This is a genomic window from Polaromonas sp. P1_H6, from assembly GCF_056405195.1.
In genome coordinates, this window is sequence record NZ_JBFUCN010000006.1 from 1 (window position 1) to 54,790 (window position 54,790).

Here is a 54,790-nt window from a genome sequence, read left to right on the forward strand (position 1 = left end):
CCGTCCTGGCTGGGCCGAGGAGCGCAGAGACAAGCGGATCAGGGCTGGCGTTGTTTGAGCCGAAGGCGAGTTTAGCCAGACCCCGCTTGGCTCGAGCACCGCAGGTTGCCCGTAGCGAAGCGTAGGGACCCAGACTGCGGGTCGCCTTTTCTTTGGTGACTTTCTTTTGGCGAAGCAAAAGAAAGTTACTTGCCGCCGGGCAACCCCGGCCAGCAACCCTCAGCAGAGAGCGCACCGCCGGAGCAAGGCCGGACACTTCAGCCAGCCTGTGACCCCCGATGCGCCCACCCGGTCGTATGCTTCTCAACATAACTAAACAACTCATACATAGCCATCGCCATAGCCCCAATCACCACCAGCCCGGCAAACGCCAACGCCAGCCGTTGCTGCGACCCGGCACTCTGCATGAGATAGCCAATCCCCGAATCCCCGGCTGTCATCTCGGCCAGCACCGTACCGACAAAAGCCAGCGTGATGGACACCTTGAGCGAGGCGAAAAAGTAGGGCATGGACCTCGGCAGGCCGACCTTGATGAGCACGTCACGGCGCTTGGCGCCTAGCACGCGCAGCACGTCTTCCAGTTCGGGCTCCAGCGTGGCCAGGCCGGTGGCCATGTTGACGGTGATGGGGAAAAACGAGATCAGGAAGGCGGTCAGGATGCCGGGGCCAATGCCTATGCCGAACCAGACAATCAGGATGGGGACAATCGCCGCTTTCGGCACGGCATTGAAGGCCACCAGCAGCGGATAGACCGCCGCATAGGCCAGGCGCGATGAACCGACCAGGAAACCCAGCAGCACGCCGACGACGATGGACAGGCCAAAGCCGACCATCGTGACCCAGAAGGTTTTCCAGGCGGCTTCGGCAATCGGGCCGGCGAATTCGGCCATGGCCTGGGCGATGGCCAGCGGCGCCGGGAAGATGAACTCGGGCACCGAGAAACCCGCGCACGCGGCCTGCCACAGTGCCACCACCAGCGCCAGCAGCAGCCACGGCGCCCAGCGTTCGAGTTGTTTGTTGTTCATGTTCACGGTTGCGCTCCGCCGCGCATCGCGCCTATGTGGCCGCGCAGCTCGTGCACGATGTCGCTGAATTCGCGGGTGTAGGTGACTTCCAGGTCGCGCGGGCGCGGCAGGTCGATTTCGCGCCTGACGACAAAACGGCCCGGGCTTTTGCTCATCACATACACCGTGTCGGCCAGGAACACCGACTCGCGCAGGTCATGCGTGACCAGGATTACGTTGAAGCGCTGCTCGGTCCAGAGGTCGCGCAGGATGCACCACAACTCTTCGCGCGTGAAGGCGTCGAGCGCGCCGAAGGGCTCGTCGAGCAGCAGCATCTTGGGCTCGTGGATCAGAGCCCGGCAGATGCTCACGCGCTGCTGCATGCCGCCCGAGAGCTGCCAGGGGAACTTGTCTTCATAACCGGCCAGGCCGACCTTTTGCAGCAAGCGCCGTGCGCGTTCCTCGAACTCCTTGCGCTTGGCCTTGAACTGGCTGCGGTAGGGCTCGACGATCTCGAGCGGCAGCAGCACATTGCCGACCGTGGTGCGCCAGGGCAGCAGCGACGGCGCCTGGAAGGCCATGCCCGAGATCTTGAGCGGCCCGGTCACGGGCCGGCCGTCGATCAGGATGCGGCCCGCCGAAGGCATCTTCAGGCCGGTGGCGAGCTTCATGAAGGTGGACTTGCCGCAGCCCGAAGGCCCGACGATGGCGATGAACTCGCCTTGCCGCACCTGCAGGTCTATGGCCTCGACGGAAAACTGTTTGCGCGCGAGCAGCTCGTCGTTGTAGGCGAGCCAGACGTCGCGGAAATCAACGAAATGAGGGTTGTCGGCAGTGGCCAGGGACATGCTTATTTCTTGGGAACTGGCAGCACATTGAGTTCAGTCGCCGTGGGCAGGAAGGAGCCGTTCCACACCAGCGCGGGGTCGACGCGGGTCTTGGTGCCGAAGGCGTCGGAGACCTGCGAGGCCATCAGCGTGAGGCGAGGGGCTTTGACCTGGCCGAAGCCCTCGGCGCGTGCGTCGGGGCTGTTGACCACGGTGTCTATCGCCAGGCGCAGGCGGCGCACTTCCAGCGGCACGTTGATGATGCCGTCGCGCGCCTTGACGAATTCAATCGCGGCGGCAGGGTCGGCCACAACGTCTTTCACGCCCTTGGTGAAGGCCTGCAGGAAGGCTTTGACGGCGGCCGGGTTCTCCTTGATGAGCTTGGGCGAGGCGATGACGACGTTACCGTAGTGCTTCACGCCGAAGTCGGCATAGGGCAGCACCACCACGTCCTCGGCCTTGACGCCGCGCGCCTCGAGGTTGAGCAGCGAGGTGAAGGTGAAGCCGGTGATGGCATCGACGTCGCCGCGCGCCAGCATGGTTTCGCGCAGCGGCGGGTCCATGGTGACCCACTGGAAGCCGGTGATCTTGTTGGCCTTGGCAAAGACCGGGAAGGCACGGCGGCCGGCGTCGAACACCGGGGCGCCCATTTTTTTGCCGTTGAGGTCGGCCGGGGTCTTGATGCCCGACTTCTTGAGCGCCATGACCGAGGCCGGCGTGTTGTTGTAGACCATCATCACGGCGACAGGCTTGTTGGGCGCGTCAGGGTTGTTGGCATGGAACTCCATGACCGAGGCCAGGTCGGCAAAACCCATGTCGTAGGTGCCCGAGGCTACGCGCGTGACCGCGCCGCCCGAGCCGTTGCCGGCGTCCACCGTCACGTCCAGCTTGTTGGCCTTGAAGTAGCCCTTGGCCACCGGCGTGAGGAAGAGGGCGGCCGGGCCCTCAAAGCGCCAGTCGAGCTGGAACTTGATGGGCGTGTTCTGCGCATGGGCGAGGCTGAAGGCCGCGGTGGCGGCGAGCAGGCCGGCGGCCCTGGCGAGTTGCGCGGCGGAAAACAAGGGCATGCGGTGGGTCATGGGGTGGTCCTGGGCCAAAAAAGTGAGCACTGGCCGCCTCGAAGAAGCGGTAGCGGGAGCTACGGAAGGGATAGCAAAAACAATGCCGTGCTTTTCGGGTAAAGGGGGCGAGGGGACGAAACACCCTCGCCGGCACGGCGTGCGGCCTATTTTCGGCGAAAGTCGCGCCGGGCTCGCCGCTTTTGCGGATTTTTCCGTCCGTGATTACCCCCGAAGCGGGGGCATCGTGCAGTCAGCTCAGGCCAGCAGGTCGCGCAGCGTGCGCGCAATCACCTTGGTGGCGCGGCGCAGGTCTTCGAGTTCCAGGCGTTCGTCGGCGCGCTTGGCATGCGATTCGAGCACGGTGCGCGGGCCGGCGCCGTAGATCACGCCGGGAATGCCGGCTTCGGCGTACAGGCGCACGTCGGTGTAGAGCGGCGTGCCCATGGCCGGGATCTTCTGGCCGAACAAAGCCTCGCCGTGTTTCTGGATGGCCTCGACCAGAGGCTGGTTGCCGGGCAGCGGCCGCATGGAATTGGCCAGCAGCAGGCGCTTGATGTCGATGGTGATGCCTTTGCGTTCGGCCGCGGCATCGGCAATCACCTTGCGGATATTGGCCTCGACCTCGGCCGGGTTCTCCTCGGGGATCATGCGGCGGTCCAGCTTGAACATCACCTTGCCGGGCACCACGTTGGTGTTGGTGCCGCCTTCGATGCGGCCCACATTGAGGTAGGGATGTTTGATGCCCTCGACCTTGGAGGTGACCTGCTGGTAGAGCGTGTTCTGCGCATAGAGTGCGTTGAGGATGTGCACCGCGCCCTGCAGCGCATCGACACCGGTGTCTGGGATCGCGGCATGGGCCATCTTGCCGTGCACCGTGACTTCCATCTGCAGGCAGCCGTTGTGGGCGGTGACGACTTCATACGAGAAGCCGGCCGCGATCAGCAGGTCGGGTTTGGTCAAGCCCTGCTTGAGCAGCCAGCCCGGGCCCATCTCGCCGCCGAATTCTTCGTCATAGGTGAAGTGCAGCTCGACCGCGCCCTTGAGCGGCGCGCCCAGCGCTTCGAGCGCGCGCACGGCGAAGGTGAAGCTCGCAAAATCGCATTTGCTGACAGCCGAGGCGCGGCCGTAAATCTTGCCGTCCACGATCTCGCCGCCGTAGGGGTCTTTTGTCCAGCCTTCGCCGGGTGGCACCACGTCGCCGTGGGCGTTGAGGGCGATGGTTTTGCCTTCGCCCTTGTTGCCGTACTGTCGCCGCACGATCAGGTTGGTGATGGATTCCATGCCGTAAGCACGCACATCGGCTTCAGGCACGGGATGCTTTTCGGCCTCGAAGCCGAAGGCCTTGATGAGGTCGGCGGTGCGTTCGGCATGCGGCGCGTTGTTGCCGGGCGGCGTGTCGGTGGGCACGCGTATCAACTGCTGGAGGAAGGCGGTTTCCTCGTCGAAATGGGCGTCTATCCAGCTGTCGAGCCGGGCGTAATCGGTGGAAAAGGTCATGGTGGTCAGGGCGCGAGATGGGTGAGCAGATGGGTGAAGGCCTGGATCGCAAGCTCGATGTCGTCGCTGGTGCTGCTTTCCAGCGGGTTGTGGCTGATGCCGGAGTTCTGGCCGCGCACAAAGAGCATGGCCTGCGGCATCACCTTGTGCAGCTTCATGGCGTCGTGGCCGGCGCCGCTGGGCATGGCATGCAAAGGCACGCCCAGCGAATCGACCGCGCGCTCCCAGCGCTGCTGCCAGGCCGGCGCGCTGGGCGCGGCGGCGGCGCGTTCGGTGAGTTCGGTCGTGAAGTGCACGCCGCGGCGTTCACAAATGGTTTTGAGCTCGGCCAGCACGTCGGCCACCAGCGCGTCGCGCTGCGCGTCGACGGGCGCGCGCAGGTCCAGCGAGAACAGGCAGCGCCCGGGCACCACGTTGATGGAGCCGCTGGGCACCTGCAGCATGCCGACGGTGCCGACGGAATCGCCGTCTTGCGCGGCGCGGCGCTCCACGTAGAGCAGCAGTTCGGCGGTAGCGGCGGCCGCGTCGCGGCGGCGGTTCATGGGCGTGGTGCCGGCGTGGCTGGCCATGCCGGTGATCTCGCAGAGGTAGCGCACGTTGCCGTTGATCGACGTCACGATGCCCAGCGGCAGATCGAGTTCGTTGAGCACCGGGCCTTGCTCGATGTGAACTTCGACAAAACCCAGGTAGTTGCCGGCCTCGCGTTTGATGTTGCCGATGTCTTCAGGTTTCAGGCCGGCGTTCCGCATGGCCTCGCGCATGGTGATGCCGTCGGCATCCTTCTGGTCCAGCCACTCGGGCTTGAAGTCGCCGATCAGCGCGCCGGAACCGAGGAAGGTCGCCTTGTAGCGCTGGCCTTCCTCCTCGGCAAAGCCCACGACCTCGATGTTGAAAGGCAGGCGCTTGCCCTGGCGGTGCAACTCGCGCACACAGGCCATGGGCGCGAAGATGCCGAGCCGGCCGTCGTACTTGCCGCCGTTGCGCACGGTGTCGTAATGGCTGCCGGTGAGCAGGGTCTTGGCGCCCGGCGCCGAGGCCTTGTAGACGCCCACCACATTGCCCACCGCATCAATGCCCACCTCGTCAAAGCCGCAGTCCCGCATGGTGCCGCTGATGAAGGCCGCGCAGGCGCGGTGCGCCTCGGTCAGGTAGGTCACCGTGAGCTGGCCTTTTTCAAGATAGCCCGGGTCGCTGTACTGCGACATCGCTTCATGCCAGTCCCAGACGTCGTTGCCCAGCGCGGGCGTGGCGGCGAACTTGTCGTTGAGCCTGAGTTCCACCACGCGGTGGATGTTGCGCAGGTTCTCCTGCAGCTCGAAGTCGGGATGGTTCTGCAGGCGGCGCGCGAAGGTGTCGATGATCTGTTGCCGCCCCAGGCCGGTACCGCGCGGGCCGCGCACCGCGAGGATGAAGGGGAAACTGAACTTGGCGTTGTAGTCGGCGTTCAGCTTTTGCAGCGTGGCGAACTCTTCGGTCGTGCAATCGGTGAGGCCGGCCTTGCCCTGTTCGTGGGAGGATTCCGCCGTGAGGTTTTTGCTCACCATGGCCTTGCCGGCCAGTTCGGGATGCGCCTGGATGAGCTTGACCTGGGCATCCCTGCCGGCCGCGCGCAGCACCTGGGCCATCGCGTGCTTGAGCTGCGCCAGCGAACGGAAGGGGCGGGCGTCGAGTGCTTTTTCAGCGACCCAGGGCGAGTGCTCGTAAAGCCCGTCCAGTAGCTGCAGCGCCTGGTCGCGCGGCGCGGTGTTGACCTGTTCAAGGGTGATGGCCATGTTCAGTTTTCCTGCCGGGGCGTGTGGGGGTGGGTGGCCTGCCAGTGGCGGGCGATGTCGATGCGGCGGCAGACCCAGACGCGGTCGTGCTTCTGCACATGGTCGAGGAAACGCTGCAATGCCACGATGCGGCCGGGGCGGCCCAGCAGGCGGCAGTGCATGCCTATGCTGAGCATTTTGGGCGACTCATCGCCCTCGGCATACAGCGCGTCGAAGCTGTCGCGCAGGTAGATAAAAAAGTCCTCGGCCTGCGCGAAGCCCTGGGGCAGGGCGAAGCGCATGTCGTTGGTGTCCAGCGTGTAGGGCACGACCAGCCGGGGTACCACGGCGCCGTCGGTTCGCGCCACCTCGGTCCAGAAGGGCAGCTCGTCGCCGTAGTAGTCGCTGTCGTATTCGAGCCGGCCGTCGTCGGCCACCAGGCGGCGCGTGTTGGGGCTGTCGCGGCCGGTGTACCAGCCCAGCGGGCGCGTGCCGGTGAGTTTTTCGATCGCGTCCAGGCCCAGGCGCATGTGTTCGCGTTCGGTGGCCTCGTCGACCTGCTGGTAGTTGATCCAGCGCCAGCCGTGGCAGGCGATCTCGTGGCCGAGCTCGGTGAAGGCTGCGGCCACCTCGGGGTGGCGCTGCAAGGCCATGCCGACGCCGAAGACGGTCAGCGGCAGCCCGCGCTTTTCAAATTCGCGCAGGATGCGCCACACGCCCACGCGCGAGCCGTATTCGTAAATGCCTTCCATGCTCAGGTGGCGGTCGGCAAAGCTGGGCGGGTTGGCCATCTCGGACAAAAATTGCTCGGAACCGGCGTCGCCGTGCAGCACCGAGTTCTCGCCGCCTTCTTCGTAATTGAGCACGAACTGCACGGCGATGCGGGCCTTGCCGGGCCAGTTGGCCTGCGGCGGATTCCGGCCGTAGCCGACGAGGTCGCGTGGATATGTTGCCCCCACGCTTGTCGCTTCGCGTACTACGCTGCCCCCCGAGGGGGCTAAATTTTCTTGGGGCGGCCCGGCGAAAATTTTGTTGTTCATGACAAAGCCATCGAAATGTCGTTGGTCGGCACCTTGCGGTCGAAGGCCAGGTTTTCCTCGACGTGCAGCAGGTGTTCGGTCATCAGGCGCACGGCCAGGGCCTCGTCCTTGGCGGCCAGGGCCTTGACGATTTCGGCGTGCTCGTCGTTGGAGTGCTCGGCGGCGCTGGCCGTCTGGTACATCAGCGTGATCAGCGCGCAGCGCGAGATCAGCTCGCCCAGCATTTGCGCCAGCACTTCATTGCCCATGAGCTCGGCCATGCGCACGTGGAAGTCGCCCAGCAGCTCATTGCGGCCGGGCACGTCGCCAATGTCAAGCGCGGCTTTTTCCTGGGCCACGTGTTCCTTGAGCGCCTTGATCTTCGCGGGTGTGACCTCGCGCACAAAGGCACGCGTCATTTCGGCTTCCAGCATGCGGCGCACGGCAAACACCTGGCGCGCTTCCATTACCGAGGGAGCGGCCACAAAGGCGCCGCGCGCGGGCTCCAGGCGTATCAGTCGGTTTTGCGAAAGCTGGAACAGCGCCTGTCGCACCAGCGTGCGCGAGACACCGAAATGGTCGGCGAGTTTTTGTTCCGCCAGCTTGGTGCCCGGGTGCAGCCTGTGCTCCACAATGGCCTTGGTCAGCGCCTCGACAATGGCATGGGTGGTCGATGGTTCCATCGGCGCATGATAGCCGTAAACCCAAAAACTGTATACACTTTTGGTAAACCGAAATTAAAACCAAGAGCTGCTCACAAACCCAGCGAAGCGGTCCTGGCTAGGCGCGACGCCGCAGACAGTGCTACAGCACGGCAAGGCGGCTGCAACAACGCCGGGAGGGTTTTTGAGCGGCTCCCCCAACTATTACCAAGGAACGCCATGGGCTTGAGCACACATGTACTGGACACGATGCATGGCTTACCTGCGGGTGGCATGAAGGTGTCGCTGTACACAACCCGGGCGGGCCAGGCCACGCTGGTGAAAGCCTTCACACTGAACGATGACGGCCGTAGCCCGGACGGACCGCTGTACGACAGCAGCAATTTGAAAGCGGGCACTTACCGCCTGGTGTTTGACGTTGCGGATTACTTCAAGGCGCGCGGCGTGGCGCTGCCAGAGCCGGCCTTTCTGGACCAGGTCAGCCTGGACTTCGGCGTGGCCGACATCACCGCGCATTACCACGTGCCTTTGCTGGTGAGCCCCTGGAGCTACTCCACTTATCGGGGCAGTTGAACCGTCGGTGAGCCTGTGTCATGAGGGCGTCATGCGGGTCGGGAACAATCAGCCCTTTTTACTACTGAGCCTCTTCCCCCATGAACGTCAAGCCGATGGGCGCGCTGAGCCGCCGCCAAGCCCTGCTGTTGTCTGCAGGCACCGTCGCCACCCTGATGGCTTGCACCGCGCTGGCACAAGGCCCTTCTTCCAACACCGCCGCTTATCCTGAACGTCCCGTCAAGATCGTCGTGCCCTTCGCGCCCGGCGCCGGCACCGACGCGATGGGGCGGCTGATCGCGCAAAAGCTCGGTGAAGTCCTGGGCGGAACCTTTGTGGTCGACAACCGCGCGGGCGCTTCGGGCGCCATCGGCACGCAGTTTGTGGCGCAGGCGCCGGCCGACGGCTACGCGCTGCTGCTGGTGGCATCGCCTTTCACCACGGTGGCGGCCTCGCTGCCCAGCGCCAACTACGACCCGCTGCGCCAGTTCACGCCGGTCGGCATGATCGCCAGCGGCCCGTTGGTCTGGGCCGCCAACAAGCAGCTGCCGGCCAACAACATGAAAGAGCTGATCGCGCTGGCCAGGCAGAAACCCGGCGCGCTCAACTATGGCTCCGCCGGCTCGGGCGGTGTCAACCACCTGGTGCTGGAATCGCTCAAAGCCCGCACCGGCACCTTCATCACGCACATCCCGTATCGCGGCGTGGCGCCGGCCACCATGGACATGATCGGCGGGCAGATCCAGCTCGTGACCGGCACCATTCCCGCGCTGCTGCCCTTCATCAAGAACGGCAGCGTCAAGCCGCTGGCCGTGACCAGCGCCAAACGCTCCAGCGCCTTGCCCGACGTGCCCAGCATGGCGGAGTCCGGCCTGAAGGGCTTTGACGTGCTGAACTACTTCGCGCTGGCCGCGCCCGCCGGCACGCCGCCCGCCGTCGTCAACACCCTGAACGCCGCCATCAACAAGATCGTGGCCATGCCCGACGTGCTGGCCCGTTTCAAGGCCGACGCTGTGGACGCCGCGCCGGGAACGCCTGCGCAGCTTGGTCAGTTCATTGAGGCGGATTACCGGGCGTGGGTGAACGTCGTTAAAACGCAGAATCTCAAGATAGATTAATGGGCGCAGGTGTTGGTTTGGGTTCCGGGGCCGGGGGTTGCCCGGCGGCAACTCACTTTTCTTTTGCTTCGCCAAAAGCAAAGTAAGCAAAAGGTCACGCAGTGGGGATTCGCTCACTTCGCGAAGCGAAGTTATGCGAATACCAAAAGGCGACCCTGGTTGCTGCGTCCCTCCGCTTCGCTGCGGGCAGCCTGCGGTGCTCGGTCCAGCCGGGGTCTCGCTAAACTCGCCTTCGGCTCAGACAACGCGATCCCTGATCCGTCTGGCCCTGCGCTCCTCGGCGCATCCACAAGGGGTGGGAGCGGAATGCAAACAGCCAATAGCCGAAGATAAAAACGGAATACCTGCAGCAGTCGGGGCCTTAGTCAGTCCTGTCCTTCTGTGAGCGTGTCCAGCTGGAACTTGCCGCTCTTGTGCCACAGCCAGGTGTCGGTGTAAACCACTTTGCCCATGCGGGTGGGCGCTGGGAAGGGCGAGGCCTGTTGGACGGTGCGCTCGATTTCGGCCATCACTTCGGGCGCCTGGCGCGGCGCGCGCATCCAGTCCAGGCGGGTCACGCGGCCGGCGCGGTCGATCTCCACATTCAGCACACCGACGGCATACAGCAGCGGCGGCATGCGGCCTTTGTAGACGCGGTCTGAATTGAGGCCGTAGATGTGCGTGGCGCCGTCTTCGCGGTAGGCGCGCGGCGTGGAGGCGCTGGAGCTCCGGGCCGAGCCCTGGGGGCCCGCGATGGGGCCGATCACCGGGGTGTCCGGCGCCTTGGCGGGTCCGGGCGCGGGCGTGGCGTCGGGGGCGGTTTTGCAGGCGCTCACGATGGCGGCCCCGGCCGCGGACAGCAGGGCCATCAGCCAGAAGCGCCGCGGGGCGGAAGAAGAAGTTGAAGTAGAAGGGGAAGAAGGCATCTCTGGTCTTGTCATGGTTTGCCTCTCTGGGCCTCTTGGGGCCGGCTCATGGGGTTTTGCGTATACCCGCCATCATGCGCGGAGACCGCGCGCCGGCCGGGTGGTGCTAAGGTCTCATTTTGCCGACTATTCCGTTTTCTTACGCTTTCAACACGTCACCAATGGTTTCCTGCAACACCGGTTTGTTACTTGACGCCCTGCTGGCCCGCCTGGCCACAGCGCCGGCGGTGCTGGTGCGGGTGGCCGAAACACAGGGCTCGGTCCCGCGGGAGGCGGGCACCTGGATGGCCGTGTTCGCCGATGCCATCGTGGGCACCATAGGCGGCGGCCACCTCGAATACGAGGCCATCACCAAAGCTCGCACGCTGCTGGAAAAAGGCGATGCTCCGCACGAAGTTGAGCCGCAGCGCGTGGCGCTGGGCCCGTCGCTGGGCCAGTGCTGCGGCGGTGTGGTGCAGCTGCGCTTCGAGCGGGTGGAGGCCGGCGATGCGGCGGCGCTAGCGCTGCGGCTGGATGCGCCACGGCTCACGCCGGTGGCGCTGTTCGGCGGCGGCCATGTCGGCCATGCGCTCGCCCAGGTGCTCGCACCCCTGCCGTTCGCGCTGACCTGGATAGACAGCCGTGACGGCGTGTTCCCGGACAGCGTGCCGCCGCGTGTGGTGTGCGAGCATTCAGAGCCGGTGCAGGACGCCGTGCCGGGCCTGGCGCCGCGGTCGCGCGTGCTGGTCATGAGCTTCAGCCATGCGGAAGACCTGGACATCGTGGCCGCCTGCCTCAAGCGCCAGCGTGAGCAGGGCGACTTGCCTTACATGGGGCTGATCGGCAGCAAGACCAAATGGGCGGCCTTCAGGCACCGGCTGGAGGCCAGGGGCTTCACGCCGGCTGAACTCGCGCATGTGACTTGTCCGATAGGCGTGCCCGGCATCACAGGCAAGGAGCCGGAAGTCATTGCCGTCGCTGTTGCGGCGCAGTTGTTGCAGAGCATCGATGCGGGCTGAGCTTGCGCCCGTCGGCAAAGCCGATAAACTCCCAACACCAGGTCGCAGCGGAGCCGGGAAGCAGGGCCTCAAACATCAAGCCCCGCTTCTTTTGTTCGTGACCCGTTTTCTGCTTACAGCGCCCGCAGTGGTGAGCAGGCTGAAATCGCGGTGCCCGCACGGGCGCCGCAAGGGTTGAGAGATATGGAAAGCTACCTCCTGGACTGGGCCAACCTGCTGCTGCGCTGGGTCCACGTCATCACCGCCATCGCCTGGGTCGGCTCCTCGTTTTACTTCGTCTTCCTCGACAGCAGCCTCACGCCGCCGGTTGATGAAGACCTCAAGAAACAGGGCGTCAGTGGCGAGCTCTGGGCCGTGCACGGCGGCGGGTTTTACCACCCAGTCAAATTCGCCGTCAAGCCGCCGCAGCTGCCGGCCCACCTGCACTGGTTTTACTGGGAAAGCTACAGCACCTGGCTGTCGGGCTTTGCGCTGTTCACGGTGTCCTATCTCTGGAACGCCGGCACCTACCTGGTCGACAAATCGCTGATGAACTGGTCGCCCGGCGCGGCGGCCGGCGTGGCGCTGTCTTTTTTCGTGATCTTCTGGATGCTGTACGACGGCATCTGCCAGCTGTTCGGCAGGGGCAAAAATGGCGACGCCATCGTGGGCGCATTGGTCGCCGTGCTGGTCTGCATCGCATCCTGGCTGGCCTGCCACTGGTTTGCCGGGCGCGCGGCCTTTCTGCTGGTGGGCGCGATGATGGCGACCGCCATGAGCGCCAATGTGTTCTTCTGGATCATCCCCGGCCAGCGCAAGGTGGTGGCCGCCATCAAGGCCGGTGAGGCGGTGGACCCGGTGCACGGCCAGCGCGGCAAGCAGCGCAGCGTGCACAACACCTACTTCACGCTGCCGGTGCTGTTCGCCATGCTCAGCAACCACTACAGCTTCACCTGGAGCCATCCGCAAAACTGGCTGGTGCTGATCCTCATGATGCTGGCCGGCGCGGCGATACGCCAGTTCTTTGTGCTGCGCCACGGCTACAAGCTGGGCCGCAACCGGCACCCGCTGGCGTATGCGCTGGCGGGTGTCGCTGTGATCATCGGTGTGATCGTCTGGATGAAACCCGCGCCCATTGCCGCGGCTGCACCGGCCGCCGTCTCATCCGGCTCCGGTTATGACAAGGTGCAACCCATCCTGGCCCAGCGCTGCTACCAGTGCCACGGTGCACAGCTGCAGATGAAGAATGTGCGCCTCGATTCACCCGGGGCCGTCAAGCAGCATGCGACGCAGGTCTACCAGCAGGCCGTGGTCACGCGGCTGATGCCCATGAACAACGCGACCGGTATCACCGAGGCGGAGCGGCTGGCCATCAAGCAGTGGTTCGACGCGGGCGCGCGAACTGAATAGCGCCTACCAATTGCTCACCAGCCCGGCCGCGCGTGTGGAGGGCTTCTCAAAATGCCGTGCCAAAAAATCCACAAAGGCCTTGACCCGGGCTGAATGCTGGTGGCGGGCCGGATACACCGCGTGGATGTCGGCCGGTGGCGTGCGGTAGTTCTCCAGCACCTGCACCAGGCGGCCGCTGCGCAGGTATTTGGCGATGTCCCATTCGGCGCGCATCAGGATGCCGTGGCCGTCCAGCGCCCAGTTCACCGCGATCTCGCCGTCGCTGGTGCTCAGGTTGCCGTGCACCTTGACGGCCTGCGTCTGCTTGCCGGAGGACAGGCGCCACATGCCGTAGGCCTCGTCACCCTGGCGTATGCCTATGCAGTTGTGCCGCGCCAGGTCGTGCGGCACCCTGGGTGTGCCGTGGCGGGCCAGGTAGGCTGGCGCGGCGCAGAGCAGGCGGCGGTTGGGCGCTATCAGGCGCGCGACCACGCGGGCGTCGGGCGGCTCACCGAAGCGTATGCAGACATCGAAGGCGTCCTCGGTCAGCGGCGGCGGGTTGACCGTGAGCTGCAGCTGCACTTCGACCTCGGGATGGGCTTTCACGAAACGCGAGACCAGCGGCGCTACATGGCTGCGGCCGAAACCCAGGGTGGCGTTCACGCGCAGCAGGCCCTTGGGGGCAGCCACGGCGCTGGAGACCTGCTGCTCCATGTCGTCGATGTCGGCCAGGATGCGGCGCGCATGCGTCAGGTAGATCTCGCCTTCCTGCGTGAGGCTGGCGCGCCGCGTCGTGCGGTTGAGCAGCTGCACGCCCAGCCTGGCCTCCATCTGCGCCAGCCGCTTGCTGACGGCCGCGGTGCTGACGCCGAGTTCGCGCGCCGTGGCCGACAGGCTGCCGTAGCGCGCCAGCAGGCTGAAAAAAGCCATCTCGGAAGGGGCGGGACTGGATGGATTCATTCGTAACCTGAAGTTAACAATGGTCTCACTTTAAAGGCTTTTGTTGTTCCCGCCAATCGCTACATTGGAGGCATCACCACCGGCATCACCACTGAGGAAACCCATGAAGACTTACAAAATCGCCTGTATCCCCGGCGACGGCATCGGCAAAGAGGTCGTCCCGGCCGGCCAGCAAGTGTTGCAAGCGCTTGCCGCCACGCAAAAGAATTTCCGTTTCGAGTTCACGTCCTACGGTTGGGGCGGCGACTGGTACCGCAAGCACGGCGTGATGATGCCCGACAAGGGCCTGGACGAATTGCGCGGCCAGGACGCCATCCTGTTCGGCTCGGCCGGCGATCCGCACATCCCCGACCACATCACGCTGTGGGGCCTGCGCCTGAAGATCTGCCAGGGCTTCGACCAGTACGCCAACGTGCGGCCCACGCGCATCCTGCCCGGCATAGACGCGCCGCTCAAGCGCTGCACCCCGGAGCAACTCAACTGGGTCATCGTGCGCGAGAACTCCGAGGGCGAGTATTCGGGTGTCGGCGGGCGGGCGCACCAGGGCCACCCGATCGAGGTGGCAACCGACGTTTCGATGATGACGCGCGCCGGTGTCGAACGCATCATGCGCTACGCCTTCCGGCTGGCGCAGTCGCGCCCGCGCAAGCTGCTGACCGTGGTCACCAAGTCCAACGCCCAGCGCCACGCCATGGTGATGTGGGACGAGATCGCGCTGCAGATCAGCCAGGAGTTTCCCGACGTCACCTGGGACAAGGAATTGGTCGATGCCTGCACCGCGCGCATGGTGAACCGCCCGGCTTCGCTGGACACCGTGGTCGCCACCAACCTGCACGCCGACATCCTGAGCGACCTGGCCGCCGCGCTGGCCGGCAGCCTGGGCATCGCGCCCACCGGCAACATCGATCCCGAACGCCGCTACCCCAGCATGTTCGAGCCCATCCACGGCTCGGCCTTCGACATCATGGGCAAGGGCCTGGCCAACCCGGTCGGCACCTTCTGGAGCTGCGTCATGCTGCTGGAACACCTGGGCGAGGCCGAAGCGGCCGCGGTGCTGATGGCGGCGGTTGAGAAAACCACCGCCAATGCCGCGCTGCACACGCGCGACCTGGGCGGCCAGGCCACCACGGCGCAGGTCACCGAGGCCGTCTGTGCGGAGGTCGGCAGCCGCCTGTTGCAGGCCGCCTGATCCATTCAGTGCGCCGCCGGCGCGCAAGGCTTTCCTGAATGCCGGCCGGTTCCCGCTTCCCAAAAAACACCAGGAGACAAGCATGAACACCGAGATCAAAAAGTGGATGGGCATTTTCTGCATGGCGGCAGCGCCCGTCGCCATGGCACAGCCTGCGCCTGCCGCCCCCGCCTGCCCCGACAAAAATGTGCAGTACTGGCAGGCCTTTCCGCCGGGCGGCGAGTCCGACCTGTCTGCGCGCCACCAGCAGGTCGTGCTCAAGAAAAAATGCCCGGCGGTCGACACCATCATCCAGTACAAGGCGGGCGCGGGCGGCGGCCTGATGTGGGGCCAGATGAACAACCTGCCCGGGGACGGCCTCAACGTCGTGGGCATCAACCTGCCGCACATCGTGTTCCAGCCCATCGAGGGCGAGGTGCAGTACAAGACGGCCGACATCGCGCCGGTGTTCTGGTTCCACTACACGCCCGACGTGCTGGTGGTACCCGAGAAAAGCCCGATCAAGACCTTCGCGGATTTCATCGCGGCCGCCAAAAAGAACCCCGGCAAGCTCAACCTGGGCGGTTCCGGCCTGAACTCGGCCAACCATGCGGCGCATGAGCGGCTCAACGCGGCCTTCGGCATCAAGAGCACCTATGTGCCTTACAAAGGCACGGGCGACATGTCCATCGCCGTGATCGGCGCGCAGGTCGATGGCGCGGTGACCTACACGCCCTTTGCCATCAGCAACAAGGGCAGGGTGCGGCCGCTCGCGGTGGCCATGGAAAAGCGCCACCCGCTGATGCCCGACGTGCCCACCTTCCGCGAGCTGGGCGTGGACTGGGTGGACGGCGCCTACCGCGGCATCGGCGTGCCGAAATCCACGCCGCCGGAAGCGCGCAAGCGGCTGTCGGACCTGTGGGCCGCGCTCAACAGCGAGCCGGAGATGAAGGAGCTCGCCGCCAGGAACGGCTTTGAACTGATCAGCGTGGGCACGGACCAGATGGACGCCTTCATGAAGGAGCGCATAGCCCTCTACACCGAAGGCGCGCGGCGGCTGGGGCTGGGGAAGAAGTGACGCCCCGCAAGCCTCTCATCCTTCCAGGAACCGGCCTTGGTCCCTTGGTCCTTAGTGAATGCTGGTGGTGTTTGAAAAGAGGTTCAGCACCACCACACCCGCGATGATCAGCGCCATGCCCACCATGCCCCAGAGGTCTATCTTTTGCTGGTGGATGAAGAAGCTGGTGATGCTGATCAGCACAATGCCCAGGCCCGACCAGATCGCATAGGTCACGCCGGTGGGAATCGATTTCATGGTCACCGTGAGCAGGTACAGCGCCGTGCCGTAGCCGGCGATGCTGACCAGCGAAGGCACCAGCCGCGTGAAGCTCTCGCTGGACTTGAGCGCCGTGGTGGCGATGACTTCGGCAACGATGGCGATGCCAAGGGCGAGGTAAGCATTCATGCGATGCGGGCTTTCTTCTTCGGTGGGGAATGGGTTGAGCGGGGTGAAAGGTCATTCTAGGCAGCGCCTGTTTTGCCGTATCCCTGAAGCCCACGGGGGCTGCCGGGTTACTGCCCGGTTACCACGGCACAATCCGGGGTGGAGACATTTCAATGACCGCCGCCAAGACACCCATTTCCAGCACTTCCAGCATGCCCAGCAACACCACCCCCGACGCCGCCACCCAGCCGCGCGAGTTCCTCGAGCACCTGTACCGCGCCGCCGTCACGCGCGCGCTGCCGCTCGAAAACACAGCCCGTTACCTGCCCAAACCGCCCACAAAAGCCAGCGGCGGCCGCACCATCGTGATTGGCGCGGGCAAGGCCGGCGGCTCCATGGCGCAGGCGGTCGAGGCCTTGTGGCCGGCCGATGCGCCGCTCGAAGGCCTGGTCGTCACGCGCTACCACCACATCCCGCCGCGGCCCGAGGGCCTCAAGCCGCGCATCGAAATCGTCGAGGCCGCGCACCCGGTGCCCGACGCCGCCGGGCTGGCGGCCGCGCAGCGCATCCTGGCCATGGTTCAAGGCCTGACCGAAAACGACCTGGTGCTGTGCCTGATCTCGGGCGGCGGCTCGGCCTTGCTGACCCTGCCGGCCGAAGGACTGACGCTGGAAGACAAGCAGCGCATCAACAAGGCGCTGCTTAACAGCGGCGCGAACATTTCCGAGATGAACTGCGTGCGCAAGCACCTCTCGCGCATCAAGGGCGGGCGCCTGGCTGCGGCCTGCGCGCCGGCGCGCGTGGTGACGCTCACCATCAGCGACGTGCCGGGCGACGACCCGTCCATCATCGCCAGCGGCCCCACGGTGCCCGACGCGACCAGCTGCGCCGAGGCGGTGGCGATCTTGCAGCGCTACGGCATTGAAGTGCCTGGCGCCATCATGAGCCTGCTGGAGCAGGGCGCGCTCGAAACCCCCAAGCCCGGCGACGCGGTCTTCACCGGCCATGAGGTCCACATGATCGCCACGCCCCAGCAAAGCCTGGAAGCCGCCGCCGCCGTGGCGCGCGCGGCCGGCCTTCAGGCCTGGATCCTGAGCGACGAGATGGAAGGCGAATCGCGCGAGGTCGGCAAGGTGCATGCGGCGCTGGCGCGTGCTGTTGCATTGAAGGGCCAGCCCTTCAGCAAGCCTTGCGTGATCTTGAGTGGCGGTGAAACCACCGTCACGATCCGGAAACAGCCTGAAGGCACGCCGCGTGGCCGGGGTGGCCGCGCCGGCGAGTTCTGCCTGGGCCTGGCGCTGGCCTTGCAGGGCCAGCCCGGCGTGTACGCGCTGGCGGCCGATACCGACGGCATAGACGGCGTCGAAGACAATGCTGGCGCCTTTGTGGCGCCCGATACGCTGCAGCGCGCGCTGGCCCAGGGCATGAAAGTTGACCAATACCTGGACCGCAACGATGCCTACGGCTACTTCGAACCGCTGGGCGGCCTGGTCATCACCGGGCCTACGCACACCAACGTCAACGACTTCCGCGCGCTGCTGATCCTGTAATTCTGTAGGCCCGCAAGCGCGGTTCAGACGGCGTTCAAGCCGCCGGAGCCCTGGCTGCCCGCCGTCTCGGGCGGATGCGTCACGATGGACTTGAGTTCCGGCCTGGCCGCCTGCAGGGGCTTGAGGTCGGGCACCGGCCGGCGCAGGCTGTCGCTGCCCTCGAACACCTGTTCCAGCGCCCGGCTCGCGGCCAGCAGTTGCGCATCACCATGCAGCCGCCCGATCACCTGCAGGCCGAAGGGCATGCCGTGTTCGTCCTTGCCGCAGGGCAGGGCCAGTGCCGGGTTGGTGGCCAGTGTCACCACATAGGTCAGGCCCAGCCAGTGGTAGTAGTTGCGCATGGCCTGGCCGTCGATGTTGCCGGCGAACAGTTCTGTCCAGGGGAAAGGCGTGACCGGCGTGACCGGCGCCAGGATCAGGTCGTACTGCTCGAAGGCTTTGGCGAAGCGCCGCGAGATGCGCGTCTGCTCCAGGTGTGCCCAGGCGCGGTCGGCCAGCGTGATGGCGGCGGCGATTTCCATGTTGGCGCGCACATTCGGCCCCAGCGTTTCGGGGGCCTTGCGGTAGATGTCGGCAAAAGCCGCGACAAAACTCTCGGCGCGCAGCGTGTCGAAGGCGCGGTCAGCGTCGCCCAGTTGCAGGTCCACCGGTTCGCAGCTGGCCACCAGCGGCCGGATGGCCTCCACGCGCTGGCGGAACACGCGGCGTATTTCCGGGTCCACGATGCAAAGGCCGAAATCCTCCGTCGTGCCGACGCGCAGCGTGGACAGGTCGGCGGGCTTGAGCGGCCAGAAGCCTGCGCCGTCCACCGGGTAGGACAGCGGGTCGCGCGCATCGGCGCCCACGCTGGCGGACAGCAGCAGCGCCGTGTCGTCCACATTGCGGCCCATGGGCCCGAGCACCGAGATGACCGACCAGCCCAGCGGCCGCGCATCGTTGGCCACCAGGCCGGGCGAAGGCCGCAGGCCGACCACGCCGCACAGCGCAGCCGGGATGCGCAGCGAGCCGCCGGTGTCGGAGCCGGTGCAGATCGGCAGCATGCCGGCCGCCAGCGCCGCGGCCGAGCCGCCCGAGGAACCGCCCGCATTGAGCGCGGGGTTGAAGGGGTTGCCCGTCGCGCCCCAGACCGGGTTGCGGGTGTTGGCGCCCGCGCCCATGTCGGGCACATTGGTCTTGGCCGTGACGATGGCGCCCGCCGCGCGCAGTTTGGCTACCAGCGCGTTGTCCTTGGCCGGCACATTGCCGCGCAGCCCCACATTGCCGTAAGTGGTCAGCAGGCCCGCCGTGTCCTGCAGGTCCTTCACGCCCAGCGGCAGCCCGTGCAGCGGCCCCAGCGGCCCGCCGCGCATCACCTGCGCCTCGGCTTCGCGCGCGGCCTCGCGTGCCCGCGTGAAGTCGGTCGCGCAGATGGCGTTGATGGCGGGGTTGAGGCTTTCGATGCGGCCTATGCAGGCGTCCATCAATTCCACCGGCGAAACCTGGCGGCTGCCGATCAGGCGGCGGAGTTCGACGGCGGAGATGTCTGGCAGGGTGGAGGGCATATCAATGTCTTCAGTCGGTTTTGATTTGCGAACGTTCGGCCAGCGCCTTCATGCGCGCGATTTCGGCCGTGACCATGCCGGACCAGTCGGGAACCGCGGTGTAGCCGGGCTCGAAGCCGGCGGCCTTGAGCTTGTCCAGTGTTTCGGGATTCGCCATGACCGTCATCAATGCTTTTTCAAGCCGTGCCTTGACGGGCGCCGGCACGCCCTTGGGCACCACCACGGCCAGCCAGGCGTTCATGTCGACGGCCGGGTAGCCGGCCTCGGCCATGGTCGGCACATTCGGCAGCAGGGCGGAGCGCTTGTTCATGGCCACGGCCAGCACGCGGATCTTGCCGGACTTGAGCTGCTGCGATGCGGCGACCACGGTGTCGAAAGACACCGGAATCTGCCCGCCCATCAGGTCGGTCATCAGCGGGCCTGAGCCTTTGTAGGGCACATGCGTCATCTTCAGGCCGGTGGCCGTGTTGAACATCGCGCCGGCGAAGTTGGAACTGGTGCCGTTGCCGAAGCTGCCGTAGAGGTATTTGTCAGGGTTGGCCTTGGCGGCGGCCACAAACTGGTGCACATCGGCGGCGGTGACCGACGGGTTCACCAGCATCGCCAGCGCCACCGAGCCCACCAGGCCGATCGCCTCAAAACCCTTGGCCGGGTCGTAGGAGAGCTTGGGCTGCAGCGCCGGATTCAGCGTGAAGGTGGAGTTCGAGCTCACGAGCAGGGTGTAGCCGTCGGGCTTGGCGCTGGCGACCGCGGCCGCGCCTATGGCGGTGCCGGCGCCCGGCTTGTTCTCGACCACCACGGGCTGGCCCAGCTGGTCACCCAGGGCCTTGCCCAGAATGCGCGCCAGCACGTCGGCCGCGCCGCCGGCCGGGAAGGGCGCGACCAGCGTCACGGGCCGCTCCGGAAAATCAGCGGCACGGGCGGGCCCGCCCACGGCGGCCAGCCCGCAGAAGATCATGCCGCCGGCGATCAGCGTGCGGCGCAGTGCATTGAATGGCATGTGGTGCATGGTAGGCCTCTTTGAAGTGTCGGTCGATGGTGGGACGGGCGATGGTGGGGTGGGGACAGGCGGCAGCGTCATCGCAGGCGGGCCGGCGACAGCGCGCGGGCATCCAGGCCCTGGCGCAGCAATTCCTCGGGCAGCGCGGCCTGGCGCAGCAGCGCATCGGCCAGCGCGCTTGCGCCCGCCGCGCTCTGGATGCCGTAGCCGCCTTGCGCCGCGAGCCAGAAGAAGCCGGGGCAGGCATCGTCCTGGCCTATCACCATTTCGCCGTCGGGCACAAAAGAGCGCAGGCCGGCCCAGGTACTCGCCGGCCGGCGTATGGTCAGGGTCGAGACGCTTTCAATCTGGTGTATGCCCATGGCGATGTCGAGTTCCTCGGGCACCACGTCGTGCGGCACCGTGGCATCGGCATTGGCGGGTGAGCCGAGCATCTGGCCCGCGTCGGGTTTGAAGTAATAACTTTCGTCCACGCCCACCACGGCAGGCCAATGCGAGGCGTCCACACCCTCGGGCCCCTTGAAGGTGAAGGCGCTGCGCCTGTGTGGCACCAGGCCTATGGGCCGCGCGCCGAACACGGCGCCCAGCTCGTCGGCCCAGGCGCCGGCGGCATTCACCACGGTGCGGGCGCGCAGCGTCTGGCCGTCGGCCAGTTCCACGGTCCAGCAGCGGCCATCGTGCGTGGCGCTGGTCACGCCCGCGCTGGTGCGCAGTTCGCCGTCGGCCCCCGCCTTGCGGCGAAAGCCGCGCAGGAAACCCTGGTGCAGGGCATGCACGTCCAGGTCCTGCGCGCCGGCGTCGTACAGCGCACCGTGCACCAGATCGGGCCGCAGGCAGGGCACATGGGCCAGCGTGGTGCCGGCGTCCAGGGTCGCCAGGCCGGGGCAGCTGGGCGACAGTTCCTTGCGGGTGTGGGCCAGTTCTTTTTCCTGCCCGTGCGTGGCGAGGTAAATCACGCCGCGCGGCTGCATCAGGTCGGGCGCGAAGCCTTCGGGCGGCTGCTCGTAAAAGGCGCGGCTGGCGCGCGTCAGCGCCCGCACCATGGGCGGGCCGTAGCTTTCCATGAACATGGCGGCGGAGCGGCCCGTGGAGTGGTAACCCGGCTGGGACTCGCGCTCGAGCAGTGCCACGCTGCGCTGCCCGGCCAGGCGCCAGGCCAGGGAGGCGCCCGCAATGCCGGCGCCGACGATCAGGATGTCATATTCTTTCATTCAAATTCTCTCATTTGAGAATTCTCACATGCGAGAATCATGCCTGTCCAGCCGATTTACCGGGATTACGCCTGATTTCCGCCTGATTTGCGCCAAACAAAGGGAAAACACCATGGCTCCACGCCCCGCCCGCCCGCCCGCCGCCGCCCCCGAAGCGGACAGGGTGCAACTGGGCCTGAGCCTGCGCGCGCACCGCAAGGCGCGGCGGCTGACGCTCAAGGACCTGTCCGGGCGCTCCGGCGTGGCGCTGTCCACCCTGTCCAAGATGGAGCTGGGCCAGATCTCGGTCAGCTATGAAAAGCTGGCCGCCGTGGCCCGGGCGCTGTCGCTGGACGTGGGACAGTTGCTGGACGCGCGGGCCGCGGCGCCGCAGCCCGGCGCGGCCACGCCCGTGGTGGTCTGGTCCGATGCCGGCGACGCGCCGGCCTACAGTTCGGGCAACTACGACTACCGCGCGCTGGCCGCCGGTTTCCCCGGCAAGCGCATGACGCCGATGCACGGCCGCATCCTGGCCCGGGCGCGCGACCAGTTCTCCGATTTCGTCCGCCACCCGGGGCAGGAGTTCCTGACGGTGCTGTCGGGCCGGGTGCGCATCGAATTCGAAACCGGTGAAATCATCGAGGTGGGCCGCCACGAGTCGGCTTATTTCGACAGCGGCGTCGGCCACATCTACGTCTCGCTGGGGCGCGCGGACGCGCAGGTTCTGGTGGTGATGAGCGAGTAGCGCGTCATCCGTACATTGGCTATCGCAGGCCGGCGCGATGCCGGACGACGTCATGGCCGCTCTCGGCCAGGTCCCAGAAAATGCCCGCCATGAGCTGCAGCCCTTCACGCGCCACGCTGCCCAGCAGATGCTCATTGGGGGCGTGCTGGCTGCACGCCGGGTAGGAGTGCGGGAACCACAGCGTCGGCATGCCCAGCAGCTCGGCGAAGACGTCGTTGGGCAGCGAACCGCCAAAATTCGGCAGCAGGGACGGGGCTTTTCCGGTGCTGCGCCGGATGGAGTCCAGGCCCCAGCGCACCCAGGCGTCATCGGGGTCGAGCCGGGTGGCGGCCATCGGTTCGCCGTCCGGCTGTACGTCGATGTCGTCAAAGCCATGGGCCTGAAGATGCTTCCGGATATGCGCCACAAAATTGGCGCTGTCGCTACCGACGACGAAGCGTATCTGGCACAGCGCAAAAGCGTGGCCGGGAATGGCGCCGACCGGCGCGTCGGGATTGCCGGTCTTGTAGGCCAGGACTTCCACGGTGTTCCAGCCGTAAACACGCTCGGTGGGGGTGAGGCCGGGTTCGCCCCAGTCGCTGTCGATGGCGGGGTCGCCCGGGTCGCCCCCGACGCTGATGGTCTTCAGGGCCTCCCTGACATTGGCCGGCAGCGAGTCGGGCAGCAGCCCCTTGACCAGTACTCGCCCTTTGGCGTCCACCAGGCTGGCAATGGCGTGGGCCAGCCTGGTGCCGGCATTGCGCAGCAGGCCGCCCCAGTTGCCGGAATGGTGGCCGCCGTCCCGCAGGTTCGCCCGCAGGCTGAAATTGAAAAAGCCGCGGGAACCCAGGAACAGGGTGGGGCTGGAGGCGGCCACGCGCGGGCCGTCTGACGCGATGAACACGTCGGCGGCGAGCTCCTCGTGGTGCAGGGCGCAGAACTCGCGCAGGCCCGGTGAGCCGGTTTCTTCACCGGTCTCCAGGACGATCTTGAGGTTGTAGCCCAGCTTGCCCCCGCGCACGGCCAGCACCTGGGCCAGCGCGGCGAGGTTGATGCTGTGCTGCCCCTTGTTGTCCGCGGTGCCGCGTCCGTACCAGCGGTCCCCTTGCACCGTGACGCGCCAGGGGTCGAGACCCTCGCGCCACAGCCCTTCCTGGCCGCGCACCACGTCACCGTGCCCGTAGGTCAGCACGCTGAAGGCCGCGTCGGCTTCGGTGCGCGTGGCCAGCAGGAAAGGCCCGCCTCCGGCATGCGGGTTCTCAAGGATGCGGTGCGTGAAGCCGAGCTGTGCGAGTTGGGGCGCGATGTGCTCGTCCAGGTAGGCGCGAAGCTGCGGTGCGCCGGCCGGGTTCTGGCTTTCGCTCCGGACGGCGACACGGCGCGAAAGCGTTTCGAGGAAACGGCCGTCATCGAAATAGGCAGCCGCCCTGGCCAGTGCGTCGTCTCTGCTCATGATGGGGAGGAGGTAAAGGAGGTGAAAGGTGTGCGGGGATGGGGCGATTTCATTCCGAACGGATATTAGCGCGCTGCGCGGTGGCGCGCATGATGGGAAGGTCGTGGTCTATCAGGGCCGCAACCGAGGCGGCCGGGGCGTAAGCGGGCTCCAGGCCGTTGGCCAGCAGCTTGTCCCTGACCTCCGGGTCGGCCATGGTGTTGGCGAGCGCCAGTTCAAGGCGAACCCTCACTTCGCGCGGGATGCCCCGCGGCGCCACGATGGCCAGCCAGGAGTCCGCGTCGAAGCCCGGGTAGCCGGACTCCGCGACCGTCGGTACATTCGGCAGCAAGCTGGAGCGCCTGGCGGCGGTCACGGCAATCGGCTTGATCTTGCCGGCCTTGATCTGCGGCAGCGTGGCCGCCACCGTGTCAACGGAAAACGGGATCTGCCCGCCGACCAGGTCGGTGATGGCGGGGGCGCTGCCCTTATAGGGCACATGCTCCATCTTCAATCCCGTGGCGTTCAGGATGAGTTCACCCGCGAAGTGGCCCGTGGTGCCGGTACCGAAGGAGCCGTACATGTACTTTCCCGGCGATGCCTGCACGGCCGTGATGAGCTGTTTGATGCTGCCGACGGGCACCTGCGGATTGGCCACCAGGATCAGCGGCACACGCGCCGTCAGCGCGATGGGCTCAAAGCTCTTGACGGGGTCGTAGGGAAGCCTGGAGTTGATGGCCGGATTGACCGTGAACGTCGACCCCGAACTGATAAGCAGGGTGTAGCCGTCCGCGGCAGCCTTGGCCACATAGCCGGCGCCCACGATGGTGCCGCCGCCCGCGCGGTTTTCAATGACGACGGGCTGCCCCAGCCGTTCGCCCAGCTTCTGCCCCACCAGCCGGCCCACGATGTCGGTCGCGCCACCCGCGGGGAAAGGCACGACCAGCTGGATGGGCTTGACCGGATAGGCCTGCGCCCTGGCCCCCGTTGCCGCCAGCATGGCCAGCAACAGTACGGAGAGGATACGAAGGGACTTGGGGGCTGGCTTCATGGCTTGCTTTCATCAGGAAAAAAAAGGCGCTGGCAACAGGCGGGGTGCGTTGAAACCTTCGCGGCGGGCTTTCAACCGTTGCGAAACAGGAAGCTGTAGGCGTTGAGCGCAGGAACGCCGCCGAGGTGGGCATACAGCACCTTCGAGCCCGCCGGGAATTCGCCCAGGCGGGTCTTTTCGATCATTCCGTGCATGGACTTGCCTTCGTAGACCGGGTCGGTCAGCATGCCTTCCATGCGGGCGCACAGGCGGATGGCTTCCAGCGTCCCTTCGTTCGGCAGGCCGTATTCCGGGCCGCCGAAACGGTCGTCCAGCACCACGTCCTTGGCCGTGATGTCGCGGCCCAGTTCGACCAGTTCGGCCGTGCCCTTCGCGATGCGCAGGATCTGGTCAAAGGTCTGCTTGGGCTTGGCCGAAGCATCGATGCCGATGACCTTGTCGGCGCGGCCGTCCGCCGCGAAGCCCACCACCATGCCGGCCTGCGTGCTGCCGGTGACCGAGCAGGTCACGATGTAGTCGAACTTGAAGCCCAGCTCGGCCTCCTGCTGGCGCACTTCTTCAGCGAAGCTGACGAATCCCAGCCCGCCGCGCGGGTGTTCCGAACAGCCGGCCGGAATCGGGAAGGGCTTGCCGCCGGCCTTGCGCACGTCGTCCATGGCCTGTTCCCAGCTGGGGCGTATGCCGATGTCAAAACCGGCCGCGTCCAGGCGCACGTCGGCGCCCATGATGCGCGACATTTCGATATTGCCGACCCGGTCATACACCGCGTCGGAGTAATTCACCCAGTTCTCCTGGACCAGCACGCACTTCATGCCCAGGTGCGCGGCAACGGCGGCCACCTGGCGCGTCTGGTTGGACTGGATGCCGCCTATGGACACCAGGGTGTCGTAACCGCCTTCCAGGGCTTCGGGAATCAGGTACTCCAGTTTGCGCGTCTTGTTGCCGCCGAAAGCCAGCCCGCTGTTGCAGTCCTCACGCTTTGCGAAAAGATCGACCTTGCCGCCCAGGTGGGCGCTGAGCCGTTTGAGCGGCTGGATCGGTGTGGGGCCGAAGGTCAAAGAGTGGCGGGGAAATTTCTTGAGGTTCATGCGAATGGCTCCTGGGGTTAAGACGGGTCTCCAGGCATCAAGACTTGCGAATAAAGACGGCATACCCACCCTTTCTTCAATTGCTGCATTGATGCTCCGTTGAGGCCAATATTAAAAACAAATGACAAAATGGTGGTTGCAAAATTCTTCTAAAATTCAAAACGAATATGGTTTCCTTGCCGGGTTTTTTGATTTTTATTCTGTATAGGTTCATATGAGCACAACAAAATTTCTCGAAAAAAGCAGCGCACCGGCTTCCCTCAGGGAGGCGCTGGACCGCACGGACCGGGCGATCCTCAAGGCGCTCCAGCGCGACGCTTCGGTGTCCAACGTGGCGCTGGCGGGCAAGGTGAACCTGAGCGCGCCCGCATGCCTGCGGAGGGTGGAGCGGCTTAAAGAGCTTGGCTTGATCAAAGGGGTGGTGGCGCTGCTCAACCCGCACCTGCTGGACCTCGGCATGCTGGTCATGATCGGCGTCGTGCTGGACCGGTCGACACCCGAGTCCTTCGCCAATTTCGAAAAAGCGGCGCAGACGGTGTCCGGCTGCATGGAGTGCCATGTCGTGACCGGCGAGTTCGATTACTTCATGCTGGTGCGCACCCGGGACAACGACAGCTTCAATCGCCTCCATGCGGAGCAACTGCTGTATTTGCCGGGCGTGCGGCAGGTCCGTACCTTCATGGTGCTCAAGCAGGTGCTCTCGACCACCCAATTGCCGATCTAGTGCCGATCCAGTGCTGGTCTTGTGCTGGTCAGGCTGAGATTTTTTCCCAGCTCAGGTCAAACTTCAGCAAGTACTTGCGCAGCCTGTCCGCGTCGTTGACCACGCTGCGCTGCGTGCGTGAGACATTGAACAGCGCCCGCCCGGCATCACTGAGGGAGTCGCTTTTGCGGCACACCTCGATCACGGCCTGAAGCTGCAGCCGGTCAAAATAATCCAGCGTGTCCGCGGCGCTGCCCAGCAGGCCGGCGAGCGATACGGCGCTGCCGCCCGCTTCCGGCTCCGTGGCCTGCCACTGCCAGCGCAGCCGCGCGATCTCCGCCTCCACCAGGCCCAGGCCTATGCGGCCGTTGTCGCCCAGCGTGGCAAGGCGCGTGATGGAGGCGCTGAGGTCGCGAAAATTGCCGGTCCAGACGGCCTCACCCGATTGCGCGAAGCGTAGATACGCGGCGCGGGCCTCGGTGGTCATGCGGGTCTTGCGGCCCAGGTCTTCGGAGGCCAGCATGAGCTGGTGGTCCATATTGGGTTCGATGTCCTCCCGGCGTTGGGAGAGGCCGGGCAGGGTGTAGGTCCAGAGGTTGATGCGCGCGAACAGGTCTTCGCGAAAGCGCCCGCGCGCGACTTCCGCGCGCAGGTCCTTGTTGGTGCCGGCTATCAGCTGGAAGCTGCTTTCAACTTCCTTGTCGGCGCCCACGGGCAGGAAGCGTTTTTCCTCGACGGCCTTGAGCAGCATGGCCTGCTCATCCAGGCCCAGTTCGCCAATCTCGTCGAGAAACAGCACGCCCTTGTCGGCGGTGCGCAGCAGGCCGGGGCGGTCGCCGGCCGCGCCGGTGAAAGCGCCTTTTTTGTGGCCGAACAGGGCGGAAGCCGCGCCGTCGCCGTGCAGGGTCGCGCAGTTCACGTCGACAAAACCGCCGCCGACCTGGTGGCGCGATTTTTTGAGTTCAAAGATGCGCCGCGCCAGCATGGACTTGCCCGCGCCCGTGGGCCCGGTCAGCAGGATGGGCGCCTTGCTCTGCACGGCAATGCGCTCAATTTCCTCGATCATGGTGTTGAAGCGCGGGTTGCGCGTGGCGATGCCGCTCTTGAGGAAGGAGACGGCATCTTCCTGCGCAACCGCCAGCCGCGCGTTGATTGCGTCGTAGCGCGACAGGTCCAGGTCTATCAGTTCATAACTGCCGGTGCCCTGGCCTTGCCGGCCCCGCGGCGGCGCCGTCTGCAGCAGCACGCCGGGAATGAAGCGCGCCTCCACCAGCAAAAACAGGCAGATCTGCGCCACGTGCGTGCCGGTGGTGATGTGGGCCCAGTACTCCTCGCGCTCGGTGTCGAAGGCGTAGGCGCCCATCCAGTCATACAGCGCGCCGTAGACCTCGCCGAAGTCCCAGGGGTTGGCCAGGTTCATTTCGACCAGGCGGACCTCGGTACCGGGCGAGAGCTGGACCACGTCGTCGCGCACCCGCTCGGCCAGTGCCTTGTTGCGCGCGTCGTGCATCAGCTCCAGCCGGTCGACGACCAGGTCTTCGTGCTGCGCGATCGAAACCGTGGGCCGCCATTTCTCCCAGCGCCCCGAACCCAGGCCCGAATCCAGCTGGGTGCCCAGGAAACCTATCACGACTTTTTTCTTCATATTTCTAATGTACTAGCTTTAAAGATAGAAAAGTCGAAATGTTGGCACCTGAAATTCGGAGAGATTTTTGAGTGAATAAGAAAAATAACGAATCAAATCAACGATCTTCTGAACTGGCAGAAAACTTCCAGGCCAGCTGGCACGGCGCCTGCAATACATAGTCCGTCACCACAACGGTGAATGCAAACAAGGAACAAGAACATGGCAAACACACAACTATTTCAAAGCAGCAAAGGCGCTTTCCTGCCCGCCGCCGCCACCGTCAACGAGGCGGGTGGTGTGGCTTATGCCCTGGCACCCCGGCATGCTCTGGTGCAGCTGGCCGTAACCGGTTGCCTGAACAATGTGTACTACGCCGGTGCTGCCGAGCAATTGGACAAAGTGCTGGAACTGGCTGCACAGGTTGACGCGAGCTTCGTGGCCAAAACCGCCATCTATGCCCGTGAGCGCGGCCATATGAAAGACATGCCGGCGCTGCTGTTGGCTTCGCTGGCGACTCGCGACGTGGCACTGTTTGCCAAGGCGTTTCCCCGCGTGGTGGACAACGGCAAGATGCTGCGTAACGTGGTGCAGATTCTGCGTAGCGGCCGTGTGGGCCGTAAATCAATGGGTTCGCGCCCCAAGAAATTGGTGCAGGCCTGGTTGTGCAATGCCAGCGAGAAGCAGCTGCTGAACGCCAGTGTGGGTAACAGCCCGTCCTTGGCCGACGTCGTGAAGATGGTTCACCCAAAACCGGCCGAAGCCTGGCGCGCCGCGTGGTTTGCCTGGTTGATAGGTCGCGACTTTGACGTGAACCAGTTGCCCGAGGCGACGCGTGCTTTTGAAGCCTACAAAAAGGACCGCAGCGGCGTGGCGCCCGACGTGCCTTTTCAGATGCTGACCGCATTGAATTTGACCACCAACCAGTGGACGCAGATTGCCAAGAACGGTTCGTGGCAGATGGTGCGGCAGAACCTGAATACTTTTGCACGCCACGGTGTGTTTGGTACGACCAAGGCTGAGAAGGCCATTGCCGCCAAACTGCGTGATGTGCAAAGCATTGAGAAAGCCCGCGTGTTGCCTTACCAGTTGATGGCGGCTTACAAGGCTACGGACGCGGCTGTTCCCCAGCAGGTGCGTGAGGCATTGCAGGATGCGATGGAAATCGCGTTGAAGAACGTGCCGGCTTTGGCGGGTAACGTGGTGGTGTGTCCTGATGTGTCGGGCTCCATGAGCTCGGCGGTGTCCGGGCACCGTGGTTCTGCAACCAGTGCGGTGCGTTGTATCGACGTGGCGGCCTTGGTAGCTGCGGCTCTGCTGCGCAAGAACCCGGCAACCATGGTGCTGCCGTTCGAGCAAAAAGTCGTCAACTTGTCGTTGAACCCGCGTGACTCGGTGATGACCAACGCGGAGAAGCTGGCGGCCGTGGGCGGAGGTGGAACCAACTGCTCGGCACCGCTGGCCCTGTTGAACGCTGGGAAGGCCAAGGCCGATCTGGTGGTTCTGGTGTCGGACAACGAGTCGTGGGTGGACAGCAAGCGTGCCGGTGCTACGCAAACCTTGCGTGAGTGGGAAGTGTTCAAGCAACGCAACCCGCAAGCGAAGTTGGTGTGTATCGACATCCAGCCCTATGCCCATACGCAGGCGATGGAACGGCCCGACATCCTGAACATCGGTGGTTTTACCGATGAGGTGTTCAAGGTATTAGCCTTGTTTGCCGCAGGTGCATTGGGAGCCGACCACTGGGTCGGATTGATAGACGAGTTGGCGTTGTGAGCCATGACTCGATGTGTTGAGCGTCTCGCCTGAGGAATGCCGGTGTGATTACATCCAAACTGTTTTCATCACACCACCTGTTAGTCCTCAGGCGGGGGGCTTTTTTTAAAGGGTAGAGAAGAGGGTTTTCAAAAGCACGAATGCTGGTGGGATTACATCTGAACAGCCGGGGTCGTTCCCGGCCATGCAGAAGCTGAAAGGCTGATGCGTGAAAATCTCGCCGATTCTTGTCGTGTTTTTGAAAGCTCTTGAAAAGAGCAAAAAGTTTTGATTGCCAGTGGCAAATGCGGTTGGAATTACAGCACTGTTAATGCCGAGGTCGCGGGTTCGAATCCCGCCGGTGCTGCAATGGGCTTGTACCCGAGCCCATTGCAGCACCGTAGCTCAGTCTGGTAGAGCACGTATCCATTTCAACAATTTTGTTGCTGCTGGTGATCAAAAAGAAAAAAGAGTTTTGGATGAATGCCCGTGAAATTACAGGTAGACGCAGCGTGCAAACGCTCTCACGCCGGAAGGCGCGGGGTCTGGGTTCAAACCCCAGCTTGGCAACAAGTGGCGGAATTTCATTTCACAAACTTTATTCGTCCGTTTTATTAAAAAAAGAAAGAAGGAAGAACAGCAATGAACTACCAACAACACGAAGTCACCGGCGGTGTACCGGTAAAAATGTGGACCAAGGGCGTGCCCGTGGAAGCGCAGGCCCTCAAGCAGCTCGAAAACTCGGCGCGCCTGCCCATCGTGTTCAAGCACGTGGCCGTGATGCCCGACGTGCACTACGGCCTGGGCGCCACCATCGGCAGCGTGATCCCGACCTTCAAGGCCATCATTCCGGCGGCCGTCGGTGTGGACATCGGCTGCGGCATGATGGCCTGCAAGACGACGCTGCGCGCCGAAGACCTGCCCGACAACCTCGGGCCGCTGCGCTCGGAAATCGAGAAGGCCGTACCGCATGGTTCGGCACCCAAGACTTATCGCCGCAACGGCTCGGTTCGTGAAGTTGGTGCCTGGACGAATCCGCCGAGCGCAGCCGATGCGGCCTGGGGCCAGCTGGTCGATGAATTCGAGGCGCTATGCCTGGACTACCCGCGCCTGAAGAACACCAACAACCACCGCCACATGGGAACCCTGGGCGGCGGCAACCACTTTGTCGAGGTCTGCCTCGACGAAAACGGCGGGGTGTGGATCATGCTGCACAGCGGGTCGCGCGGGGTGGGCAATGCCATCGGCACCCACTTCATCGAACTCGCGAAGAAGGACGCGGAACTGCACCAGCGCAACCTGCCGGACAAGGACCTGGCTTACCTCGAAGAAGGTTCGCAGTACTTCGGCGACTATGTGCGCGGCGTGGGCTGGGCGCAGAAGTTCGCGCGCCTGAACCGCGAGGTGATGATGCAGGCCGCCATCGGCGCGCTGCGCAAGGTGATCAGCAAGCCGTTCGAGACGCACCTGGAGGCGGTGAACTGCCACCACAACTATGTGCAGAAGGAAACGCACTTTGGGCAAGAGGTGTTCGTGACCCGCAAGGGCGCCGTGAGCGCCAGGGCGGGGGAGCTCGGGATCATTCCCGGCAGCATGGGCGCCAAGAGTTTCATCGTGCGCGGCAAGGGCAACCCGGACAGCTTCATGAGCTGTAGCCACGGGGCAGGCCGCACCATGAGCCGTACCCAGGCCAAGAAGCTGTTCACGGTAGACGACCAGGTCAAGGCCACGGAAGGCGTGGAATGCCGCAAGGACGCCGATGTGATCGACGAGATCCCGATGGCCTACAAGGACATCGATGCCGTGATGCTGGCGCAAAGCGACCTGGTGGAGGTGGTTTACACCCTCAAGCAGGTGGTCTGCGTGAAGGGATAGGGCGCGCCGCTTCGAGGGAGGAGGGCGCCCTGGCCCGGGCATTTGAAAACAAGAAACAAGAAGACAGAAAGAAGAAAAAAATGATTGAACTCGATGGCTCGCAAGGCGAAGGCGGCGGGCAGATCCTGCGCACGGCACTGGCGCTGAGCCTGGTGACGGGCAAGCCTTTCCGCATGGACAACATCCGCGCCAGGCGGCCCAAGCCCGGCCTGATGCGCCAGCACCTGGCCTGCGTGAACGCCGCCGTGGCTGTGAGCGGTGGCCTGGGCCACAGCACGGCCCTCAATGCCGCCGGCCAGGCCGTGCAGATTGGCGAAACCACGCTGCTGTTCACGCCCGGCGAGGTTCGCGCGGGCGACTACGAATTCGCGGTCGGCTCGGCCGGCAGCTGCATGCTGGTGCTGCAGACCGTGCTGTGGCCGCTGCTGCAGGCCAAGGAGGCCTCCACGCTGCTGCTCGGCGGCGGGACGCACAACCCGATGGCGCCTTCGATCTCTTTTCTGACCCTGCTGGCGCCTTTTTTCTCGGGCGGTGGCGATGCGCTGTTTGAGATTGAGCTGCGCCGGCACGGCTTTTACCCCGCCGGCGGCGGGGAGGCGCGCGTGCGCCTGCATCCGCCCGCCCAGGGTTTCGCCGCCATCGACATCATGCAGCGCGGTGCGCTGCTGGAGGCCTATGCCGAATGCCTGCACGCCGGCCTTCCCAAGGGCGTGGCCGAGCGCGAGCTGGCCGTGCTGCGGCAGGGCCTGGGCTGGGGAGAGGACTGCCTGCGCGACCGCGGGCTGCGCAGCAACGAAGGCCCGGGCAATGCGCTGCTGGCCGTCCTGCGTTACGAGCACATCACCGAAGTCTTTGCCGCCTATGGCGAAAAGACCGTCAGCGCCGAGCAGGTCGCCCGCCGTTTGCTGCAGGAGGTCAGGGACTACCTGGCTCACCAGGCGCCGGTGGGCCCGCACCTGGCGGACCAGCTGATGATCCCGCTGGCCCTGGCGGCCATGCAGGGAAGGATGGGCCGCTACTGGGCGACGGAGCTGACCGAGCACACCCGCACCAACGCCCGGACCATCGAGGCCTTCCTGCCCGTGAGGTTCTCTTTCGAGGCGCTGGAGGGCGGCACCGTGATTTCGGTGTCCACCTGACTGGTGGGTCGACCCCGCGGCAGGCTGGATTCAGCGTGCCGCGGATTTCGTCGCTGCATCGTCCAGCAGCATGGCGGTGTCTCTTCGCATGAGGACGCGCACCAACCAGGCGAACCACGCCGCGGCAATCGCCGCCGCGATCCACACCAGCATCTGCCCCAGCCGCGCCTGGTCGTCCAGCAGGTAGGCGTTGCAGACGCGCACCGGTGAAGTCTCATACAGATTGCCCACGACCGCCATCATCGGCAGCACATTACCCAGGAAGAAACCCTGCACCAGCAGGCCGGCCGCCCGCCATGACAGGCGGAGAGCGGCCCCGCAGGCCAGCAGGGCCAGGCATTTGAGGATTTCGATGCGGCCGTCCACCAGCGCCAGGTCCAGCACGCGGGGAATCATCAGGATCGCGAGCATCAACGCAGTGGCGAACAAGCCGCTGATACCGTGCGCGTTCCACAGGTTCACGCGTGCCAGCCAACGGCCCGGCAGCGACGCGGCGAGCAGCCAGCCGGCCAGCATCAGCAAGGGGTATTGCACCAGCATGTGGCGAGTCATGCTGGCTTCCAGCGCCTGCCGCACAGCGGGCCAGGCTAGCAGGCATAACAAGGCTGCGGCCATGACGGCCAGCGTGCCGCGCGAAGGACGGGCGGGCATCTTCATGGGGATGTAGCCGCCAATGACGCGGCGGCGCCCGTAAGATGCTGCGCATAGTCGAGCGCGAGCTGCTGCTCCGCGTAGTCAAAGATGCGGACCAGCCGGCCTTGCTGGTCGATGACCAGGAAGGCCGCGTTGTGCTCAAAATCGCCGCGGCCGTCGGGAACCACCACGACCTGGAAATCCGCCAGCAGGCGCTGCGTTTCCTGCGGGTCCTGCACACGCACAAAACGCCACAGTGCCGGGTCGGCGCTTAATTTCGACGCATAGGCTTGCAGCACGGTGGGCGTGTCGTGCACGCCGTCGAAGCTGATTGACAACAGCTTGACCTTGCCGCCCCGGTGCTGCAGAACTTGCTGCAGTTGCTGGAAACTGCTGCCCATCGCCAGGCAGACGCTCTGGCAACGCGTATAGACAAAATCCACCAGCGTGACGGACTGTCCGTCGGCCAGGTGCTGCGACAGCGCCCGGGGCGCGATGCCGGGTCCATCGACGCTGACCGCCGGTGCCGGCACCGGCTGCAGGGCGACTTCAAGCCGGCGCGCACCTTCGGCGGTCCAGACCTGGAAATCATGCGTCAGCCATGCGGCGGCGGCATAGCCCGCCAGGGCCAGCATGATGCTCAGCAGGGCGGTGCGAAACATCGAAGAGCTCAGGAGGCTTTGGCCGTCAGCGCCTTGAGCTCGGCGCCGCCGTTAAACGGTGCGGTGCGCGTGCCGGCCTTGCGTTCGGCTTCGAACAACTCGGGCTTGATGGCGCCGGCCTTGTTGGACCATTCGGCGCGGACGTAACTCGCCACCGCGGCCAGCTCGGCGTCGCTGAGTTGCGCGAAGGCCGGCATGGCGCCCTTGAAGGTGCTGCCCATGACCGTGATCTCCCCGGTGACGCCGTGCAGCAGGATGTTGGCCACGGTGCGCTCGTCGCCGGCCACCCATTCGGAACCGTCCAGCGGCGGGAACACGCCCGGCAACCCTTTGCCGGTAGCCTGGTGGCAGGCCGCGCAATTGGCGGTGAACAGCTGTTTGCCGTTGGCCGCCGTGCTTGCGCCCGGGGCCGGGCCCGACAGGTCGGCCAGCGTGCGCCTGTCCCCGAGGTCGGCGCGGCCGAAGGAGCCGGACAGCGCGATGTAGCCCGCGCCCCACAGCACCAGCGCTGCCGCCCCGATCAGGAAGAGCAGCGGGATGGGCTGGCCCTTTTCGGAGGGCTCGGCCTGTTCGCGCTCCTGGGCCCGGCTCTCGGATGTGTTGTCGTTCAGCATGGGGTTACCTTGTGGGGCTCAGGGCTTGGGGGCGGGCGGCAGCACCGGGTAGGTGTGGTTCAGGCCCTGCAGGTACTTGACGAGGTCCAGCGCCTGGGGCGTGGGCACCACCACCTGGCCCACGTTGGGCCCATAGGCGGGCGGCAGGGCCAGCGGCTGCTCGCCTTCGCTTTCGGCGTCCTTCGCGTCCTTGACCGTGAAGAGATAAGGGTAGGACGGCATGATGGAGCCCGGCACGTAGGCGCGCGGCTGGTACAGGTGGCCCAGGTGCCAGTCCTTGCTGGGCTGGCGCACGCCGATGTTGAAGAGGTCGGGCCCGGTACGCATGCTGCCCAGCAGGTGCGGCTTGTCGTAGAAATAGTCGGCCGGCACCGAGGCCCGGCCCCAGCCGCGCTCCGCGTCGGGGCCGAAATTGCGGTCGCGCGGCTGCTGGCTGTGGCAGTACACGCAGCCGTTGGCGATGTAGACCTCGCGCCCGCGCAACTGGGCGCTGGTGTAGCCCTTGAGCTGCGGCGGCGGCTTGATGTCGCGCACCTGCATATAGGGCATGACCACCAGGGCCGCCGTGGCAACGCCCAGCGCCACCATGGCACCCGATGCCAGCTTGACTTCATTTTCCATGTGCGGTCCCCAGTTCCGTGCTTCGCGTGTCGTTGGGCCAGAACAGCGCGGCGCCCGCGCGGCCCGGGCCGAAGCGCAGTGCCATGGCCAGGAAGTGGCCGACGAACACCAGGTGGCTGAGCACCATCAGGCTGCCTCCCACGGATCGCCATTGGAGGTAGGGCAGCGTGACTTCAACCGAAGCCATGAAGGGCTGCGCGGCGTCCAGCATGGCCACGCCCTGGAGCCAGCCGCCAATCGTGAGCCCGACGAAATAAATCGTCGCCCCGACGGCCGCCAGCCAGAAGTGCAGGGTGATCAGTTTCGGGTAGGGCCACTCCCAGTTCAGCACGCGGGGCATCATGAAATAGATGGCGCCGAACAGCACCATGGTGACGAAGGCATAGGCGCCCAGGTGCGCATGGGCCACCGTGAAATGGGTGAAGTGGGTGATCTGGTTGACGCTGCGCAGGGCCTCCAGCGAGCCCTGCAGCGAGGACGCCAGGTACATCAGCCCGCCGAACATCATGAAGCGCAGCGTGGGCGAATAAAGCGCCAGGTGCATGCGCCCCCGCAGGGTGGCGCCCATGTTGATGCTGAAGGCGATCACGGGAATCACCATCATGATGCTCTGCACGATGGACAGCGTGACCAGCCAGCCCGGCACCGGACCACCTATGAGATGGTGGCCGCCGACCTGTCCGTAAAAAAATGCCAGCGTCCAGAAGCCGAGCAGCGAGAGGTTGTAGGAGCGTATCGGCCGGCCTATGACCTTGGGCAGGAAGTAATAGATGGCGCCCACGCTGACCGGCGTGAACCACAGGCCCAGCACGTTGTGGCCGTACCACCAGTTGGTGGTGGCCTGCTGCACGCCGGTGTGCACGCCGGGCATCTTGCCGACCAGGAAGAGCAGGGCGATCCACAGCAGCGCCGCCGTCATGTACCAGACGCTGACGTACAGGTGTGAGACCTTGCGGTTGACCAGCGTGAACAGCACCGGCAGGATGACCAGCGCAAAGCCGGCGAACATGAAGATCGCGATCTGCCACGGAATCTCCAGGTACTCCATGCCGTCGTTCCAGCCGGTGGCGATGGCGCCTATGCCGCCGGCGATGCCCATGTTGATCAGCGCGCCGCCCAGCATGACCCAGATGGCGCCGTAGAGCCGCGTGCGCAGCAGGCGCGGCAGCAGCCAGACCACCATGCCCAGCGCGGCATTGGTGATCCAGCCGTAGAGCACGCCGGTCAGGTGCACCGTGCGTATGCGGCCGAAGGTCAGCCAGGCATAGTCGGTCAGCCAGTCGGGTTCATGCAGCTTGATGGACGAGACCAGGCCGGCTGCCGAGCCCACCACCAGCCACAGGCAGGCAAAGGTGATGAACATAAACACCGGAAACGCGGTGGACCGGTCGGAGCTGATGCGGTCCAGCAGCTCGGCGGCATCGGCCGCGTGCGTCTGGATGCCGCCTTCCTTCACCGCCTTCTGCATGGACGCCTGCGCGGTGTCCTGCAGGGCCGGGTCGTCCACCTGGCCGACTTCGCCGCGCGCGAAGATCACCGAGGCGGCCGTCGGGTTTTCCACCAGCAGCCCCTTGCGCAGGGACCAGATGAAAACGAACAGGCCGATGATGGACAGCAGGAAGGCGCCCAGCAGGCTGATGACGGCGCTGTCCATTACACGGCTCCTTCAAGCGATGCCTGGGGCGCCAGGCGCGCGAGAGGCTGTGCGGCCCGGCCGCTGATGGGTGGTGAAACTGTCATGAATCCTCCGGTATTGAAGGGAAAGCCCGCTGGCACGAGATTTCCACTGGCATCCTGAGTCGCGCGGCCGATGAGCGCCTGGTGCAGAGCACCCATCCTACGCCTTTGGCCCTGTGCAGGCCAGCCCGCTGACCGGGAGCGCGCGACCTGCTATGAATTTTGTAGCTTTTCGTGCTCGTTGGCGCGGGCATGGGCGCGCGTCTGGGATTTTTGTACGAATTAAGTTTGGCCTCATCGAGCCGTGTTAGCCTCGCGCGCATGTTGAACCGCATCCCCTCCTTCCTGCGCCATGTCGGCCCGGGCGTTGTCACCGGCGCCGCCGATGACGACCCTTCCGGCATCGCCACCTACACGCAGGCAGGGGCTCAGTTCGGCACCGGGCTGCTGTGGACGGTGTTTCTGTCCTTGCCCTTCATGATCGCGATCCAGTTAGTCAGCGCCCGTATCGGGCGCGTGACCGGCAAGGGCGTGGCGGCCAACCTGCGCGAGCACACGCCGCGCGCCTTTTTGATGAGCATGGTGTTTCTGCTGGTGGTGGCCAACACCATCAACATCGCGGCCGACATCGCCGCCATGGGCGAGGCGCTGCAGCTGGCCGTGGGCGGCGGCAATCATTTCCATGCGGTGGCCTTCGGCATCATCACCGTGCTGCTGCAGGTCTTCGTGCCCTACCGCAAGCTGGCGCCCATCCTCAAGTGGCTGACGCTCTTCCTGTTTGCCTATGTGATCGCCGTGTTCCTGGTGCAGGTGCAGTGGGCCCAGGTGCTGCACGACCTGGTCGTTCCCAAACTGCAGTGGACCTCGGGCTACTGGATGATGATCGTCGCCTTGCTGGGCACCACGATCTCGCCCTACCTGTTTTTCTGGCAGGCCTCGCAAGAGGTGGAAGAACTGCGCTTGAAGGGCGGCGTGCTCGGCGCCGAAAAGAAAATCCGCCGCGACCTGCGCCGCGTCAAGCGCGACACTTACATCGGCATGTTTTTCTCCAACGCCATTGCCTTCTTCATCATGGTGCTGGGCGGCGCCGTGCTGTATGCGGCCGGCATCCATGACGTGATCTCGGCCGCGCAGGCGGCCCAGGCGTTGCGGCCGCTGGCCGGCGACTTTGCCTTTGCGCTGTTTGCCGGCGGCATCATCGCCACCGGCCTGCTGGCCGTGCCGGTGCTGGCTTCGTCGGCCGCCTACGCAGTGGCCGAAGCCTTCGGCTGGCCCGAGGGCCTGGAGCGCCACTGGTACGAGGCCAAGCGCTTTTACGCCATCATCGTCATCGCCACCGTGGTCGGCACCGGTATGGATTTCACGAGCATTGACCCGATGAAGGCGCTCTACTGGAGCGCGGTGATCAACGGCGTGGTGGCCGTGCCCATCATGGCCGGCCTGATGCTGCTGGCCGGCCGCAAATCGGTGATGGGCAATTTCACCTCGGGTTTCAAGACCACCTGGTTTGGCTGGGGTGGGGTGGTGGTGATGGGGTTTGCGGTGCTGATGATGTTGCTGGATTTGTTTCGCTCGCTCATATAGGGCGCGGCCCGTGCAGGAACATCACTCGAACTGAGCTTTCAGCGCGTCGGCCGCCGACTTGAGGATTTCCCGCGAGAGCTTTTCGTCGTTCACCGCGCGCGCCATGGAGACCGCACCCACCAGCGTGGACAGGGCTGCGATGGCCTTCATGCGTTTGGACTTCTGCTTTTCACCGGCGATAAGCTTGGTCAGCAGCGCCAGATAGCTGCCGACCTGTTGCGTATAGGCGCTGCGCGCCCGCTCATTGCTGCGGGCCACGTCGCCCGCCAGGGTGGTGACGGCGCAACTGGTGGCCAGGCTGTCGCGGTGCGCGGCGCTCAGGTAGCCGTCGACCAGCAGGGCCAGAACGGCCGCCGGCGACTGTTGAAGGTTCTCCACGGCCTGGACGGCGCGGCCGCCGTCCAGCAATGCGCGCTCCACCGCCTCGGCCACGAGTTCGTCGCGCGAGGCGAAGTGGCGGTAGAACCCGCCGTGCGTCAGGCCCGCCTCCTTCATGAGATCGGCGACTCCGATGCCGTCGATGCCTGACTCGCGAAAGCGCGCGGCGGCCGTGCGTACCACGCGGTCGCGGCTCTCGGCCTTGTTTGCCTTGGAATGGCCCATTCGGAAAAAACCTCACATCGGTGACTTGACAGTCTGGATTATGACCGTCATCATTCCTGATGTGGATGATGATCGTAATTCAGAATGACAAAGGCTTTCCTCCACGCCCTCCTGTACTCCCAACAACCAAACCCGGCATTACCATGAAAACCTTTCTTCGCCTCGCCTTCGCGACCATGACTTCCGCCGCCGCATTCGCCGCCCCGGCCCAAGCGCTGACTGAAGCGCAGGCCCGGGCCGCCATCGCGCCCTGGTATGCGATGTTCAACCAGCCTTTCCAGGGCGATGTGGGGGCGCAGCACGACAAAGTTGTGTTGCCGGACTACAAGACCTGCTGGGGCCCGGAAGATGTGCCCGGTGGCTGCTGGGGACGCGAACAGTCGATCAAGACCATCGCCAACTTTGCCAAAACCATCCCCGACATGAAGTTCGACATCAAGGAAGTGCTGGTGTCCGGAAACCGGGTGATCGTGCGCGGCGAAGTGAGCGGCACGCCCTCCGGCGACTTCTTTGGCGTACCCTACGGCGGCAAGAGCTTCAAGATCTCGGCCATCGACATCCAGACCGTTGAGGGCGGCAAAATCGCCCGGACCTGGCACATGGAGAACTGGCTGCTGGCCCTGGGCCAGTTGCGGGCCAAGTGATCCCGGACCCTAGGCGCCATCCCGGCGCATGACCCACAAGCGCTGCGGCCCTGCACCCTTGTCGCCCAGCTTGTCATAGGGATTGCGCAGCCGGCACTTGTCGATCGACAGGCAGCCGCAGCCTATGCAGTCGTCCAGCGTGTCGCGCAGTTTCTTGAGTTGCGCCATGCGCTCGTCCAGGTCGGCGCGCCAGGCGGCCGACAGGCGTTCCCAGTCCGCGCGGCTGGGCGCGGCCTTCGCGGGCAGGGTGGCGAGGGCGGCTTCGATGTCGGCCAGTGCGATGCCTACGCGCTGCGCCACGCGCACAAAGGCCACGCGCCGCAGCATTTCGCGTGCATAGCGACGCTGGTTGCCTTCGGTGCGGGTGCTGCTGATCAGGCCCTTGGTTTCATAAAAGTGCAGGGTGGATACCGCCACGCCGCTGCGGCGCGCCATGTCGCCGACCGAAAGTGTGGGGAAGATGCCGGCCTGTTCCAGTTCCGTGCCCATGGGAATCCTTTTTGCAAATAGTGCTTGACCTCAACTTTACTTGAGGTTCCAGACTCGGGGTTTCGCAAGCCATTTCGGCCTATTTCAAAGGAGTTGTCTCATGCCAGGTGAATCTTCAAGCCCCGCATCCACGTCCGTGTTCCGCATCGACAAATTTGTGGTGCCTTCGCAATCGATCTCCGCGTTTGTCGAGCGCATCCACCATGTCCAGCGCATGCTGGGCGCTCTGCCGGGCTGCCTGCAAAAACATGTGCTGACCCAGACCGGTGACAGCAGCGAATTTGACGTGGTGACGGTGGTCGAATGGGCCAGCGCCGACGCTGTCGCCGCGGCCCAGGCCGTCATGCAACAGCAGCTTGCCAGCGAGGGCTTTGACATCCAGGCTTTCAGGAAGAAGCTGGGGGTGCGTGGGGATTCGGGGATGTACCACGAGGCTTGAGCTTCAGGCGCGGATCAGCCCTTGGTCGCGCCGAAGCGCTGCCGCAACTGCGTGGTAGCCCTTGCCGTCCCCCTGAAACAAAAAAGCGACCCGAGGGTCGCTTTGTTTCGCGGGCCCACGGCTTACCAGGGCAGGGCGTCACCCATATGGAAGAAGCCGCCGCTGGGGCCTTCGGCCGGCAAGGTGGCCAGGCGCACGCTGGTCTTGGCGCCGTCTTCCACATTCATGGGTGCTGAAGGGCCGCCCATTTCCGTGTGCACCCAACCGGGATGAGCCGAGTTGACTTTCACGCTGCTGTCCTTGAGCTCATAGGCCAGCTGCACGGTATACGAGTTCAGCGCCGTCTTCGAGGTGTCGTAGGCCGTCGACTTCATTTCATAAATCGGCGACGCCGGGTCGGAATGCAGGGTCAGCGAACCCAGGATGCTGGCCAGGTTGACGATACGGCCGGCCGGCGCTTTTTTCAGCAGCGGCAGCAACGCCTGCGTCAGCGCCACCGGGGCGAAGAAGTTCGTCTCCATGGTGTCGCGCAGCACTTTCTCGGGCAGGGTAGCCGCGGTGTAAGGATGGCTCACGCCGGGCTCGCCTTCCAGGAAAACGCCCGCATTGTTCACCAGGATGTCCAGCCGGCCGGCCCGTGCCTGGAAAAAGTCCGTAGCCCTGGCGCGGTCGGCCGGCTTGGTCGCGTCAAACACGATGGACTCGGCCGTCACGCCGTCGGCCTTCAATTTGGCCACGGCATCAACGCCCGCCTGTTCGCTGCGCACGCCGATCACCGGCAGAATGCCGAGCTTGCCAAGCTGCCTGGCGGTTTCAAAGCCCAGGCCGCGGTTGCCGCCGGTGATAAAGGCGATTTGGGTATTCAAAGGTGTGCTCATGCCGTTCTCTATGCTTTCAAGGATGGTTGGGTAGGTCCGCTCGGCGCCGGCACGCGTTCAAAAGAAAGAAGCACGGCCGGCTTGCCGTGCATGGCAACTGGGGCCGGGCCGCGGCTTCATAAGGGCACGGTTTTTGAATTCACTGTTGCGGGTGGGCCAACAATGGCGATGTATCCCTCTGGAAGAGGGAGCAAGAAATCCCGGCTAGGGGAGGGTTAGCGCCCGCAGTACGTGCTCAGGCGTGGCCGGCGCCTCCAGCACCACAGTCCGTCCCGGGTGCGCCGACGAGATCGCATCCCGCAAGGCCTCATACACACTGATCGCCAGCATCAGCGGCGGCTCGCCCACGGCCTTGCTGCCGAAGACGTTGTCTTCGCGGTTCGGTTCCGGCCACAAATCGATCTTGAAATGTTCCGGTACGTCGCCGGTCGCGGGAATCTTGTAGGTGCTGGGCGCATGCGTGCTCAGCAGGCCCTTGTCGTTCCACACCAGTTGCTCGGTCGTGAGCCAGCCCATGCCCTGCACAAAGCCGCCTTCGATCTGGCCTATGTCGATCGCCGGGTTGATGCTGGTGCCGACGTCGTGCAGGATGTCGACCTTGAGCACGCGGCTTTCGCCGGTCAGCGTGTCGATGGCAACCTCGGTGCAGGCCGCGCCGTAGGCGAAGTAATAAAACGGCCGGCCGGTCAGCGTGGCCTTGTCGTAGTGGATTTTGGGTGTCCGGTAAAAGCCGTCGCTCCACAGCTGGATGCGGTTGGCATAGGCCAGCTTCACGACTTCGGTGAAAAGCCGCGCGCCTGCCGGCGTGATGACCTCGCCGCCTTCGAACTGCACGGCGCCCGCGCCGCAGCGGTCCAGGCCGGCGACGAACTGCGCGAGGTTGTCGCGTACGTTGCGGGCCGCGTACTGCGCGGCGCGCGCGTTAAGGTCGGTGCCGGCCGAGGCCGCGGTGGCCGAGGCGTTGGGAATCTTGCTGGTGTCGCTGGCCGTGGCCAGAACCTGGGCCAGCGGCACGCCGAGTTCGTCGGCCACAATCTGCGCGACCTTGGTGTTCAGGCCCTGGCCCATTTCGGTGCCGCCGTGGTTCACCTGCACGCTGCCGTCGGTGTAGACATGCACCAGCGCGCCGGCCTGGTTGAACAGCGTGGCGGTAAACGAAATGCCGAACTTGACGGGCGTGATGGCGATGCCGCGCTGGATGACGGGGCTGGCTTTGTTCCAGGTGGCGATGGCTTTACGCCGCTGCCTGTATTGCGAGGACTGCTCGAGCTTTGCCAGCAGCGGTTCGAGGATGTTGTCCTCGACCTTCATCTGGTAGTGCGTGACGTCGCGCTCGCCGATGCCGTAGAGGTTGCGCCTGCGCACGTCGAGCGGGTCCAGGCCCAGGGTGCGCGCGATGTCGCCCATGATGGCCTCGATGACGATCATGCCCTGCGGCCCGCCGAAACCGCGGAAAGCGGTGTTGCTCTGCGTGTGGGTCTTGCAGCGATAGGAGGCGATCTCCACGTCTTCGAGGAAGTAGGCGTTGTCGGCGTGGAAAACCGCGCGGTCGGCCACAGGGCCCGAGAGGTCGGCGCTGAAGCCGCAGTTGACCGCCATCATGAGCTTGAGGCCGGTGAGGCGGCCGGTGGCGTCAAAACCCGCGTCGTATTCGTAGGTAAAGGGGTGACGCTTGCCGGTCACCATGAAGTCGTCGTCGCGGTCCAGCCGCAGCTTGACGGGGCAGTGCAGCTTGTGGGCGGCGATGGCGGCCCAGACGGCCATCTGGCCTGACTGGGTTTCCTTGCCGCCGAAGCCGCCGCCCATGCGCCGGCATTCGACGCGCACCGCGTGGTTGGCGATGCCCAGCGCGTGCGATACCCAGTGCTGGATTTCGCCGGGGTGCTGGGTGCTGGAATACACCAGCCATTGCTGCTGCTCCTGCGGCACGACGTAGGCGACCTGGCCTTCAAGGTAGAAGTGTTCCTGGCCGCCAACTTCGAGCGTGCCTTGCAACCTGTGCGCCGCCTTTTTGAGGGCGGCGGCCGCGTCGCCGCGTTTGACGAAGACCGGCGGCAGCACATAACTTTCGGCCTTGAGCGCGTCCTGCACCTTGAGCAGGGCGGGCAGGGGATCGATGGTGCAGACCACCTTGCGCGCGGCGCGGCGCGCCTGCATGACGGTGTCCGCCACCACCACGCCTATGACCTGGCCTATGTGCTGCACCGTGTCTTGCGCAAACACCGGTTCGTCATGTGAAAAATTGCCTAGCACCGGGTCGCCCGGAATGTCTCGCGCGAGGATTATGTCGCGCACGCCCGGCATGGCCATCGCCGCGGTGGTGTCGACGCCCAGCAGCTTTCCATGCGCTACCGTGGACAGAATAGGCGCCGCATGCAGCGTGCCGCGCAGTTCGGGAATGTCGTCGACATAGGTGGCCGCGCCGGCCACCTGCGCGCGCGCGCTTTCATGCGGCGTGGAACGGCCGGCCGCGCGCGTGGCGGCGGGCTGGCGGGCCAGCGAACGTTTTTCGGCCGGGTCGGCGGGCGGCATGCTGTCGGCGCGGGCATTGGCCGTGCGCAGTTCCGGGTCGGCCACGGCGTCGCGGCTGACGGGAATGTCCTTGGCGTTCATGCCGCCTCCTCCAGCCGGAAGGTCGCCAGGTTGATCTGCTGCAGGCCCTGGCTTTCAAGCCAGTAGCGCTGCAGCAGGTTGCCCAGCACCTCGCTGCGGTAGGCTGCCGAGGCGCGCATGTCGGAGATCGGCGAGAACTCGGCGCGCAAGGTGGCCATGGCCTGGCGGACGGTGGCATGGGTCCAGGGCTGGCCCGCCAGCGCCGCTTCGGTCTGGATGGCGCGCACCGGCGTGGCGGCGACGCCACCCGCGCCTATCGAGGCGGTGATGACCTTGCCGTCTTCAATTTGCAGATTGACGGCCAGGCAGACGGCGGAGATGTCGTCGTCATAGCGCTTGGAGATTTTGTAGACCTTCATCGCGTCCCCGGGCTGAGGCCTGGGCACCTTGATCCACGCCAGCACCTCATCCGCCGCCATCACATTCTTGCGATACCCGGTATAGAGCTTCTCCAGCGGCATCTCCCTATGCCCGCGCACACTCATGAGCACCACGTTCGACCCCAGCGCGATCAAGAGCGGCATGGAATCGCCGATCGGCGAACCATTCGCGACATTGCCGCCCAGCGTGCCCGAGTTGCGCACCGGCAAGCCGGCAAAACGGGCCGCGAAGTTGTGCAATTGCGGCCGGTCTTTCACCAGCGCGGCATAGGCGTCGGTCAGCGTCACGGCCGCGCCTATCGCGATGTGATGCGGGTAGTGCTCGATACGCCGAAGTTCCTCGACCTGGGTGACGTCCAGCACCTGGCCGAACTCCTTGTGCATCTTGGTGACCCAGAGCCCCACGTCGGTGCAGCCGGCCACCAGCTGGGCTTCGGGCTGGTCGGCACGGGCCTGCAGCAGGCCGGCCAGCGTGCGCGGGGCCAGGTATTCGGCCTCGGTCACGCCCGGCTCGGAACGGACCGACCGGAGCTGGCGCAGCAGGGCGCTTTCATCGACCTTCACGGGCGGCAGCGCGGCCATGGCCTGCGCGGCATCCAGGATGGGCCGGTAGCCGGTGCAGCGGCAGAGGTTGCCCGAGAGTTCTTCCTGCGCGAGTTCCCGGGTGATGGGCTGGCCCTGGCACACATGGTTCTGGTACATGCCGAACAGGCTCATGACAAAGCCGGGGGTGCAGAAGCCGCATTGGGAGCCATGTTCATTCACCATGGCTTGCTGGGCGGGATGCAGGACCCCGTCCTGAGCCAGGTCCTCTACGGTCCACAACGCCATACCGTCAATGGAGTGCGCCAGCCGTATGCAACTGTTGATGGCGCGGTACTTGACCTGCCCGCCCTCGGCCTCGCCCAGCACCACGGTGCAGGCGCCGCAGTCACCCTCGCCACAGCCTTCCTTGGTGCCGGTGCAGGCCAGGTCCTCGCGCAGCAGCTCCAGCAGGGTGCGGCTGGGTGGTACATTGCTGACGGAAACAACCTCGCCCCGCCGGATGAAGCGGATAGGTCTGGAAAAAAGTGGGACAGCCATGCTTCAGGTTAAACACTCGCGCCGTGCCCGGCATATCAAAGCCCATATCAAGCGCATGGGTGAATGGGTATGAAAGACCAGGCGCTTTTCGACAAGATAGACCTCCATCTCATCAGGGTCTTGAACACCGTGCTTACTGAACGCAGCGTATCACGCGCCGCCATCCGCCTGGGTATGTACCAGCCCGCCGTCAGCGCGGCGCTCAAGCGCCTGCGCGCGCTGGCCGGCGACCCCATCCTGGTGCGCTCAGGCGCGGGCATGGTGCCCACCGACGCCGGGCTGCGCATGATTGAGCCCTCGGCCAGCATATTGCGCGCGGCCGGCATGCTGTTCAGCGACGCCCGGGGCTTTGACCCGGCCACGGCCGACACCACCTTTCGCCTGGCGGCCAGCGACTACCTCGATCCCCTGTTCCTGCCGCAGCTGGTCGCGCAGGTCAAGGCGCAGGCGCCGCGCTGCCGCATCGAGATCCAGCCGCTGTCGGCCGACTCCGACTACCGCGCGCAGCTGGCCCAGGGCCAGGCTGATATCGTGATCGGCAACTGGGCCGCGCCGCCCGACGACCTGCACATGGCGCGCCTGTTCGGCGACGAGGTGGTCTGCCTGGTGGCCAAGGACCACCCGGCGGTGCGCCGCGGCTGGGACAGCGCGAGCTGGCTGGAGGCCGAGCACATCGCGCCCTCGGCGTTGCACCCGGGCGCCAAGGGCGTGATCGACGAACACCTGGACACGCTGGGCCTGTCGCGCAACATCACGGTGCGCTGCCCGCATTTCGGCCTGATGCCGTCCATGGTGGCATCAAGCTTGCTGGTGATGACCACCGGCCGCCAGTATTGCGAACGTTTTGCCGGCATCCTGCCGGTCACAATACTGCCCAGCCCGGTCGCCTTCCCCCGCATGATGTATTACCAGCTCTGGCATGAACGCACGCACGCCTCCAACGCCGCGAAATGGCTGCGCGACCGGGTCAAGTCGGTGGCGTCCATGCTGCGCAAGGAATAGCTGTCACCAGCCGGGCCGGCGATGCGAGCCATAAGACAATAGAAGACCAGAAGATAAAAGACGAAAAACGGGACACCACGAGACAATGACCGCAACACCGCCCCAGACCGACAGCCCTGCCGGGCCGCCCCCGCGCCTGCGGCTTGAGGGCATCAGCAAAAGTTATCCCGGCGTGGTGGCCAACAGCCATGTCTCGCTGGCCGTGCGGCCCGGCGAAATCCACGCCGTGCTCGGCGAGAACGGGGCGGGCAAGTCCACCCTGATGAAAGTCATCTACGGCGCCGTCAGGCCCGACGCCGGCACCGTGGAAATGGACGGCCAGCCCGTGACGGTGCGCAACCCGCACGAGGCGCGCGCGCTGGGCATCAGCATGGTGTTCCAGCATTTCAGCCTGTTCGACACGCTCACGGTGGCCGAAAACGTCTGGCTGGGGCTGGATAAACATTTGAGCCTGGCGGAGGTCTCCAAACGCATCAGCGAGACCACACAAGCCTACGGCCTGCAGCTGGACCCGACGCGGCCGGTGCACACACTCAGCGTGGGCGAACGCCAGCGCGTGGAGATCGTGCGCGCGCTGCTCACGCATCCCCGGCTGCTGATCCTGGACGAACCGACCTCGGTGCTGACGCCGCAGGCGGTCGAAAACCTGTTTGTCACCCTGCGCCAGCTGGCCGCGCAGGGCTGCAGCATTTTGTACATCAGCCACAAGCTGCATGAAATCCGCGCGCTGTGCACCGCCTGCACGGTGCTGCGCGGCGGCAAGGTCTCGGGCGAATGCGACCCGCGCCAGGAATCCAACGCCTCGCTGAGCCGCCTCATGATAGGCGCCGAGCCGCCCGCGCTGGAGCACCGCGAATTGCACGCCGGCGCCGTGGTGCTGGACGTCAGGCAGCTCGATTTGCCCAAGGAAGAACAGTTCGGCGTGGACCTGCACCAGGTGGCCCTGCAGGTGCGCGCCGGCGAGGTGGTCGGCATTGCCGGCGTCTCGGGCAACGGCCAGAAGGAGTTGCTCTACGCGCTGTCGGGTGAAGACACCCGCGCCGCCGGCGATGCGATCATGGTCAAGGGCCAGCCCGTGGGCAAGCTGGGGCCGGGCAGGCGGCGCGCGCTGGGCCTGCATTGTGTGCCTGAGGAACGCCTGGGCCGTGGTGCCGTGCCCTCGCTCTCGCTGGCCCGCAACCTGCTGCTGACGCGCAAGGAGTCCGTCGCCGGCAACGGCTGGCTGAACGGCACGGCGCTGCAGGCGCAGGCCGAGCGCATCATCGCCGCCTACAAGGTCAAGTCGGGCGGGCCGCAGGCGGTGGCCAAGTCGCTCTCGGGCGGCAACCTGCAGAAATTCATCATGGGCCGCGAGATCGACGCGAAACCTGCCTTGCTCATCGTCTCGCAGCCGACCTGGGGCGTGGACGTGGGCGCGGCCACGCAGATACGCGGCGAACTGCTCAAGCTGCGCGACGCCGGCTGCGCCGTGCTGGTGGTCAGCGAAGAGCTGGAAGAACTGTTTGACATCTGCGACCGGCTGTATGTGATGGCCAAGGGCCAGCTCTCGCCCTCGCTGCCGCGCGCCGAGGCCACGGTGGAGCGGGTGGGCCAGTGGATGAGCGGCCTGTGGACGCAGACGGAGGCCTCGCATGCCGCAGCTTGAAGTCCGCCCGCAGCCGTCTTCCTTCTGGAGCTACGCCTCGCCCCTGCTGGCCTTGCTGATCACGGTGCTGATAGGCGTGGCGCTGTTCGTGGCGCTGGGCAAGGACCCGGCCAAGGGCCTGCAGGTGTTTTTCTGGGAACCCATCAAGTCGCCGTATGCCATCGGCGAGCTGCTGGTCAAGGCCACGCCGCTGCTCATCATCGCGCTGGGGCTGGCCGTGTGCTTTCGCTCCAACGTCTGGAACATCGGCGCCGAAGGCCAGTTCGTGATGGGTGCGGTCGCGGCCGGCGGCATCGCGCTGCTGGCGGAAAAAACCACCGGCCCGTGGATCATCCCCGCCGTCCTGCTGGCCGGCATCCTGGGCGGCATGGCCTGGGCCGGCATCACCGCCTTGCTGCGCGACCGCTTCAACGCCAATGAAATCCTGGTCAGCCTGATGCTGGTCTATGTGGCCGACATGGTGCTCAACTTCCTGGTCTTCGGCCCCTGGAAAGACCCCAACGGCTACAACTTCCCGCAGACCAAGACCTTTGAGGCCGTGACGCAGATCCCGCGCCTGATGCAGGGCTCGCGCGTGAACATCGGCATCATCCTGGCGCTGCTGGGCGTGGCGGGGCTGTGGCTGTTTTTGTTTCGCACCTACGCGGGCTTTCGGCATGAAGTCAGCGGCCTGGCGCCCGCGGCGGCGCGCTACGCCGGCTTCTCGTCGCGCCGCGCGCTGTGGCTGGCACTGCTCACGTCCGGCGGCGCCGCGGGCCTGGCCGGCGCGCTGGAAGTGGCCGGCCCCATAGGCCAGCTCACGCCTTATGTGCCGGCGGGCTATGGTTTTGCGGCCATCATCGTGGCCTTTGTCGGGCGGCTGCACCCGGTGGGCGTGGTGTTCTCGGCTCTGCTGATGAGCATGTTCTACATCGGCGGCGAGCTCGCGCAGTCGCGCTTGGGCCTGCCCAAGTCCATCACCGGCGTGTTCCAGGGCCTGTTGCTGTTCAGCCTGCTGGCCTGCGACACCCTGATCGCCTACCGCCTGAAGCTGGCCAAACCCATCACCATGCCGGTGGCCACGCCGCCGTCTGCCGAAGTCCTGAAAGGAGGCGCGTGATGGATTCGACCGCGCTGCTGATCGCCGCGACGCTGAGCGCCGGCACCGTGCTGGCCATCGCGGCCCTGGGCCTGCTGATCAATGAAAAAGCCGGCATCGTCAACCTGGGCGCCGAAGGCATGATGCTGTGCGCCGCGATTGCCGGCTTTGCCACGGTGGTGCACACCGGCAACAGCTGGCTGGGCTTCGCGGCCGGCATGGCGGCCGGGGCCTTCCTTGCGGCGATCTTCGGCGTGCTGGTGATCTGGCTCAACACCAACCAGTACGCGACCGGCCTGGCGCTGAGCCTGTTCGGCGGCGGTTTTTCGGCCTTTGCCGGCATCAAGTACGTGCAGGAAAAACTGCCCGAGCAGGCGCACTACCCGATTCCTTTCCTGGCCGACGTCCCGTTGCTGGGCCCGGCGCTGTTCCGCCAGCACCCCATGGTCTATATCGCGATGGCGCTGACGGCCGGGCTGGTCTGGTTTTTGTACCGCACGCGCGCCGGCCTGGTGCTGCGCTCGGTCGGTGAAAGCCCTGAATCGGCGCATGCGCTGGGCTACTCGGTGCGGCGCATACGCCTGGCGGCCGTGGTGGCCGGCGGCGCGCTGTGCGGCCTGGCCGGCGCCTATGTGTCGGTGGCCTACACGCCGCTGTGGGTCGAGGGCATGATCGCCGGCAAGGGCTGGATCGCGCTGGCGCTCACCACCTTCGCCACCTGGCGCCCGGCACGGGTGTTGCTTGGTGCCTACCTGTTCGGCGGCGTGACCATGCTGCAGTTCCACCTGCAAAGCCTGGGCGTGAACGTGCCCACGCAGTTTTTGAGCATGCTGCCCTACCTGGCGACCATCGTGGTGCTGGTGCTGATTTCGCGCAACCCGCTGTGGATTCGCGTCAACATGCCCAGCTCCATCGGCAAGCCGTTTTACCCCGGCGCATGAGAGCCTGTTCCGGGTTTCCGCCGCATAATTGCTTTTTTTTCGACGCGCCTTTTTAGCTTTTGACTTTCTTCACCTTCCTTCCACGAAAGCGAGATGACATGACTGACCTGCAAAAACGTTCCCTGCTCAAGCTGGCGGCCCTGTCCGCGGTGGCTGCGGCGGCCCTGGCGGGCTGCGGCAAAAAGGAAGAGGCCGCCCCGGCAGCTTCCGCCACCGCACCAGCCGCTTCGGCGCCCGGCGCCAAGGCCGAGCCCCTGAAGATCGCTTTCGCCTATGTCGGCCCGGTGGGTGACGGCGGCTGGACCTATGCGCACGACAACGGCCGCAAGGCGGTGCAGCAGGCTTACGGCGACAAGGTCGTCACGAGTTTTGTCGAAAAAGTGCCCGAGTCGGCCGACGCCGAACGCGTGATCCGCGACATGGCGGCCCAGGGCAACAAGCTGATCTTCGGCACCACCTTCGGCTACATGGAACCCATGCTCAAGGTCGCCGGCGACACCAAGGACGTGAAGTTCGAGCACGCCACCGGCTACAAGCAGGCCGACAACATGCGCACCTATGACAGCCGCACCTACGAAGGCGCCTACATGGCCGGCGTGATCGCCGGCAAGATGAGCAAGACCGGCACACTGGGCGTGGTCGGCTCGGTGCCGATTCCAGAGGTGGTGCGCAACATCAACAGCTTCACACTGGGCGCGCAGTCGGTCAATCCCAAAGTCAAGACCAAGGTGGTGTGGGTCAACGAATGGTTTAACCCGCCCAAGGAAACCGAAGCCGCCACCGCCCTGATCAATGGCGGCGCCGACGTGCTGTTCCAGAACACCGACTCCTCCGCCGTGCTGCAGACCGCCGAAAAAATGGGCAAGCGCGCCTTCGGCTGGGACTCCGACATGACCGCCTATGGCCCCAAGGCCCACCTGGCCTCGGCCGTGATCAACTGGGGCCCGTACTACGTCAAGGCCGTGGGTGAGGCGCTGGAAGGCAAATGGAAAGGCAACACCGCCGCCTGGTGGGGCGTCAAGGAAGGCGCGATCGACATCGTGTCGATTGCCGCCGACGTGCCCGATGACACCAAGAAGCGCATCGACGAGGTCAAGGCCGGCCTGAAGGACGGCAGCTTCTCGATCTGGAAGGGCCCGATCACCGACAACACCGGCAAGGAACTGCTGGCGAAAGACGTGGTGGCCGACGACAAATTCCTGGGCGGCCTGAAGACCTATGTCAAGGGTGTTGAGGGCAAAGTACCCGGCAACTGATGCTTCGCCCCTGCGGGGGCAGGCAGAATGTGAGATGCCTCAGCTGCCTTCGGGCAGCTTTTTTGTTTAGGGAGCCGACATGACTTTTTCCGTCAAAACCGTAGCCGCCGACCGCCTGCCCGAACTGCTCAGGCGCATGCCCAAGGCCGAACTGCACATGCACATCGAGGGCTCGCTGGAGCCCGAGCTGATCTTCGCGCTGGCCAGCCGCAACGCCGTGGAGATTCCCTACCGCAGCGTCGAAGAGTTGCGCAGCGCCTATGCCTTCACCAACCTGCAGAGCTTTCTCGACATTTACTACGCCGGCGCCAGCGTGCTGATCACCGAGCAGGACTTTTACGACATGGCGCAGGCCTACCTGCGCAGGGCCGCCGCCGACAACGTGGTGCACACCGAGATGTTTTTCGACCCGCAGACGCACACGGCGCGCGGCGTGAGCATGGAAACCGTCATCACCGGCCTGCACCGCGCCTGCGTGGATGCGCAGGCCGAGCTGGGCGTCAGCGCTTCGCTGATCCTGTGTTTCCTGCGCCATCTCAGCGAGGAGGACGCATTTGAAACGCTGGAGCAGGCTTTGCCCTTCCGCGATAAATTCATCGGCATAGGCCTGGATTCGGGCGAGGTCGGCAATCCGCCCGAAAAGTTCGCGCGCGTGTTCGCGCGCTGCCGTGAGCTGGGCTTTCACCTCGTGGCCCATGCGGGCGAAGAAGGTCCGCCCGAATACGTCTGGACGGCGCTGGACGTGCTGAAGGTCGAGCGCGTGGACCACGGCGTGCGTTCCAGCCGCGACCCGCTGCTGATGCAGCGCCTGGCCCGGGACCGCATCGCGCTGACGGTGTGCCCGCTGTCCAACCTCAAGCTCTGCGTGTTCCCTGACCTGGCCAGCCACAACCTGCGCGAGCTGCTGGACGCCGGCCTGGCGGCCACCGTCAACTCGGACGACCCGGCCTACTTTGGCGGCTACATGAACGAGAACTTCACGCAGACCTTCGCGGCCACCGGCATGGATGCCCGCCATGCCTACATGCTGGCGCGCAACAGCTTCGAGGCCAGCTTTATCGAGGCCCCGGCCAAGGCGCGTTATGTGGACCGCCTCAACGAAAGCTTCGAGCGCTTTCGCTGAACGCGCGGGGTTATTTCCGTCGGCGCCTGCCTGGGCAGCGACCCAAACGTATGATCCGGGTAGAACCCTGAAGCAAGCAAGGACCCCCGGGCATGGCCTCCACATCGCAGCCGCATCAAGAGTCTTCCCCCGCGCCGCACGGCGCCTGGCCCATCGCCCTCGCCGGGCTGGTGGCGCTGGCCGTCGCCATGGGCATAGGGCGCTTTGCCTTCACGCCGCTGCTACCCATGATGCTCAGCGACGGCGTGGTTGACCTGCCCACGGCCAGCTGGCTGGCCAGCGCCAACTACTTCGGCTACATGCTGGGCGCCATCCTCTGTACGCTGCAGCCCTGGTTATGGGCGCGCTTCAAGGGGCTGCCTTCGCTGGCCTACTCCTCGCTGGTCCGCGCCGGGCTGGTCGCGACCGGCGTGCTCACGCTGAGCATGTGCTGGCACTTCCCCGCCGCGTGGCCGCTGCTGCGTTTCGCGGCAGGCGTGACCAGCGCGGTGGTGTTTGTATTTACTTCGGGCTGGTGCCTGTCGCAGCTGGCCAAACGCGGCGTTCCCGCGATGGGCGGCATCATTTATGTCGGCCCGGGCGCCGGCATTGTGCTCAGCGGCCTGTTCGCCACCGGCATGGTGGCCTGGCACTGGACGGCCGCCACGGGCTGGATGCTGTTCGGCGCGCTGTCGTTTGTGCTGGCGGCCCTGGTGTGGCACATCCTGCGCGGCGGCGACGAGCGCCTCGTCGCGCTGGCGCCGCGCGCGGCTGCTTTGCCCGGTGCGGCGCCCCAGCACCACGGCCATGCCGAAATGACGCTGCTGACGCTGGCCTACGGCCTGGCCGGTTTCGGCTACATCATCACCGCCACTTTTCTGCCGGTGATCGCGCGCGCGGCCCTGCCGGGCTCGGCCTGGCTGGACATGTTCTGGCCCATCTTCGGCCTGGGCGTGATGCTGGGTGCGCTGCTGGCCACCCGGCTGCCGCCGGGCAAGGATTTCCGCCTGCTGCTGGCGGGCTGCTATTTCTTGCAGGCCCTGGGCATCGCGGCCAGCCTCTGGAGCCCCAGCCTCGCGGGCTTTGCCATCGGCAGCCTGATGCTGGGCATGCCGTTTACCGCCATCACCTTTTTTGCGATGCAGGAAGTGCGCCGCCTCAAGCCCGCCACGGCCGCGAGTTTCATGGGCCTGCTGACCGCCACCTACGGCGTGGGGCAAATCCTCGGCCCACCGCTGGTCGCGGTGTTGCTCAAGCGCACGCCAAACGCGGGCGCGGGTTTCACGCTGTCGCTGGAGATCGCCGCCGCTTCGCTGCTGGTGGGCGCGGTGATGTACCTGTGGATGGCCAGGGCCTATCCGGTGCTGCCGGCGCTGCCGGCCGGCCATGCCGCGGTCGGCAAATAAGCAAGGCGTGTTCTTTTCAGCCCGGGCCGGGCTGCTGCACCAGCGCCATGGCGAACTTGCCGCCGCCCACCGACCAGTCCGAGTAGTCGTTCTCGTGCATGAAGATAAAAACGTCGTCGGGCGCGACACCGGCATTGGCTTTTAAATTGCGCGCAATGGCCGCATAGAGCGCGCGTTTCATCGCATCGCTGCGGCCGCGCCGCAGGGTGATCTCGACGACCACCGGCCGCTCCGAGCGCGCCATGCCGTTGAAGGTCCGGTTGAAGAAAAACTGCCGCGCATCGTAGTCGTTCACCAGGTTGAAGAGCTCGTCTTCCGGCATGCCGATGCTCTCGACCAGGGCCTCGTGGATGCCGTCGACGATGCCCTGCCGGTGTTCGGTACTGGTGCTTTGGTGGACGCTGGTGCGGATAAAAGACATGTGATTTTTCCTC

50 protein-coding genes are annotated in these 54,790 nt (G+C 65.4%); 22 read left to right on the forward strand and 28 right to left on the reverse strand.

The features are described from left to right. Nucleotides 1-257: 257 nt before the first annotated feature. The 7 genes from AC1D1F_RS07060 to AC1D1F_RS07090 all read right to left on the reverse strand — a co-directional run bounded on the left by AC1D1F_RS07060 (nt 258) and on the right by AC1D1F_RS07090 (nt 7,842). The gene (locus tag AC1D1F_RS07060) at nt 258-1,025 is read right to left on the reverse strand and encodes an ABC transporter permease (protein ID WP_477675441.1); all 768 of its coding nucleotides are present in this window, start codon (nt 1,023-1,025) and stop codon (nt 258-260) included. Nucleotides 1,026-1,027: 2 nt separating this feature from the next. Beyond that, nucleotides 1,028-1,852 carry an ABC transporter ATP-binding protein gene (locus tag AC1D1F_RS07065; protein ID WP_477675418.1) on the reverse strand — a complete coding sequence of 275 codons (825 nt, stop codon included), beginning with the start codon at nt 1,850-1,852 and terminating at the stop codon, nt 1,028-1,030. 2 nt (nt 1,853-1,854) lie between these two features. Further along, nucleotides 1,855-2,910: an ABC transporter substrate-binding protein gene (locus tag AC1D1F_RS07070; protein ID WP_477675419.1), complete on the reverse strand. Its 1,056-nt coding sequence runs from the start codon at nt 2,908-2,910 to the stop codon at nt 1,855-1,857. A 237-nt stretch (nt 2,911-3,147) separates the two neighbouring features. After that, the gene (locus AC1D1F_RS07075; protein ID WP_477675420.1) at nt 3,148-4,389 is read right to left on the reverse strand and encodes a M20 family metallopeptidase; all 1,242 of its coding nucleotides are present in this window, start codon (nt 4,387-4,389) and stop codon (nt 3,148-3,150) included. 5 nt (nt 4,390-4,394) lie between these two features. Beyond that, the gene (gene uraD / locus AC1D1F_RS07080) at nt 4,395-6,161 is read right to left on the reverse strand and encodes a 2-oxo-4-hydroxy-4-carboxy-5-ureidoimidazoline decarboxylase (protein WP_477675421.1); all 1,767 of its coding nucleotides are present in this window, start codon (nt 6,159-6,161) and stop codon (nt 4,395-4,397) included. A 2-nt stretch (nt 6,162-6,163) separates the two neighbouring features. Next, entirely contained in the window at nt 6,164-7,099 is a 936-nt protein-coding gene (gene puuE / locus AC1D1F_RS07085) for an allantoinase PuuE (protein WP_477675422.1), read from the reverse strand. A 77-nt stretch (nt 7,100-7,176) separates the two neighbouring features. Continuing rightward, nucleotides 7,177-7,842 carry a GntR family transcriptional regulator gene (locus AC1D1F_RS07090; RefSeq protein ID WP_477675423.1) on the reverse strand — a complete coding sequence of 222 codons (666 nt, stop codon included), beginning with the start codon at nt 7,840-7,842 and terminating at the stop codon, nt 7,177-7,179. 198 nt (nt 7,843-8,040) lie between these two features. On the opposite strand from AC1D1F_RS07090, the gene uraH reads away from it, so the two are divergent. Further along, complete coding sequence (gene uraH / locus AC1D1F_RS07095) at nt 8,041-8,394, forward strand: hydroxyisourate hydrolase (RefSeq protein WP_477675424.1); 354 nt, start codon at nt 8,041-8,043, stop codon at nt 8,392-8,394. Between the two features lie 80 nt (nt 8,395-8,474). Then, entirely contained in the window at nt 8,475-9,491 is a 1,017-nt protein-coding gene (locus tag AC1D1F_RS07100; RefSeq protein WP_477675425.1) for a tripartite tricarboxylate transporter substrate binding protein, read from the forward strand. Between the two features lie 365 nt (nt 9,492-9,856). On the opposite strand, the gene AC1D1F_RS07105 is transcribed toward AC1D1F_RS07100, so the two are convergent. Next, nucleotides 9,857-10,411: a hypothetical protein gene (locus tag AC1D1F_RS07105; protein ID WP_477675426.1), complete on the reverse strand. Its 555-nt coding sequence runs from the start codon at nt 10,409-10,411 to the stop codon at nt 9,857-9,859. A 146-nt stretch (nt 10,412-10,557) separates the two neighbouring features. Between AC1D1F_RS07105 and xdhC the strand changes: the two genes are divergently transcribed. Further along, nucleotides 10,558-11,394 carry a xanthine dehydrogenase accessory protein XdhC gene (xdhC, locus tag AC1D1F_RS07110; RefSeq protein ID WP_477675427.1) on the forward strand — a complete coding sequence of 279 codons (837 nt, stop codon included), beginning with the start codon at nt 10,558-10,560 and terminating at the stop codon, nt 11,392-11,394. A 183-nt stretch (nt 11,395-11,577) separates the two neighbouring features. Next, nucleotides 11,578-12,783 (forward strand): urate hydroxylase PuuD, encoded by a 1,206-nt coding sequence (locus tag AC1D1F_RS07115; RefSeq protein WP_477697096.1) that lies wholly within the window; start codon nt 11,578-11,580, stop codon nt 12,781-12,783. Between the two features lie 3 nt (nt 12,784-12,786). Here the strand turns inward: AC1D1F_RS07115 and AC1D1F_RS07120 are convergent, their stop codons facing one another. Then, complete coding sequence (locus AC1D1F_RS07120) at nt 12,787-13,722, reverse strand: LysR family transcriptional regulator (RefSeq protein WP_477675429.1); 936 nt, start codon at nt 13,720-13,722, stop codon at nt 12,787-12,789. 103 nt (nt 13,723-13,825) lie between these two features. Here AC1D1F_RS07120 and AC1D1F_RS07125 point away from each other — a divergent pair, with 103 nt between their 5' ends. Then, nucleotides 13,826-14,911: a tartrate dehydrogenase gene (locus AC1D1F_RS07125; protein WP_477675430.1), complete on the forward strand. Its 1,086-nt coding sequence runs from the start codon at nt 13,826-13,828 to the stop codon at nt 14,909-14,911. Between the two features lie 82 nt (nt 14,912-14,993). Then, a complete protein-coding gene (locus AC1D1F_RS07130; protein WP_477675431.1) occupies nt 14,994-15,968 on the forward strand; it encodes a tripartite tricarboxylate transporter substrate binding protein in 975 nt (324 codons plus the stop codon). Nucleotides 15,969-16,019: 51 nt separating this feature from the next. Here AC1D1F_RS07130 and AC1D1F_RS07135 read toward each other — a convergent pair whose 3' ends face one another. Continuing rightward, nucleotides 16,020-16,355 carry a DMT family transporter gene (locus tag AC1D1F_RS07135; protein ID WP_477675432.1) on the reverse strand — a complete coding sequence of 112 codons (336 nt, stop codon included), beginning with the start codon at nt 16,353-16,355 and terminating at the stop codon, nt 16,020-16,022. Nucleotides 16,356-16,507: 152 nt separating this feature from the next. Here AC1D1F_RS07135 and AC1D1F_RS07140 point away from each other — a divergent pair, with 152 nt between their 5' ends. Next, nucleotides 16,508-17,884 carry a glycerate kinase type-2 family protein gene (locus AC1D1F_RS07140; protein WP_477675433.1) on the forward strand — a complete coding sequence of 459 codons (1,377 nt, stop codon included), beginning with the start codon at nt 16,508-16,510 and terminating at the stop codon, nt 17,882-17,884. 23 nt (nt 17,885-17,907) lie between these two features. Here AC1D1F_RS07140 and AC1D1F_RS07145 read toward each other — a convergent pair whose 3' ends face one another. The 3 genes from AC1D1F_RS07145 to AC1D1F_RS07155 form a co-directional block, all read right to left on the reverse strand. Continuing rightward, entirely contained in the window at nt 17,908-19,425 is a 1,518-nt protein-coding gene (locus AC1D1F_RS07145; RefSeq protein ID WP_477675434.1) for an amidase, read from the reverse strand. A gap of 10 nt (nt 19,426-19,435) precedes the next feature. Then, entirely contained in the window at nt 19,436-20,434 is a 999-nt protein-coding gene (locus AC1D1F_RS07150; protein ID WP_477675435.1) for a Bug family tripartite tricarboxylate transporter substrate binding protein, read from the reverse strand. A 68-nt stretch (nt 20,435-20,502) separates the two neighbouring features. Further along, nucleotides 20,503-21,636 carry an NAD(P)/FAD-dependent oxidoreductase gene (locus AC1D1F_RS07155; RefSeq protein WP_477696537.1) on the reverse strand — a complete coding sequence of 378 codons (1,134 nt, stop codon included), beginning with the start codon at nt 21,634-21,636 and terminating at the stop codon, nt 20,503-20,505. 112 nt (nt 21,637-21,748) lie between these two features. Between AC1D1F_RS07155 and AC1D1F_RS07160 the strand changes: the two genes are divergently transcribed. Beyond that, on the forward strand, nt 21,749-22,360 hold the full coding sequence (locus tag AC1D1F_RS07160; protein ID WP_477675437.1) for a helix-turn-helix domain-containing protein: 612 nt from the start codon (nt 21,749-21,751) through the stop codon (nt 22,358-22,360). A gap of 19 nt (nt 22,361-22,379) precedes the next feature. Here AC1D1F_RS07160 and AC1D1F_RS07165 read toward each other — a convergent pair whose 3' ends face one another. From AC1D1F_RS07165 to AC1D1F_RS07175, 3 genes are all read right to left on the reverse strand, one after another. Beyond that, the gene (locus AC1D1F_RS07165) at nt 22,380-23,792 is read right to left on the reverse strand and encodes a M20 family metallopeptidase (RefSeq protein ID WP_477675438.1); all 1,413 of its coding nucleotides are present in this window, start codon (nt 23,790-23,792) and stop codon (nt 22,380-22,382) included. 49 nt (nt 23,793-23,841) lie between these two features. Further along, nucleotides 23,842-24,822: a Bug family tripartite tricarboxylate transporter substrate binding protein gene (locus tag AC1D1F_RS07170; protein ID WP_477675439.1), complete on the reverse strand. Its 981-nt coding sequence runs from the start codon at nt 24,820-24,822 to the stop codon at nt 23,842-23,844. Between the two features lie 71 nt (nt 24,823-24,893). Further along, complete coding sequence (locus AC1D1F_RS07175) at nt 24,894-25,910, reverse strand: 1-aminocyclopropane-1-carboxylate deaminase (protein WP_436157967.1); 1,017 nt, start codon at nt 25,908-25,910, stop codon at nt 24,894-24,896. A gap of 214 nt (nt 25,911-26,124) precedes the next feature. Between AC1D1F_RS07175 and AC1D1F_RS07180 the strand changes: the two genes are divergently transcribed. After that, a complete protein-coding gene (locus AC1D1F_RS07180) occupies nt 26,125-26,634 on the forward strand; it encodes an Lrp/AsnC family transcriptional regulator (RefSeq protein WP_477681375.1) in 510 nt (169 codons plus the stop codon). 28 nt (nt 26,635-26,662) lie between these two features. Here the strand turns inward: AC1D1F_RS07180 and rtcR are convergent, their stop codons facing one another. Continuing rightward, entirely contained in the window at nt 26,663-28,258 is a 1,596-nt protein-coding gene (gene rtcR, locus AC1D1F_RS07185; protein WP_477696536.1) for an RNA repair transcriptional activator RtcR, read from the reverse strand. A 201-nt stretch (nt 28,259-28,459) separates the two neighbouring features. Here rtcR and AC1D1F_RS07190 point away from each other — a divergent pair, with 201 nt between their 5' ends. The 3 genes from AC1D1F_RS07190 to rtcA all read left to right on the forward strand — a co-directional run bounded on the left by AC1D1F_RS07190 (nt 28,460) and on the right by rtcA (nt 33,006). Continuing rightward, a complete protein-coding gene (locus AC1D1F_RS07190) occupies nt 28,460-30,013 on the forward strand; it encodes a vWA domain-containing protein (RefSeq protein WP_477678301.1) in 1,554 nt (517 codons plus the stop codon). Between the two features lie 621 nt (nt 30,014-30,634). Continuing rightward, nucleotides 30,635-31,867, forward strand: coding sequence for an RtcB family protein (locus AC1D1F_RS07195; protein ID WP_477678300.1), 1,233 nt, complete (start codon nt 30,635-30,637; stop codon nt 31,865-31,867). An 80-nt stretch (nt 31,868-31,947) separates the two neighbouring features. Then, entirely contained in the window at nt 31,948-33,006 is a 1,059-nt protein-coding gene (gene rtcA / locus AC1D1F_RS07200; RefSeq protein ID WP_477678299.1) for an RNA 3'-terminal phosphate cyclase, read from the forward strand. Between the two features lie 30 nt (nt 33,007-33,036). Here the strand turns inward: rtcA and AC1D1F_RS07205 are convergent, their stop codons facing one another. Genes AC1D1F_RS07205 through AC1D1F_RS07225 form a run of 5 tightly spaced genes read right to left on the reverse strand, consistent with a single transcriptional unit; the run spans nt 33,037 to nt 37,190 of the window. Beyond that, entirely contained in the window at nt 33,037-33,663 is a 627-nt protein-coding gene (locus AC1D1F_RS07205; RefSeq protein WP_477696534.1) for a hypothetical protein, read from the reverse strand. Then, complete coding sequence (locus AC1D1F_RS07210; RefSeq protein WP_477677823.1) at nt 33,660-34,301, reverse strand: SCO family protein; 642 nt, start codon at nt 34,299-34,301, stop codon at nt 33,660-33,662. The genes AC1D1F_RS07205 and AC1D1F_RS07210 overlap by 4 nt, the downstream gene beginning before the upstream one ends. Nucleotides 34,302-34,309: 8 nt before the next feature. Then, on the reverse strand, nt 34,310-34,915 hold the full coding sequence (locus AC1D1F_RS07215) for a c-type cytochrome (protein WP_477677822.1): 606 nt from the start codon (nt 34,913-34,915) through the stop codon (nt 34,310-34,312). An 18-nt stretch (nt 34,916-34,933) separates the two neighbouring features. Further along, nucleotides 34,934-35,536 carry a cbb3-type cytochrome c oxidase subunit II gene (locus AC1D1F_RS07220; RefSeq protein WP_477653360.1) on the reverse strand — a complete coding sequence of 201 codons (603 nt, stop codon included), beginning with the start codon at nt 35,534-35,536 and terminating at the stop codon, nt 34,934-34,936. Further along, on the reverse strand, nt 35,526-37,190 hold the full coding sequence (locus tag AC1D1F_RS07225; RefSeq protein ID WP_477677821.1) for a cbb3-type cytochrome c oxidase subunit I: 1,665 nt from the start codon (nt 37,188-37,190) through the stop codon (nt 35,526-35,528). Before AC1D1F_RS07225 ends, AC1D1F_RS07220 begins: the two co-directional genes overlap by 11 nt. Before the next feature lie 344 nt (nt 37,191-37,534). Between AC1D1F_RS07225 and AC1D1F_RS07230 the strand changes: the two genes are divergently transcribed. Next, nucleotides 37,535-38,797: an Nramp family divalent metal transporter gene (locus AC1D1F_RS07230; protein ID WP_477677820.1), complete on the forward strand. Its 1,263-nt coding sequence runs from the start codon at nt 37,535-37,537 to the stop codon at nt 38,795-38,797. A gap of 21 nt (nt 38,798-38,818) precedes the next feature. Here AC1D1F_RS07230 and AC1D1F_RS07235 read toward each other — a convergent pair whose 3' ends face one another. Continuing rightward, nucleotides 38,819-39,400: a TetR/AcrR family transcriptional regulator gene (locus AC1D1F_RS07235; protein WP_477677819.1), complete on the reverse strand. Its 582-nt coding sequence runs from the start codon at nt 39,398-39,400 to the stop codon at nt 38,819-38,821. 143 nt (nt 39,401-39,543) lie between these two features. Here AC1D1F_RS07235 and AC1D1F_RS07240 point away from each other — a divergent pair, with 143 nt between their 5' ends. Next, nucleotides 39,544-40,044, forward strand: a complete 501-nt coding sequence (locus AC1D1F_RS07240; protein ID WP_477677818.1) for an ester cyclase — start codon at nt 39,544-39,546, stop codon at nt 40,042-40,044. 9 nt (nt 40,045-40,053) lie between these two features. Here the strand turns inward: AC1D1F_RS07240 and soxR are convergent, their stop codons facing one another. Next, nucleotides 40,054-40,533, reverse strand: coding sequence for a redox-sensitive transcriptional activator SoxR (soxR, locus tag AC1D1F_RS07245; protein WP_477677817.1), 480 nt, complete (start codon nt 40,531-40,533; stop codon nt 40,054-40,056). A gap of 100 nt (nt 40,534-40,633) precedes the next feature. On the opposite strand from soxR, the gene AC1D1F_RS07250 reads away from it, so the two are divergent. Continuing rightward, nucleotides 40,634-40,972 carry an antibiotic biosynthesis monooxygenase gene (locus AC1D1F_RS07250; protein ID WP_477677816.1) on the forward strand — a complete coding sequence of 113 codons (339 nt, stop codon included), beginning with the start codon at nt 40,634-40,636 and terminating at the stop codon, nt 40,970-40,972. 122 nt (nt 40,973-41,094) lie between these two features. Here AC1D1F_RS07250 and AC1D1F_RS07255 read toward each other — a convergent pair whose 3' ends face one another. The 3 genes from AC1D1F_RS07255 to xdhA form a co-directional block, all read right to left on the reverse strand. Then, a complete protein-coding gene (locus tag AC1D1F_RS07255; RefSeq protein ID WP_477677815.1) occupies nt 41,095-41,850 on the reverse strand; it encodes an SDR family oxidoreductase in 756 nt (251 codons plus the stop codon). 204 nt (nt 41,851-42,054) lie between these two features. Beyond that, the gene (gene xdhB / locus AC1D1F_RS07260) at nt 42,055-44,382 is read right to left on the reverse strand and encodes a xanthine dehydrogenase molybdopterin binding subunit (RefSeq protein WP_477696540.1); all 2,328 of its coding nucleotides are present in this window, start codon (nt 44,380-44,382) and stop codon (nt 42,055-42,057) included. Nucleotides 44,383-44,459: 77 nt separating this feature from the next. Further along, nucleotides 44,460-45,926 carry a xanthine dehydrogenase small subunit gene (gene xdhA / locus AC1D1F_RS07265; RefSeq protein WP_477676649.1) on the reverse strand — a complete coding sequence of 489 codons (1,467 nt, stop codon included), beginning with the start codon at nt 45,924-45,926 and terminating at the stop codon, nt 44,460-44,462. A gap of 69 nt (nt 45,927-45,995) precedes the next feature. On the opposite strand from xdhA, the gene AC1D1F_RS07270 reads away from it, so the two are divergent. From AC1D1F_RS07270 to AC1D1F_RS07300, 7 genes are all read left to right on the forward strand, one after another. Further along, a complete protein-coding gene (locus AC1D1F_RS07270; protein WP_436157984.1) occupies nt 45,996-46,928 on the forward strand; it encodes a LysR family transcriptional regulator in 933 nt (310 codons plus the stop codon). Nucleotides 46,929-47,013: 85 nt separating this feature from the next. Further along, on the forward strand, nt 47,014-48,573 hold the full coding sequence (locus AC1D1F_RS07275; RefSeq protein ID WP_477696532.1) for an ABC transporter ATP-binding protein: 1,560 nt from the start codon (nt 47,014-47,016) through the stop codon (nt 48,571-48,573). Next, nucleotides 48,560-49,672 (forward strand): ABC transporter permease, encoded by a 1,113-nt coding sequence (locus AC1D1F_RS07280; RefSeq protein ID WP_477676647.1) that lies wholly within the window; start codon nt 48,560-48,562, stop codon nt 49,670-49,672. The genes AC1D1F_RS07275 and AC1D1F_RS07280 overlap by 14 nt, the downstream gene beginning before the upstream one ends. Continuing rightward, complete coding sequence (locus AC1D1F_RS07285; RefSeq protein WP_477676646.1) at nt 49,672-50,592, forward strand: ABC transporter permease; 921 nt, start codon at nt 49,672-49,674, stop codon at nt 50,590-50,592. The genes AC1D1F_RS07280 and AC1D1F_RS07285 overlap by 1 nt, the downstream gene beginning before the upstream one ends. Before the next feature lie 98 nt (nt 50,593-50,690). Further along, on the forward strand, nt 50,691-51,848 hold the full coding sequence (locus tag AC1D1F_RS07290) for a BMP family ABC transporter substrate-binding protein (protein WP_477696531.1): 1,158 nt from the start codon (nt 50,691-50,693) through the stop codon (nt 51,846-51,848). 79 nt (nt 51,849-51,927) lie between these two features. Beyond that, nucleotides 51,928-52,971, forward strand: coding sequence for an adenosine deaminase (locus tag AC1D1F_RS07295; protein ID WP_477676644.1), 1,044 nt, complete (start codon nt 51,928-51,930; stop codon nt 52,969-52,971). 92 nt (nt 52,972-53,063) lie between these two features. Then, the gene (locus AC1D1F_RS07300; RefSeq protein WP_477700687.1) at nt 53,064-54,356 is read left to right on the forward strand and encodes a YbfB/YjiJ family MFS transporter; all 1,293 of its coding nucleotides are present in this window, start codon (nt 53,064-53,066) and stop codon (nt 54,354-54,356) included. 16 nt (nt 54,357-54,372) lie between these two features. Here the strand turns inward: AC1D1F_RS07300 and AC1D1F_RS07305 are convergent, their stop codons facing one another. Continuing rightward, nucleotides 54,373-54,777 (reverse strand): tautomerase family protein, encoded by a 405-nt coding sequence (locus AC1D1F_RS07305; protein ID WP_477676642.1) that lies wholly within the window; start codon nt 54,775-54,777, stop codon nt 54,373-54,375. Nucleotides 54,778-54,790: the final 13 nt, after the last annotated feature.

Excerpts from the sequence above, each read along its gene's own strand:
- AC1D1F_RS07060 (WP_477675441.1), bottom strand. The coding sequence starts at position 1,025 with ATGAACAACAAACAACTCGAACGCTGGGCGCCGTGGCTGCTGCTGGCG.
- AC1D1F_RS07065 (WP_477675418.1), bottom strand. The coding sequence starts at position 1,852 with ATGTCCCTGGCCACTGCCGACAACCCTCATTTCGTTGATTTCCGCGAC.
- AC1D1F_RS07070 (WP_477675419.1), bottom strand. The coding sequence starts at position 2,910 with ATGACCCACCGCATGCCCTTGTTTTCCGCCGCGCAACTCGCCAGGGCC.
- AC1D1F_RS07075 (WP_477675420.1), bottom strand. The coding sequence starts at position 4,389 with ATGACCTTTTCCACCGATTACGCCCGGCTCGACAGCTGGATAGACGCC.
- uraD (WP_477675421.1), bottom strand. The coding sequence starts at position 6,161 with ATGGCCATCACCCTTGAACAGGTCAACACCGCGCCGCGCGACCAGGCG.
- AC1D1F_RS07090 (WP_477675423.1), bottom strand. The coding sequence starts at position 7,842 with ATGGAACCATCGACCACCCATGCCATTGTCGAGGCGCTGACCAAGGCC.
- uraH (WP_477675424.1), top strand. The coding sequence starts at position 8,041 with ATGGGCTTGAGCACACATGTACTGGACACGATGCATGGCTTACCTGCG.
- AC1D1F_RS07100 (WP_477675425.1), top strand. The coding sequence starts at position 8,475 with ATGAACGTCAAGCCGATGGGCGCGCTGAGCCGCCGCCAAGCCCTGCTG.
- AC1D1F_RS07105 (WP_477675426.1), bottom strand. The coding sequence starts at position 10,411 with ATGACAAGACCAGAGATGCCTTCTTCCCCTTCTACTTCAACTTCTTCT.
- xdhC (WP_477675427.1), top strand. The coding sequence starts at position 10,558 with ATGGTTTCCTGCAACACCGGTTTGTTACTTGACGCCCTGCTGGCCCGC.
- AC1D1F_RS07115 (WP_477697096.1), top strand. The coding sequence starts at position 11,578 with ATGGAAAGCTACCTCCTGGACTGGGCCAACCTGCTGCTGCGCTGGGTC.
- AC1D1F_RS07120 (WP_477675429.1), bottom strand. The coding sequence starts at position 13,722 with ATGAATCCATCCAGTCCCGCCCCTTCCGAGATGGCTTTTTTCAGCCTG.
- AC1D1F_RS07125 (WP_477675430.1), top strand. The coding sequence starts at position 13,826 with ATGAAGACTTACAAAATCGCCTGTATCCCCGGCGACGGCATCGGCAAA.
- AC1D1F_RS07130 (WP_477675431.1), top strand. The coding sequence starts at position 14,994 with ATGAACACCGAGATCAAAAAGTGGATGGGCATTTTCTGCATGGCGGCA.
- AC1D1F_RS07135 (WP_477675432.1), bottom strand. The coding sequence starts at position 16,355 with ATGAATGCTTACCTCGCCCTTGGCATCGCCATCGTTGCCGAAGTCATC.
- AC1D1F_RS07140 (WP_477675433.1), top strand. The coding sequence starts at position 16,508 with ATGACCGCCGCCAAGACACCCATTTCCAGCACTTCCAGCATGCCCAGC.
- AC1D1F_RS07145 (WP_477675434.1), bottom strand. The coding sequence starts at position 19,425 with ATGCCCTCCACCCTGCCAGACATCTCCGCCGTCGAACTCCGCCGCCTG.
- AC1D1F_RS07150 (WP_477675435.1), bottom strand. The coding sequence starts at position 20,434 with ATGCACCACATGCCATTCAATGCACTGCGCCGCACGCTGATCGCCGGC.
- AC1D1F_RS07155 (WP_477696537.1), bottom strand. The coding sequence starts at position 21,636 with ATGAAAGAATATGACATCCTGATCGTCGGCGCCGGCATTGCGGGCGCC.
- AC1D1F_RS07160 (WP_477675437.1), top strand. The coding sequence starts at position 21,749 with ATGGCTCCACGCCCCGCCCGCCCGCCCGCCGCCGCCCCCGAAGCGGAC.
- AC1D1F_RS07165 (WP_477675438.1), bottom strand. The coding sequence starts at position 23,792 with ATGAGCAGAGACGACGCACTGGCCAGGGCGGCTGCCTATTTCGATGAC.
- AC1D1F_RS07170 (WP_477675439.1), bottom strand. The coding sequence starts at position 24,822 with ATGAAGCCAGCCCCCAAGTCCCTTCGTATCCTCTCCGTACTGTTGCTG.
- AC1D1F_RS07175 (WP_436157967.1), bottom strand. The coding sequence starts at position 25,910 with ATGAACCTCAAGAAATTTCCCCGCCACTCTTTGACCTTCGGCCCCACA.
- AC1D1F_RS07180 (WP_477681375.1), top strand. The coding sequence starts at position 26,125 with ATGAGCACAACAAAATTTCTCGAAAAAAGCAGCGCACCGGCTTCCCTC.
- rtcR (WP_477696536.1), bottom strand. The coding sequence starts at position 28,258 with ATGAAGAAAAAAGTCGTGATAGGTTTCCTGGGCACCCAGCTGGATTCG.
- AC1D1F_RS07190 (WP_477678301.1), top strand. The coding sequence starts at position 28,460 with ATGGCAAACACACAACTATTTCAAAGCAGCAAAGGCGCTTTCCTGCCC.
- AC1D1F_RS07195 (WP_477678300.1), top strand. The coding sequence starts at position 30,635 with ATGAACTACCAACAACACGAAGTCACCGGCGGTGTACCGGTAAAAATG.
- rtcA (WP_477678299.1), top strand. The coding sequence starts at position 31,948 with ATGATTGAACTCGATGGCTCGCAAGGCGAAGGCGGCGGGCAGATCCTG.
- AC1D1F_RS07205 (WP_477696534.1), bottom strand. The coding sequence starts at position 33,663 with ATGAAGATGCCCGCCCGTCCTTCGCGCGGCACGCTGGCCGTCATGGCC.
- AC1D1F_RS07210 (WP_477677823.1), bottom strand. The coding sequence starts at position 34,301 with ATGTTTCGCACCGCCCTGCTGAGCATCATGCTGGCCCTGGCGGGCTAT.
- AC1D1F_RS07215 (WP_477677822.1), bottom strand. The coding sequence starts at position 34,915 with ATGCTGAACGACAACACATCCGAGAGCCGGGCCCAGGAGCGCGAACAG.
- AC1D1F_RS07220 (WP_477653360.1), bottom strand. The coding sequence starts at position 35,536 with ATGGAAAATGAAGTCAAGCTGGCATCGGGTGCCATGGTGGCGCTGGGC.
- AC1D1F_RS07225 (WP_477677821.1), bottom strand. The coding sequence starts at position 37,190 with ATGGACAGCGCCGTCATCAGCCTGCTGGGCGCCTTCCTGCTGTCCATC.
- AC1D1F_RS07230 (WP_477677820.1), top strand. The coding sequence starts at position 37,535 with ATGTTGAACCGCATCCCCTCCTTCCTGCGCCATGTCGGCCCGGGCGTT.
- AC1D1F_RS07235 (WP_477677819.1), bottom strand. The coding sequence starts at position 39,400 with ATGGGCCATTCCAAGGCAAACAAGGCCGAGAGCCGCGACCGCGTGGTA.
- AC1D1F_RS07240 (WP_477677818.1), top strand. The coding sequence starts at position 39,544 with ATGAAAACCTTTCTTCGCCTCGCCTTCGCGACCATGACTTCCGCCGCC.
- soxR (WP_477677817.1), bottom strand. The coding sequence starts at position 40,533 with ATGGGCACGGAACTGGAACAGGCCGGCATCTTCCCCACACTTTCGGTC.
- AC1D1F_RS07250 (WP_477677816.1), top strand. The coding sequence starts at position 40,634 with ATGCCAGGTGAATCTTCAAGCCCCGCATCCACGTCCGTGTTCCGCATC.
- AC1D1F_RS07255 (WP_477677815.1), bottom strand. The coding sequence starts at position 41,850 with ATGAGCACACCTTTGAATACCCAAATCGCCTTTATCACCGGCGGCAAC.
- xdhB (WP_477696540.1), bottom strand. The coding sequence starts at position 44,382 with ATGCCGCCCGCCGACCCGGCCGAAAAACGTTCGCTGGCCCGCCAGCCC.
- xdhA (WP_477676649.1), bottom strand. The coding sequence starts at position 45,926 with ATGGCTGTCCCACTTTTTTCCAGACCTATCCGCTTCATCCGGCGGGGC.
- AC1D1F_RS07270 (WP_436157984.1), top strand. The coding sequence starts at position 45,996 with ATGAAAGACCAGGCGCTTTTCGACAAGATAGACCTCCATCTCATCAGG.
- AC1D1F_RS07275 (WP_477696532.1), top strand. The coding sequence starts at position 47,014 with ATGACCGCAACACCGCCCCAGACCGACAGCCCTGCCGGGCCGCCCCCG.
- AC1D1F_RS07280 (WP_477676647.1), top strand. The coding sequence starts at position 48,560 with ATGCCGCAGCTTGAAGTCCGCCCGCAGCCGTCTTCCTTCTGGAGCTAC.
- AC1D1F_RS07285 (WP_477676646.1), top strand. The coding sequence starts at position 49,672 with ATGGATTCGACCGCGCTGCTGATCGCCGCGACGCTGAGCGCCGGCACC.
- AC1D1F_RS07290 (WP_477696531.1), top strand. The coding sequence starts at position 50,691 with ATGACTGACCTGCAAAAACGTTCCCTGCTCAAGCTGGCGGCCCTGTCC.
- AC1D1F_RS07295 (WP_477676644.1), top strand. The coding sequence starts at position 51,928 with ATGACTTTTTCCGTCAAAACCGTAGCCGCCGACCGCCTGCCCGAACTG.
- AC1D1F_RS07300 (WP_477700687.1), top strand. The coding sequence starts at position 53,064 with ATGGCCTCCACATCGCAGCCGCATCAAGAGTCTTCCCCCGCGCCGCAC.
- AC1D1F_RS07305 (WP_477676642.1), bottom strand. The coding sequence starts at position 54,777 with ATGTCTTTTATCCGCACCAGCGTCCACCAAAGCACCAGTACCGAACAC.